Origin of the sequence: Lysinibacillus sp. NPDC096212, assembly GCF_044763105.1 — a bacterium.
Lineage (GTDB): Bacteria > Bacillota > Bacilli > Bacillales_A > Planococcaceae > Lysinibacillus.
Map to the genome: position 1 here is coordinate 1 of NZ_JBIWFQ010000036.1, position 47,551 is coordinate 47,551.

Genomic DNA, 47,551 nt, shown 5'->3' on the forward strand with positions numbered 1-47,551 from the left:
TTTGAGTACGCTTAAAAACAGTTTTTTAGATGCTTGGTAGCTTAAGAATTTCCAATTCCGATGTTTTTTATGGTTGACATATCACCACTGGGCTTATATCAGTTGTGGGTTTCTAATTTTGCCATGCAATGCAGCTGTTGCTACAAATGCTGGTGAGCCAAGGTAAATATTTGACTCTCGATTGCCCATCCGCCCTTGAAAATTACGATTTGTTGATGAAACAATAACTTCATTATTTCCCGGAACTCCTAAATGCGTGCCTACACATGGACCACATCCTGATGGCAAGAATGTGGCACCGGCATTTGTAAGAATTTCTACTGTGCCATCTTTTACAGCATCTAAAAAAACTTTACGTGAGGCTGGGGCAATAATTAGACGTACGCTTGGATGAATATGCTTGCCTTTTAATATATTAGCAGCCGTTTGTAAGTCTTCTAAACGGCCATTTGTACAGCTTCCGATAAATGCTTGGTTAATTTCGATTTCTTCAATTTCATCGATTGATTTAACATTATCAGGAGAATGTGGTACAGCAACTTGACTTGTAATTTGACTTGCATCAATGTCAATTACACTCTTGTATGTTGCATTTGCATCAGGCAAAACATGTTCAAAAGCATAGGGTAGCTGTAACCCAGTTGTATGAATAAAACCGGCCTTAGCTCCCATCTCAATTGACATACTCGCAATTGTCATTCTGCTATCTAATGATAAGCCGACCATTGTGGAGCCTGCATACTCAATGACATCATATGTCGCCCCTTGTATTCCCACGATCCCAACAACGTACAGTACGATATCCTTTGCTGATACGCCAGGTTGTAACGACCCATTGATGTTAATAAGAATGGTTTCCGGTACTTTAATCCAAGTTTGACCTGTTAACATTGCTCCGGCTAAGTCCGTTGAACCTACCCCTGTCGAAAATGCTCCGATCGCTCCATATGTACAAGTATGAGAATCGGCACCAAGAATTAATTGACCAGGCTTGGCATGTTCATTTTCAATCATCAATTGATGACAAATTCCGTCTCCTACATCGTAAAGTTTAACATTATGCTCATTGGCGAATTCACGCATCATGTCATGCAGTGAAGCAATACGCTGATTTGGTGCAGGTGAAGCATGATCAATTACTAATGCCATTTTAGAAGCATCGAATATTTGAACTCCCCCCATATTTTTGAATGCATTGATGGCTAAGGGTGCAGTTGTATCTGATGCCATTAAAAAATCCACATTTACAACTGTGAGTTCGCTAGCAAAGACTACTTTATTTGCGTGAAGCGATACAATTTTCTCAATAATTGTTTGTCTCAAAAAAAAGTACCTCCTATTCATCGTTCCACTATATGAAACGCGTTTCCTTTTTTGGTTCATCCTAAATAGAATTTAAATGCAACAATAGATGTTTGTCAATAAATTTTTGAAAAATTCAGATAAATACTAAAATCTGATTTTTTGAATGAAATAGAGTGTAAAGTAGAAAAAATAAAAAAAGCTTGAAAAAAGTTTGAGGAGGAATTATGGTGGAAATAAGAAAAAAGTAAACGCGTTTCACAATGTGGAACGTAAGGTTGACTATGTATGATGGATTTAATATAGCAAACAAATATATAGAGAGCGCAAGCAGGTGTTAAAAATACTGAATTTTTAGATAAGTTGGTTATTCAGAAAGCTGAGTGGCATTACGAGTTTATAATGAAGGACGTATGCAGCAATTAAGCATTAAATTTTTAATTTAGAGAAAGATCGAGTGATGGGGAGTGAGTTTCTATGGAATGGGATGCAGAAGTTGATGTAATTATCGCTGGTGGAGGTGGAGGCGGTTTGATCACTGCACTAACAGTTGCACAATCAGGGTTAGAAGTAGCAGTATTTGAAAAAACGGAGCATTTACTTGGCAATACCGCGGCGAGTGCTAGCATGATTCCAGCTTGTAATACGAAGTTTCAACATCAATTAGGTATTGATGATTCTGTTGAAAAAATGACAGCAGATATTTTGATGAAAAACCATAATGAAAGTGATCCAGCACTGGTGAGGGCTTTAGCAACAGTATCAGGGGAGATGGTGGAATGGATAAATGACTCTTTGCAAATCGAAATGTCTGTCGTTTTGGAATTTAAATATCCTGGTCACAGTGCACTGCGCATGCATGCGCCACCAAGCCGTTCAGGATTAGAGTTAATGAAGAAGCTAAAGCGAAAAGTTTCTGAACGTGACAATATTTATCTGCTCCTTCAAACTTCTCTGCAAAAACTAATTCAAGATGATACAGGCCATGTCATAGGGATCGAAGTTTCCGCGTCAGAGGGAACGCGATACATTAAAGGGAGAAAAGTTGTCATTGCAACAAATGGCTTTGGTGGTAATAAAGAGCTTGTGAAGCAGCATATCCCGGAAATTGCTGTTGCAGCATATTTTGGCTATGAGGCGAACACAGGAGAAGGAATGGAAGCAGGGATTACCTCAGGTGCTGCTACTAAGAGTTTAACTGCTTATCAAGGTCATGCGGGAATCAATGAAAATACAGGTCTTCTTGTAACTTGGGGAACGATTATGATGGGTGGATTCTATATTAATAGTTTAGGTGAACGATTTGCTAATGAAACACAAGGCTATTCAGAGTTTACGCGTGAAGTATTAAAGCAACCAGAACAATATGGATACATTATTTATGATGAACGCATTCATAGGAACCTTTTATCAATTGAAGATTATAAACAAATAACTGAGATGGAAGCGTATAAAACAGCTGAAACTGTTGAGGTTTTAGCACAGAAAATTCAAGTAGATGTCGAACGACTATCTATTACATTCAAGAATTATCAACAACAACAAAATGGACAGGCCGATGCTTTTGGTCGCGAATTTTTTGACAAAAGTCTTGAAAATCCATTGTATGCGATTGAAGTAATTCCAGCATTATTCCATACACAAGGAGGGTTACTCATTAATCCACATGCACAGGTATTGGATACAAATGCAAATATAATTCCAAATGTTTATGCTATAGGAGGCAGCGCTGTCGGTATTTCTGGCAATCATGCGTATGGTTATATGTCGGGCAATGGTTTACTTGCAGCGTTAGGTTTTGGTCGTATTGCTGGACTACATATTGTGGAGTCATTGGCTGAAGAAAAAGGGGGAGTAATATTATGACAAGAATTTGGGAGTCTGCATTAACAGAGATAGATAAGATTGTTATTAAAAAAGGGGGCTATGGACAAAGTCGCGGATTAGGAAAAAAGCCTATTCTTATCATCATTGATGCACAACACAATTACATTGGTGCCGACGTACCGATTGAAGATCAATTAGATAAATGGCCAAGTGGAGGCGGCGACGTTGCGTGGAAGGGAATTCGTAAAATTGAGAAATTAAAAGCGCTAGCAGATTCTCAGGGAATTCCTGTGTTATATACACGTAATGTACAGAAGAAAACTATTCAATTTGATTCATTTTCGACAAAGGCGAAGAGAGACCAAACAAAATATTTAGATGGTAATCCTGCATCAGAAATCGTTGAGTGCTTAAAGCCAACTGATCGTGATATCGTGGTGGATAAAAGCTATGCAAGTGCTTTCTTTGGCACACCTATTATTAGCTACTTAGTTAAATTGAAAATTGATACATTAATTATTGTGGGTGGTTCTACTAGTGGCTGTGTTCGGGCAACCGCGGTTGATGCAGTGACGTATAACTTCAATGTTACAATTGTAGAAGAGGCTGTATTTGATCGAATTGAACTTTCACATAAAGCGGCTTTACTGGACTTATGGATGAAATATTGTGATGTTATGCCATCAACATATATCGAGTCTTATATGAAAAGCGTCGCAAAAGAGTTGAAAGAGGTGAAGTAAATGTTTGATCTATTTATTAAAAATGGTGAGGTTGTCTTTCCGCGTATTGGAGTGAAAAAAGCAAATATCTGTGTGAAAGATGAAAAAATTGTTGCCATTCTCGATTCCGAAGAAGTTGCAGAAGCAAAAGAGGTAATAGATGCAACTGGACTTCATATTTTACCAGGTGTAATCGATGCCCATCAGCACTTAGGAATTTACAATTCAATAGAAGAAGATTTTTTAGATACGAAGCAACATGCCATTTCTGGTATTACAACGGTCGTTAACTTTGACCGTCAGCCAGTAAGTTATTTAGAGTGGTTTCCAAACGTGAAAAAAGACGTTGAAAAATGGACGTACATTGATTTCACATATAGTTTAGGTATTTTGAAAGAACAGCACTTAGATGAATTAGAAGAACTAGTTGACAGGGAAGGCATTACATCCTTTAAATTCTTCCGCAATTATGAGCGTCAGTTAAACGATAAGTTCAAAATTACAGATGGTATAGATTTATCAGCCTATGATTTAGGTCGTATTTTGGCGAAGTTCAATGAAGTATCACCGAAGCTATTATTGGCTATACATTGCGAAAACATGGATATAAATCGTAAATTAACAACACAACTTCAAGCGGGTGGTGAAAATGAAGGGCTATCAACATGGAGCAAGACAAGCCCTGGGTATGCAGAAGCAGAATCTTTACTCAGTTCACTTTATTTGAACAAAGTTTATGATGGGAATCTATATATTGTGCACTTAACTTCAGGTGATAGTGTTGAGGTGCTGGAACAGTCAAAGTGGCTAACAAAGGGCAATGTCAAGGTAGAAACTTGCCCACACTATTTATTACTTCACGATGAGCATGAAGTAGGCATTAAAGCGAAAGTAGGGCCGCCAATTCATAAACTACATGACGGTGAAAAACTATGGGATGGTATTCGAAAAGGGCTTATTAATGCTATTGGGACTGATCATGTACCTAGTAGTTTAGAAAAAAAACTAGGTGAATCTGGTGATACGTGGGAGACGTTATTTGGCTTCCCAAGTACAGGCGGTTTATTACCATTAATGCTAACAGAGGGTTATGTTAAACGAGATATTCCCTTAGAGCGTATTGCTGATATTATGTCATTATCAATAGCTGAATCATACAATCTTCCTTCGAAGGGACGTATTGAAATTGGGGTGGATGCTGATTTTGCGATTGTCGATCTTCATACGAAAAAAGTATTGGTGGCGAAAGATATTTCTGAAAATTGTGACTTTTCATTATATGACGGATGGGAGTTAGTTGGTTGGCCAGCTTTTACAGTAAGTAGAGGAGAAATTATTGTAGTTAATGGTAAGACTACCAAAGAAAACGGAAGAGGTAAATTTGTGCATCGATCAATATAAATCTATTAAAAATGAGAGGAGTAGTGTTATATGAAAAAGTGGTTAGCTGTGTTCATGCTAAGTTTCTTAACTATTGTTTTAGTAGCTTGTAACAGTGACGCTTCAACATCAGGTGATAGTAGTAAAGGAGAGTCGATTAAAATTGGTTCACTTCATCCATTGAGCGGTGGCTTAGCACTGGAGGGGCAAGAAATGAAAGATGCAGTGAAATTAGCAATTAAAGTAAAAAACGATGCAGGCGGTATTCAATCATTGGGGAATAAAACAGTTGAATTAATAGAGGCAGATCACGAAGGTTCACCAGAGAAAGGGGTTTCGGAAGTACAAAAACTTGATCGTGCTGGTGTAATAGGCATTGTGGGTGCTTACTCAAGTGGTGTAGCGTTACCAGCCACTCAAGAAGCAGAGCGTTCACGCTTGCCATTTATCGTAGATATTGGTGCAGCGGATGAAATTACAGATCGTGGCTTCAAGTATACTTTCCGTTTACAACCGGCAGCTAGTTCATTTTCCAAAGATTTTTTAAAGTACTTCAAAGATTTAAATGAAAATGCAACAGAAAAGCTATCTACTGCTGTCATCGTACATGAAGATAGTGTATTCGGTACAAGTATTGCAAAGGTTATCAAGGACAACGCTGCAAACTATGGTTTAGAAATTTTAGAGGTTTTACCACACGCATCTTCAACAGCTGATTTATCATCGACAATCAATAAAATTTCTGCTAGTAAGCCAGATATCGTTTTGACAACAACATATCTTCGTGATGGCGTCATGCTGATAGAGGGTATTCAAAATTCTAGCTATACACCTCGTGCAATTATAGGGGTAGCTAACGGTGCATTTAGTAATGCGAAATTTATCACTGACTATCAATCTATTAACAATTTAATAATGGATGTTAATTATACAATTAATCCACATAGTGATCTAGCAAAGGATGTAAAAGCAAAATATAAAGAAGCATATGGTCGTGAAATGGGACCAAACGCAGCGTACTCTTTTATGGCGACAACAGTATTACTTGATGCTATTGAACGTGCAGGATCAACAGATCGAGAAGCAATCCGAAAAGCATTAACTGAAACTAACTTAAAAGATCATATTTTACCTCAAGAAGCAATTCAGTTTGATAACAAGGGTCAAAATATAAATGCAAAAGCAGTATTAAACCAAATTATTGATGGCGCAACAAAGGTAGTTGGGCCAGCAGAGTACTTAGAAGTTAATCCAGTATATCCAAGTAATTAGTAACCAGTGTTCGATATGGCGTACGCTTGTAAACAACAATTCGAGAAAAGCGTTCGCCCTTTTATTTATAGATGAATTGAACAAAAGGGGGGAATGCAGCATGAGTGCAGACTTGTTTTTTCAATCATTGATTGATGGCATTTTAATGGGAGGGATTTACGGGCTTGTAGCAATTGGTTTAACACTGATTTTTGGCGTAATGAAAATCATCAACTTTGCACAAGGCGCTCTGATGATGGTTGGAATGTATGTAACATATTGGTGCTTTGATTTAATGGGGTTAAATCCATATTTATCATTACCACTAAGCGCGATTGCATTATTCTTTATTGGGGCTGGATTACAACGTGGTGTACTTCAACGTATGGCAGATGCTCCAGACCACAATCAGTTATTAGTTACGCTCGGGATTTCATTATTTATTGAAAACTTAGCGTTAGTTATATTTAAGCCTGATTTCCGAAGTGTAACTGTTGATGGACTACCTGCAACAATTTCTCTTTTTAATTTAAATATTCATACGACAAAGTTCATTGCCTTTATTTGCGCAGCATTTTTAGCAATTGGTCTTTTCCTTTTCTTAAAAAAGACATTTATAGGACGTGCAATTCGTGCAACGTCTATTAATGGTCAAGGTGCATCGCTTGTTGGGGTTAATATTAAGCGCATAAATTATATTGCTTTTGGTATTGGTGCAGCATTAGCGGGGGTTGCGGGTACATTAATTACACCATTCTTCTACACATCACCGACAGTAGGAGCGAGCTTTATATTAAAAGCTTTCGTAGTTGTGGTATTAGGGGGATTAGGTAACTTCTTAGGCGCTTTAATAGGTGGCATTTTAATAGGAGTTAGTGAGGCATTAGGTGGCGTATTATTACCGGGTAGTTTAAAGGATCTAATGACATACCTAATCTTTATTCTCATTCTATTACTGAAGCCGAATGGTCTGTTTGGAGGTAAAGTGCGATGAAAAAATCATATATTTTATACTCGCTTGCCGTTATGTTTATTGCACTTTTTCCACTTTTTACTGATAACCAATACTTCATTCATTTGGGAATTTTGATCTTGTACTATGCTTTAGTGAGTCAGGCATGGAATATTTTAAGTAGCTATGCAGGGCAATTTTCATTCGGTCATGCCATATTCTTTGGAACAGGTGCATACGCATCGGCAATTTTACTAATAAAGTATAATATTTCGCCTTGGATTGGGATGGTTATAGGTGCAATTGTGGCGATATTAATTGCTTTATTAATTGGCTTCCTATCATTTCGGTACAAGCTACGTGGCGCATACTTCTCGTTAGGGACACTTGCATTTGCTGAAATTTTACGAATCACCGTACAAAATATGGATTTCTTCAATAAAACTATGGGGATATTATTACCAATCGGGAGTAACCCGCTTATGTTCCAATTTGAATCTCGTATGACGTATTTCTATGTGATTTTAGTTTTAACGATTTTCGTAACACTCTTAACTTATTTCATCGGAAAATCACGTTTAGGCTTCAATTTGATTGCCATTCGTGAAAACGAAGATGCAGCCCAATCGCTGGGGGTAAATACCTTTAAAAATAAAATGGTAGCAATAGCAATTAGTGGTGCACTTACATCAGTGGGCGGTACATTTTACGCGCAATATCTATTGTACATAGACCCACCAACAACATTCGGAAACGATGTATCCATATCTATTATTTTACCAGCCATTTTAGGCGGGATGGGAACTATATTAGGACCATTCATGGGTGCATTAATTATCGTACCTCTTGGTGAAATAACATCTCACTTTTTTGGTGGCTTTGCTGGAGTTCATTTAATGGTATACGGTTTAATTTTAGTATTAGTTATTTTATATCTACCAGAAGGTTTAGTTGGTTGGTTACAAGAAAAAATACGTTTACGTAAATTAAAGAAGGAGGGGAAAGTGAATGACATTGCTAAAGCTTGAAAATGTTGAGAAGAAGTTCTCGGGTTTAGTAGCCGTCAATAAAGTTAGTTTACAATTAAATGAAGGTGAAATCCTTGGTTTAATAGGTCCCAATGGCGCTGGTAAAACTACACTTTTTCATTCTATTTGTGGCTACCATACACCTACAAAGGGAATAATATTATTAAATGGTGAGTCTATTCATGGTTTAAAACCGGAGTATATGTGTGAGCGTGGTATTGCACGGACGTTTCAAATTGTACAACCATTCGGTAACTTAACTTTACTAGAAAATGTAATTGTAGGTTCCTTTAATAAGGTAGGTACATACAAAGAAGCAAGTGAAGTTGCGATGAAGCAACTTGAATATATAGGAATGTCACATAAAGCATATGATCGCATGAAGGATTTAACGTTCGCTGAGCAAAAGAAGGTTGAGGTAGCACGCGCATTAGCAACAAAGCCAAAGATATTGTTTCTAGATGAAGTGATGTCTGGATTAAATCCAACGGAAGTAAATGAGTTTATAGACCTAATCAAAGATATTCGTAATAGCGGAGTGACGATTTTCTTTATTGAGCATTTAATGTCAGCTGTTATGGCATTATCAGATCGAGTAGTCGTTATGCACCTTGGAGAAAAAATTGCAGAGGGTGCACCAAAAGAAGTAACGAAAGATCCACGTGTTGTTGAAGCATATTTAGGTGGGGAGGTTGTTACTGATGCTTAAAGTTGAAAATTTAAACGCGGGATATGGCAATCTGAATATTTTACGTAATTTAAGTTTTGAGATCAATCAGGGTGAAATTGTAAGTATTTTAGGAACAAATGGAGCAGGGAAGACAACGACATTACGTGCTATTTCAGGTTTGATTCCAGTGAAATCGGGAGTCATCCATTTTGACGATCAAATTCTTAATAAAAAATCTGCTGAATTTATTGTCAAAGCTGGTTTAGTACAAGTTCCAGAAGATCGAAAGCTATTCTCAGATATGACAGTGCTGGAAAATTTAGAAATGGGAGCTTATACTAGGAAAGCACGTACCAATTTAAAAAAGAATTTGGAATATTGTTATGAGTTGTTCCCAATTTTAGAAGAACGAACAACTCAAATTGCTGGTACGATGAGTGGTGGACAACAGCAAATGCTAGCAATTGGTCGCGCTTTAATGGCTGAACCTAAGTTATTGATTTTAGATGAGCCTTCTATTGGATTATCACCTTTATTAACAAAACAAGTTTTTGATATTATTTCAGAAATTAAAAAGAATGGTGTTACGATTTTATTAGTTGAACAAAACGTAAATCAGGCATTGCAACTTGCTAATCGTGGCTATGTTATTGAAAACGGTGAAGTGGTAATGAGTGGAACTGCGCAAGAACTTCTAAATGATGAAATGCTAAAAGCAACTTATTTAGGTGTTATAAAATAAAACACTCCAATATGAGTAGGTGATAGATTGATAAAAGCAATTGAAAAAATGATGGAAATTTTATCTTTATTTTCATTAGATAAACCGGAATTATCGATTAAAGAAATCCAACAAAAATTACAAATGCCTAAAAGTACAATTTTCCGTATTTTAAATACACTTGAGCAGGATGGTTATATTATCAAAAATGATGCGACTCATTTATATTCACTAGGATATCAATTTTTTAGGTTAGGAAGTATTTATCAAAATCATCTTGATTACCGTCATATTGCTTTACCAGAAATGCGTAAGGTGATGTTGGAAACGCAAGAAACAGTAGAATTAAATATACTCGATGGAATTAGTCGTGTATGTATAGAAAAAATTGATTCGCCATTAGATGTTCGAAATTTTGTACGGGTTGGTGAACGAAAGCCCGCTCACTTAGGTGCCTCCGGAAAAGTGTTATTAGCGTTTTTAGAAGAATCAGAGCAAATGCGAATTCTAAAGGAAGTTCAGCTAGAAGAAGACATTGATATAAAAAAAGTTCTAAATGATCTTCAGCAAATTCGTAAAGATGGCTATGCATTTACACAAGGAGAACGTATTGTTGGTACATATGCGATTGCCGCACCGATTCTAGGAATCAATGGCACAATTATTGCAGGTCTTACGATTGCCGGACCACTACAACGAATATCAGAAGAAAAAGCAGCTTTTTTGAAAATAAAATGTATTGAAAGTGCAAGGATGATATCTAAATACGTAGGCTATTTTGAATAGAAATTAGGCAAAAATAATGCATTCCATTGCAGAGAAAATAATGAATCGTTCAATTCAATTAAAAGATAATACGATAGCGGAAATATTTTTATTAAATACAATTGGTACATTTTTATTAGGATGCATGAAAAATGTACAACAATTTGCAACATTAAATGTAGGTGATTTTGCATCTATTGCATCTGACAAAAAAATCAATAACCAAACAGCAGCATTTTTAATGGGTGTCGCTTTTGTTGCAATTGAATATGAAAGCAACTAATGAAGTAAAGGACACCCTGCTGTCCACGCAAAATGGCAGTAATGGTTTCTATTATTAAAGCAAGTCTAGCAGAATACACTTGGTGACTTAACAGTTCATTTAACATTCAGGAATTTAACACACAAATTTACCTGCAATAGTCTGAATGTTCTGTCTTGTGTGGTATTTCGCGATTATTTCCTTTATCGAACATAGAAGAGCAATTAACAATGAAACGTATTAATAACCTTAATAATGATGCTATCAATTAGTAGGAGGAGGAATTTCAATGAGGATGGGGCCATTAAAGGGAGTACGAATTTTAGATTTATCGACAATGATTGCAGCACCATATGGGGCAACATTATTAGCAGATTTTGGCGCAGAGGTCATTAAAATTGAAATGCCTAATAGAGGGGATTCTCTACGTAGTATGGGTCCGTTTAAAGGGGATGAACCACTTCGCTGGCCAGCGCTTGCTCGTAATAAGAAATCATTAACACTTGATCTACATGGTGAGGAGGGGCAATCGATATTAAAAAAACTGATTACTAAGTCGGATGTTATCATTGAAAATTTTAGACCAGGTACATTAGAAAAATGGGGACTTAGCTACGAGATATTAAAAGAAGCAAATCCAAAAATTATTCTCGTGCGTGTAAGTGGCTATGGACAAACAGGACCGTATGCACATAAAGCAGGCTTTGGTACGCCCGCAACGGCATTTAGTGGCTTTACATATTTACATGGCTATTCAGATCGTCCGCCAATTAGTCCATCCTTCTCATTAGTAGACTACATTACTGGTGTGTATGTTGCGTTTGCAACTAGTACAGCATTATTCTACCGTGATGCAAAGGACGGAAAAGGCCAAATGGTCGATATTGGTCTATATGAATCGGTGTTCCGTATGATGGAATTCCTTGTAGCTGACTATGACCAAAATGGAGTTATTAAAGAGCGATCACCGGGCTTAAGTGGGCACTCGAGTCCAGCAGGGACATTTCAAACGAAGGATGGACACTGGGTTGTACTAGTAACAAGCTCAGATCGTACATTTGAACGCCTTGCAGCTGCCATGGACCGTGAGGATATGTTAGTGGACGAGCGCTTCTATACAAATAAAGTTCGTCTTGAAAACTTTAATTTAACAAATGGAATTGTAGCGAAATGGGTGAAATCATATCACCGTGATGAGCTACAAAAGAAGCTCGATGAATTTGGTGTGCCTATTAGCCCAATCATAAGCATTGAAGATATTTTTAATAATGAGCAGTACCAAGCACGTGAGAACATTGTAGAGGTTGATCATCCACGTTTAGGCAAAATCAAAATGCCGGGGGTTGTGCCAAAATTCTCTGAAACACCTGGAGCTATCGTAAATGTGGGACCTGATTTAGGTGAACATAATGAATGTATTTTAAAACAAATTATCGGCTTAACAGATGAGGAAATCGAAAGTTTGAAAAATAAAGAAGTTATTTAGGAGTTGATCGAAATATGCTGGATCCAGTAATGATTACAGAAGTCAGTCCTCGTGATGGATTTCAAATAATTAAAGAGAACATTCCTACAACAGAAAAACTAAATATCATCAATCGTTTAATAGACTGTGGCTTTAAACAAATTGAAGTTACTTCTTTCGTTCATCCTAAAGCCGTACCACAACTTAGTGATGCAAGTGAAGTGTTAAAAAGGATACGTCGTGACAGAGAAGTTATTTTCCGAGCACTAATTCCAAACTTGAAAGGGTTAGAGCGTGCTATTGAAGCAGGCGTTCACAAGGTAAAGCTAATGCTATCATCAACAGATTCTCACAGCTTACACAATGCTAATGCGAGAACACTAGATGCAATGAAAGATTTTTCTGAAATTTCACGAAATTGTAGGGCGGCAGGTATTAATGTCTCAGGTTCTATTTCGGTTGCATTTGGTTGCCCATATGAAGGGCGTGTACCAATTGAACGACATATTATGCTGTGTGAGAAATATGACGAAATAGATATTACTGATATTTCTTTGGCCGATACGACAGGTATGGCTAATCCTTACGTAATAAAGGAAATTGTAAAAACATTGCGTGAAAAATTCCCTCACTTTCACTTTTCCCTACATCTTCATAATACAAGGGGTATGGCTTTTGCCAATGCGGTTGCAGGCTATGAAGCGGGTATTCGAGATTTTGACAGCTCCATTGCAGGTCTTGGAGGGTGTCCTTATGTACCGCTAGCGACTGGAAATATTGCGACAGAGGATATGATCCATGGCTTTGAGGAAATGGGCATAACGACCAATATTGATTTAGATGCTGTATTAGTACTAGCTCGTGAAGTACAGCAAAGGTTCCCTTCCTATGCTAGTAGCTTTCTCGTAAAGGCGGGGAAAAATTCTGAGTTAAGTATTTCGCCAGGCGGACAAAGAAAGTAGTGAAAGATGGATTTTCTAATACAATCCTGAACTTAGAAATGGTCGGTGAATAGGTAGAATGTCCCGTAGTGTTCAGGAGACATGTTTGAAGCGAAAACAGACCCAAGTAAATCATACTTGGGTCTGTGTTAAAAATAAGATAGCATTTTTCTTAGAATGTTTATAAGAATACATAAATTATTCGATTGTAGGATCTTTCTCTGACGACGAATTGGCCAATTTTAAAAATACTTCGTTAATATTTTTCATGCGGTTTTCAACTTTTTAAGAAATAATGGGGCTTTAACGGTTACGGGCATGAAAGATAAATGCTATGTACAAGAGAATGATTCATAGGCGTGGGTCATCGTCGGTCCTGATGAAAAAATAATGACATTTGAGCAAGACATTAAATGGGTAGGTGGACGGATAACCGAAAAGTGGTTGCATGATAGCTGGCTGTTAGAACATCAACTATAGGGAGTTCTTTATAAAAAGCGCGAGAAATCAATATTTAGAAACGTTGATTTCTCGCACTTTTTAAACGTGAATTTGCTTTGAAAAAAACTTAACCTCTTGCGATAATTGTTATTTCCATCCACGATATTCGTCATATTCTTTCCCCGGTTTAAGAAATTGAAATCCTTTAGATTTTACGAAAATTGCATGCATTATTAAACCTAGGATCGGTAGTCCGACAATCCAAATCCAGGTCCATAGATTACCTAAATAATAGTGGGACAAAGTAGTAATTCCTAGAAACCCTCCGTATCGTAGGAGGAGAATGAACAAAGGATCTTTCCTTACGAATGAATAAAACATAAAACGACCAATACCTAAGATACATATAGCTACTAAGAGTTGAATAAACAGCAAGACTAATCCTCCTTTTCTTTTTGTTGAAAATTCTTTCCTTAAGGAAACTTTAAAGGTATATTAATTTATTTTATTTGTGATTACAATATGAAAATATTTCGAATGAAATTGTGTATTAATCCCTAATAAAAAAACTGACAACATTAGTTGTCAGTAAAAAGAATGATATTACCTACCTTTATGTTTATTTTTAGACTTTTGAACTTTGATATTCCGAATATATTCTTTGCGTTCTTCTTTAAGTCGTTTACAGGTAACAGATTTTTCTTTTTTTCTAAGTGCCAATTCTGCTTTTATAGCTTCTTCGGCCTTAGAGGTGATACTTGGATTTCTTAGTTCTTTTGCAACTTTTCTTTGAAGCCTTTTAGGATTGATTTTCTTCATTTTAACTTGTTGGATAGGTATTCCATCATGTTTATCATTATTTTTGATAAAATCCAACATATTATTATTTACAAAATCAAAGACTTCTTGATCTTTAGGTTCATTCCCGAAAGTATACTTGTATGCTTTGTATTTGTTTTCAGAAATGTGTTCTATTAGCCCTATATAAAATTGCCCATCATTAAAAATGGTTAGTTTCATAGTAGGTCCCTCCTCATATTAAAATCGAATGATGGACATCCCGAGGAGGGGAAGGTTACTGACATCATATTTACAATGCATCCGGACTACCAACCGAATCGTGTTTTTTCATTCATGTAGTATTATAAACGATTTGTTATTATTTGTAATGGGACATTTGTGATTTCGCTATAAATAGTAACAAGGAATATAAATGATTTATGATTGAATGCAATAATAGTATCAGATCTTGGTGGCTCTTTCCGGGCGTAACCTTTTTGGAAAAGAATATTTCAAGTGAAAGATCTGGCATGAACCAATTGTTGATAAGAAGTAATTTATCAAGCTATTGCGTCGACAAGTCTCATTAATCTCGTGTATATCTACAATCCGTTTTAATGTTTAACTCTTATTAAATTGTATTTGAATAATAGTGTCATACCGATATTCATCAAAAAATGCACAAGAAAAGGCACTAAAATATTGTTTGTTTCAAAATAGATCCATCCGAAAATTAAACTTGGAACGGTTATATTTATTAACATTATAGGTTTTTTGAAGTATTGAATATGCATCCCTATGAACAATAAAGTTGTTAATATAATCGCAGTCCATGGTTGTTCTAGAAATACAAGAAGTAAATTTTGTATAATTCCCCTAAACAAAATTTCTTCAAATAACGCCCCTATAAACATAAAGGCAACAATACTTAATAACGAATAGTCTTGATAGCTTTTGTTAGTTTCGTCCATGTATTTCGAGGGAATAAACAATGTTAAAATTACCCCAAACAAAAGTAGACCGAATGAAGCGAGAATTATGCTCATTACCATTGTGAATGGCTGATTGAATGATAGGAAATCTTGTATTGTGAATACATCATAAACTATTAAAGCGAAAATGATAGCTACACAAACAAATGTAAAAGAAGAGAATACAAAAATAGCGTCTTTCGGGCTAAAATCCTTCTTTGTCTTTTTTGATTTGTCTTTCTCCATATCTTTCCTTCTTTCTTAATGCTTATAGAATAAAGAGATATTTTACCAAAATATTTTTGCAGAAAAAGCAATCGCTACTACTTTACCGATAAATAGTCTTTTTTTTAGAAAAAATCGAGGTTAGTAAAGGTAACCATGTAATCATAAATATTCATATATTCCAGAATTAGTTAAGTGAGCGAAATGTTGAGACAGGGGTTTTAGGTAATCCTAAGAAAGGCTGTTATCTGTGCTAGTGGGGTAAATTACAGATTTTTCGAACGAGAAAGCCCATGCAGGGTGTAGCCCGTCTTCAGACATGGGATGAAAGTGAGGTCAGACAAGAGGTAACTATTGCTACCTTAATTGTCTGAAAGGGTGTTATACTTCATCTATAGACTAGTAAAAGTCTATAAAACACGCTCGTCCATTGAAAATTGGATATTGTATAAGGTTCGATAGCCTAATTCATGCTATCGGTAAAACAATATGTGTCGTCACGAAAAAGACGCTAAAACATATCGGACGAAACCAACTATACGCTATGGTAACAGTAGTGTAGCCCTATCTGCTATATGCACTGGATAGGGAGGGGTAATGGGATACCCCAATCTTGAGAACTGTTCAAAACAGAAATGGACTGCGAACGCATAGTTACTCAGGAATCCCACTGACATTAGTCAGCTTGTCCCTTTAGGGGTGGGAGTCTCAAACAAGGGGAAATACTAGGGAAATAAAATATTAAAAGTGCCTAAATCCTAATTAGGGAAGACCACTTTTCTAGGATTGGTTATGGTGACTTAATTCTACCAAGAAAAGGTCTTCCTTTTTTGTCGTTTTATCCATTTACAAAATATTTTACACTCTCTTTTTCAATTGTCTATTAATGCTCACTAATAAGCTAATAATAATAGAAAGTAAAGTAACAATTATTAGCCCAATAGACATTATTAGACCATCTATATAATTAAGGAATCCTGCTGCGGCTAAAGCCAAAAAGCTGATGACGCTTAAAAATAAAGTAAGGAAAAAAATTTGGAAATAATGCATGTCATCCACCTCCTATTGTTGGTTTGTCTTTTTTATGGTGCGGTTATTATTTAACTTCTTTCAGTAAATGTTTTATGTAGCGAAAGCGAAGCGTCAGATACAAATGTTTTATGTAAGGTAAATGATTAATTTTTAATCCATGTAAGTAATCTTACAATTTGGAATGGGGCATACCAAGTAAGGATGAAACTACAAAGGAAAAATGTTACAACAGGAAAAAGCTTGTATTTTCCCTGTTCTTTTTTTTATACAGCACCAAGACTTAACAAAAAACTTATAAATAATAAACCGAATCCAGATATCATAAGAATTTCAAAGTTAATTGAATAAACGGAAGAGAAGCTCAATAGAACAGCACCGATTACTGCAAAAATAATGGATAGTTTGCTAAACATTTAAAAGCTTTTTTCGGAAAAAACCAATTTATTGTAATGGACTTTTTGTAAAATTTCTTCTTAAGTTAAAGAAAAAGTTATGATGATTTTTTGAAAGATATTGTGCAATAAAAAGAAAGATAAGAGGTAATGAAACCTCATTTCTCTTAATCTTTCTTACGTTTAAATATTAATTCAAAAAAAGTAGGAGTGCCGTGACCTTTTATTCCCGGTGCAAAGATTTGTACTAACTCCCATCCTTCTTTTTCATGATCATAAACAACTTTATGATAATCTTCCTCAGGAGTTAGTGTCCATGTGGATAATTGAATTTTCACAAATTTATGTTCATACAAGATAACAACCTCCTTATTCTTACTTTTATTTACGTTTTTTAGTAATTTAAAGTTTCAAAAATATTATGAAGTAAACAGTTCGAGGGTTTTTCGAAAGAGAATGTGTAGAGAGGGTGTTCACTATGGATTTTTATAAATATTTCCATTTAGAACTGATTGATGCATGCGAATTCGCAAAAGATACTTAAACACTAGATAAATAGTGTTCAGTAAAATTATTGATCTTTTCGGGGTTTTATAAAGAATGAACTGAATACAACAGAAAGCCCAATAAAAATGAATATTATTGCAATAGATTTATTTGGAATAAATGAATTGTATTCGAGGGGACCAGATAATCTGCCTGTTCCGCTTACAAGCAAGAAGATACCTAAAATAAATATTATATATCCAATTTTAGAATGTGTACCGTCTGTTTTCATTGCATAACAACTCCTAATATATAGGTTAATAACTTATATAAGGATAACATAATTAGGTAATGTTTGAAAATATGGATTGATTCAATTACTGCACAATATGAGGAAAGAAGGTAAAAGAATATGAGTAATCAAACTTTATGCTGTGATTATTGCGAGAGCACATATCGGGAAGTACCTATTATCGAAAAACCAAAACGATTTGCTTTGAATCGAGTTTATGATTTAACACAAGTCAATTCGGATGGACGAGAAGTGGATAATATCTGCTTAGAATGCTTGAAAGAGCAAATTGATGATTACGGGATCTAAATTACACAACGTGAGTAAAAGAAAAAGCAGCAGCGTTTGCAGACGCTACAGCTCTTTAAGAGATGTTAAACCTTCATGTAAATTAATAATCTTCTAATTATTGTTTATATTGATCTTCCTCAAATACCTGTTTTATATTTAGAAATATTCTTTTCTTTTTCAAAAATAGAAGTATTCTGTTCATATTTTTTGGGATTAGATAACTTTTCAAGCTCTTGTATCAACATATCCTCTAAATCTATGGACTCTTTCATGTTTTCTTGGGTTTGTTTAACCTCCCTAACAAGTAATCTAACTAATTTTTGTCCATTCGATTTCACAAGATATGTACGTATATAACCATCTTCATATCTAGTTTCGAATTTAGGTTTGATATTTTTCTCGTTTTCGTCTTCGTCTTTGTCTTTATGTATATTTTCAATTCCAAATAAATCTAAGAGACTTTCATTTTTTATATTTTTATTTACCTCTGTTTTCAAATAATTTATTGTATTACTGGTTTGAATTTTCATTCATAATTCTCCTTAGAAATTAGTATTTTGTTACACTTAATTATAACCTTTAAAGTTAATAAATGGAGGTTTTATTATGAAAATTCGTTCAGTACTTTTAAGAGCATTAGTAGCATTAAAGTCTACATTGTTAACTCGCCCCAGAAAGGAGTTTTAACAACTTACTTTACTTTTTATTATTAATCATAATTCTTATAGCAACTGGGACTCAATACTACTGCACAATATAAGTATTAAACGAAAAAAGTTTGGTGGGGATATACCTACCAAACTTATGAATTAGTTAGATCGAGATCTTTTTAAAAATAATAAAGCAAGGACAATTATAGCAAGACCTATCCAAATAAATTTATATGGTAAAACAATTAAATTCCAAACAATAAAAACGATGTGGACTACAAGATCAAGAAAAAACGACAATAATAAACCTGCTTTCTTTTTAACCAAATTATAACATATTAGTAGATTCAAAAAATAAAAGCCGCAGCGTCTTCACACGCTACAGCAAACTAATGAACAATATGAGTAAAGAAACTAATATAGAGACACTCGGCTGGGAGTGATCCAAAGTTTAACTATAAGAGACTATTTAAACTTATCAACTTTCTTAACTTTCATTGAAGCTACTTCTCCACAATTCGTACAAATAGTCAAAATTAGTGGTGAACTCGAAAAATGGACCATATCGAGCTTAATGGGTTTTACATTTGCCATAGATCCGCCTAATTCACCTTGTGCAAAGGAATCACCACCACAAGCCTTACAAACTAATTTATTATTTTCCGTGTTATCACCTTTTTATGTAATATATGTAAATTTTATCATGAAAATAGCCGCAGTGTCATCATACACAACAGCAACCAAATGAACAATATGAGTATTAAATGAAAAAAATAAAATCTATTTTTTATTAATTTGTTCTACTAACTTTTTTAAATTTAAATTTATTCAATATGCCACTGACGAAAATAAAGACAGCAAGGAATAGATGCTCCATTCATCGGCACAACTCCTCATTTTTAACTTTATTATAATATGGAAAGCTGCAGCCTTTGGACACACAACAATTCAGATTTGAAAGACATTTGATGATTTCAACTGGATATATCGAGGGAATTAAAATAATGGTGGGATAGCAAACTGCAATGACGTTTGGGGCGATGCATAAGGTCAAGCTATCCCGAAGTAAATATATGTAAACGCAATTAATAACATTCCAACTGTAAATATGGTTAAAAAGGGATTTTAAAATGACAAGGGCTATTATTAAACAAGCATTTTAGGTAGGCATCAGGTTAAATCCGTTATACATAAGTAGCGATTACTTTGAATATAAAAACGTACCTCTATTTAGGGATGTGATGTTTTAACAAAGGATTTTTACGAAAAAAAGCGAAGATTATTAAGAATTAAATATCTAATAGGTGGTATGTAACTATGTTAACAAAATATCGCTCCAATACATATATTCCGGAAATGGTGAAGGCAAGTAAAATGTTAGCCCATAGACATGATTTCGAGTATTCTTGCTCAGACGAGGCAGGAAGATTGTTGTCAGTGCTTGTTGGTCAAATTACACATGGGACAATCCTAGAAGTCGGGACTGGCTATGGTGTAGGCAGTGCATGGATTCTTTCTACCATTGCACCAAACGTACAGTTTGTCTCAGTGGATCATGCAAAGGAAAAAATCGATGCTACTGCTCAAACACTTCGTCATCAGCAGGCTGAATTTTTAGTAGGTGACTGGAAAGAAGCGATAGCAAAAGGTCCTTTTCAATTTATTTTTGCTGATGCAGCTGCTGCTAAAACAATTGAAGGCGAACAACTATTGGAGGCATTAGCTGTTGGAGGTATGTTAGTTATGGACGATTTTACGCCAGAAGAACATTTTCCAGAAGAATGGAGAGGGAAACCTGATAAGGTCAGGGACTTTTGGTTAAATCATAAGGAATTAAGAGCTACAGAAATTTATTTAACAGCAACATCTTGTGCTATCCTCGCAACTAAGCTGAAAGGAAAAGAATTATCAAAGTAAAGAATCCATACATATTATATAATGATTTCTTTATGAAGAGGTGAATCATTGGAGAACATGCCAGAGGGCTATTCTTATGTCCCGCAGCCTATTCGGAAAGATGGGGCGGGGTGGGTTGATAAAGGGCCGAGAGATATTATGAGGGATCTGGAAAATCCTGATATGCTTGTCCCTCCGAAAACAGATGCTGGACTTGTACCAAATTTAAAATTCTCTTTTTCTGATACGCATATGGTTTTAAAAAATGGCGGTTGGTCTCGAGAAGTTACTGCTCGTGATTTACCAATTGCCACTACATTAGCAGGTGTCAATATGAGTTTGACACCTGGTGGAGTACGTGAGCTGCATTGGCATCAACAAGCTGAATGGTCGTATATGCTTCTTGGTCATGCACGTATTACAGCGGTCGATCAAAATGGGCGTAATTTTATTGCCGATGTAGGACCGGGGGATTTATGGTATTTCCCGCCAGGAATTCCGCATTCCATACAAGGTCTTGAGGATGGCTGTGAATTTTTGCTGGTGTTTGACGATGGGCATTTCTCAGATCTAAGTACTTTTTCAATATCTGATTGGTTTGCTCATACTCCTAAAGATGTGCTGTCCTCCAATTTTGGTGTTCCAATGAGCGCTTTTAATCATATCCCGAAAGAACAGGTCTATATTTTTCAAGATAAGGTTCCAGGACCTCTAGACACACAAAAAGTACAATCCCCATACGGTACAGTCCCTCAAACTTTCAAACATAGCCTGCTTGCCCAGACCCCTATAAAAACTCCTGGTGGTAGTGTCAGAATTGTGGATTCAACAAACTTTCCTATTTCTAAAAATATCGCAGCAGCACTTGTCGAAATTAAGCCTGGTGCTATGAGAGAGCTGCATTGGCACCCAAATAATGATGAGTGGCAATATTACCTCCAAGGAAAAGGGCGTATGACAGTGTTTACAGCAAATGGTGTGGCTAGAACATTCGATTATCGTGCAGGAGATGTGGGATACGTGCCATTTGCAAATGGTCACTACATTGAGAATACCGGTACGGAGACATTATGGTTCCTTGAAATGTTTAAAAGTGATAGATTCCAGGATGTTTCGTTAAATCAATGGATGGCCCTTACTCCATCTGAGCTAGTACAAAGCAATTTAAACATTGGTCCTGAACTTGTTAATGTGTTAAGAAAGGAAAAGTGGCCGGTTGTAAAATATCCAGGATTTTCTTATTACCCAAGATGAGCGTATAGAAAAGCAGGTAGGAAAGAGACTCTTTCCCACCTGCTTGTTTTTAATATTGAAATTTATTTCTAGTAGCAAGTAGTATACCAATTGCTGGAACAGTACAAATAAGCATTGCTGCAAATGATAGTCCAGGCGAAATCTCGTATAAATAGCCACCTAAAAATGTAAGGATCGCTGTACTTAATCCCATTGCTAATGCAGAATAAAGGCCTTGTGCATTCGGAATTTGCTCCTTCGGCAATGTTTTTGTTAAATAGCCGATGAAAGCGAAATGCGCGAGAGCAAATGATAATGCATGTAATGTTTGAGAAGCGATAAATACCCATACATTCGGGAATAGGTAAATGAGTAGCCAACGTAATGATGAACCACTCGCTGCTAAAAGTAATAAAGAAGATGAGCGCCATTTTTTAAATAGTGTATCAGCCTTCATAAAGTATAAGATTTCGCAAATTACGGCGATGTTAATAATCATCCCCATGTAGAATGGATCAACATGTAAATCACCTAAATATATATAGCCGTAGCTGTAATAAGAAGCATGTGCGCCTTGCAACAGAATAACAACTAATAAAACAATAGGGAAGCCTTTAATTGTCCATAATGTTTTCATCGACAATGATTTTGCGCGTTGTTCTTTTGTCGGTACAACGAGTAACTCTTTTGGTGTAGCCATTTGTTGCATCAACAGCATACCGATCAGGCCGACCACCATACTCCAAAAGATAATGTTATTGCCAAAAGCACCTGTTAGCATACTAATGATTAATACTGCAATGACAAAGCCAAGGGAACCATAGGAGCGGCTTTTACCATAGTGTACATTTCCATGCTGTACGAGCGTTGCCGCACTACTTTCAACGGCAGGTAGCAGTGCTGGATAGAAAACGCTAAATAAAAGGGTAACAATAAGAAGCGAGATAAAGCTCGTGCTTAGTAAGTAAAATAAAGTTGTGATGAGGGCACCTATTGCTAGAATACTAACGAGTCGTTTTTTGTGCACATATTTTGCAAGCGTCGGGAAGAAAAATAGATTTGAAGTTGCTCGTGCTAAAAGACCGCAGCCCATTATGACGCTAGCCTGTGAGACAGTAAGATGTTTGGCATCTACAAGCCAACCAGTCCAGTAAGGTAAGAAAATACCCCATGTAAAGAAAAATGCAAAGAAATTTTGAGAAAGCCATCGTTGATTGTTCATAAATTTTCCGTACCTCCAATTTAACTATGTTGAATAATAGCACGTTCATCGGTACAATAATGTGAGATATCTCACATTTTTCAAGAGGAGAGAGTGAAAAAATGCATATACTGACAGCTGAGGAACGTTCATACTATCTCGATAAATATCCAATTGATGATTTTTTCTCATTTGATATAAATCCATTTCTGGAGGTATGTAAGTTTGACAAAGGCGAATGGATTTTTCAAGAAGGATCATTTCCGGATACGCTATACTACATGATTGAAGGGAAAGCGAAAATATATATGACGCATAAAAACGGCAAGGTCTCACTTATCGAATACCCAGAGCCACCGCGTTTTATGGGTGAAATTGAGTTGCTTAATGAGGCGAGATATACGAAGGGGATTCAGACAGTAACCGAGACGATTTGTTTTTCGATTACACAGTCCTGCAAAGAAAAGTTACTCACGGATGTACTATTTTTACGTAAACTTTGTGTGTTTTTAGGGGAAAAGTCGACCAAAATGACGTCAAAATATACACAAAATCAAGCGTATCCACTTGAAAATCGACTTGCTGCCTTTATCCAATTATCGTCAGATCAAGGTATCTATAAAGAAAAGCATACGGAAATCTGTGAATATTTAGGGGTTTCCTATCGGCATTTATTATATGTACTGGCGCAATTTTGTGAAGAAAAAATTTTAGAAAAGAGAAAGAATGCCTATCACATTATGAATGAAAAGCGACTTTCCGAATTGGCACAGGAGATACAGTGAGGGATACTACAGCTTATTGTATTCACTTTTTTTAATCAACCAGCGTGCAATCTCCTTGCCGCTATGGTAGAAGTTAATCTCATCGACTCGTTGGTTTTGTACGGAGATATTTAGGGTTTCGTCTATAACGCCAAAAGGTATAACCCTTATACATTGGTGTTTGTTAGGTGAAAATCTTTTGTGCTTTGCCTTAGCTTCCATGTGAGCTTTAGCAGATTTCTGTGCATTTTGGAATGGACAAGCAAGTAATTCTCCTTGTTCCAATGTTGTGCTTGGTGAATAACAATTACTTTTCATTCAACATGCCCCCTTTGTCGTTAGTGTTATTGTACAAGACATGCGGTCGGAATAGTCTTCATTTACAAGGCTTTAACGAAAACTTAAAGTTTTGTCAGTCAATTTTGTCTTGGCATAATTGCGTCTGGAGGCTATAACTTCTTTAAGAGGACGTTTGTACATACTCTGAAAGAAGTTGCATTAGTAAAATGTAACCGTATTCATGCCGTTAACGAATAGAAATCATAGAAAACTTGTATAATTCCAAGAGAAAAACACGTACTCAAACTATTGTGAATTTTCCTGACAAAACGTATTATTGTAATTAGATTTAACGTGAAAGGTTTCACAGAGTCACGTAATCGTGAGGAGGAATTTTTAATGAGTGCAATTCGAGTAGGTATTGTAGGTTATGGAAATTTAGGGCGCGGAGTAGAGTATGCTATCTCGCAAAATCCAGATATGGAATTAGTAGCGGTATTCACACGTCGCGATCCTTCAACTGTAAAAATTGCAAGTAATGCAAGTGTATATTTAGTAGATGATGCTGAAAAATTTCAAAATGACATTGATGTAATGATTTTATGTGGTGGCTCAGCAACAGATTTACCCGAACAAGGACCACACTTTGCACAATGGTTTAATACAATTGATAGCTTTGATACGCATGCGAAAATTCCTGAGTTTTTCGAGGCAGTCGATGCAGCAGCTCAAAAATCTGGAAAAGTATCAGTCATTTCAGTTGGCTGGGATCCAGGTTTGTTCTCATTAAATCGTATACTTGGGGAGGCAGTTCTACCAGTGGGCACAACTTATACTTTCTGGGGAGACGGTTTAAGTCAAGGACACTCAGATGCTATCCGTCGCATCGAAGGTGTTAAAAATGCAGTACAATACACATTACCAATTAAAGAGGCTGTAGACCGTGTTCGTAACGGTGAAAATCCTGAGCTGACAACGCGTGAAAAACATGCACGTGAATGCTGGGTTGTTCTTGAGGAAGGTACAGATGCTACAAAAGTTGAGCAAGAAATTGTGACGATGCCGAACTATTTTGATGAGTATGATACTACAGTAAACTTTATTTCTGAAGAGGAATTTAAAGCAAACCACACTGGCATGCCTCACGGTGGATTCGTAATTCGTAGTGGTGAAAGCGGCGCTAACGAAAAACAAATTCTTGAATTCTCATTAAAGCTTGAAAGTAATCCAAACTTCACTTCTAGTGTTCTAGTAGCTTTTGCACGTGCAGCTCATCGCTTAAATCAAGCAGGAGACAAAGGTGCAAAAACAGTATTCGATATCCCATTCGGTCTGTTATCCCCAAAATCAGCTGCTGAATTACGTAAAGAACTTTTATAATATACTTATTCAAAATCCCGATTATCATATTATTTGATAATCGGGATTTTTTTAGCAAGTCTAATCCCAAGCACGTCAATATGTATAGCGTAGCCATGGTGTAAACAATACAAAGTTGACCCACAATATATCGGACAACAAATTACTTGAGGTCCAATCATGACAGGAAGTACATTCGATTCTACACCGGGTGGTAAAGGGAACTTGGACTACAAAGCGAAAACTCCTCTCATGATTTTTCTTAGCAACAGTTGCGATACTTGAGTTTTTGTTTAAATAAGACAAATTATTGTTATTTGGTAATAAATTATAATTTATGGTTAAATAAAACTATTTTGACCCGATATACTATGTGGTTCGTATTTAATTTCTATTAATATAGGCTGAAATTAAATATATTACGGTGCTGGTATAAATGTATTACCAACGAAAGCTTTCTTAACTAAATTGGAATAAACGATGAGGTGAATGAAGTGCAAATTATTCTTCTGTATGAAGCTGCAGTTAGGGAGTACCATAGACAAGAGGCGCTTAGCAATCCTAACCTTGTAAAGGGGCAACCACTTGGCGGAAAAAATGAAATTGAAGTTGAACGTGATGGTAAAGCATATACACTCACTCTATCTGATGAAGTAAAGTATTTAAAAGCTATGACAGAGAAAGAAATCGCAAAGATGGACATGCGATCGGTAAATCCTGATCCTTCCGATATTTTTTCGTATCGTCCACAGGATCAGTGGCTTATTTTTAGTCAATATTTGAGTGACACGGGCTTTTTTACGGGCAAAGAATCACACACAATTGACGACATAGAAAATATGCTGGTAGACATAACGGACGGTCTAGATAATTTGGATATATCCCAGATGAAAGGAAGGGATATTAAAGTAGGACGGACGCCAATTACACAAGAATTAAGTTCTACAGAAGCACAGTTGGAACTTGCTGCTTCAACAGCTGCTTTAAAATTTTTTAGTGAAAAGTATTTAACAGGTGATATGAAACAGGGCTTCGATGACTTAATCGATCAATATGTTAAACATAATGAAAGCCGTGTGATAAATCATGCTTCTCAAGAAGAAAAGTTTTATAGAGGACGTGCGAAAGTATTTGAGATGCGAGGTATGGATACTTCATCTTTAAGTGCTGAACTTGAGACTCCCACCCCTAAAGGGACAAGCTGACTAATGTCAGTGGGATTCCTGAGTAACTATGCGTTCGCAGTCCATTTCTGTTTTGAACAGTTCTCAAGATTGGGGTATCCCATTACCCCTCCCTATCCAGTGCATATAGCAGATAGGGCTACACTACTGTTACCATAGCGTATAGTTGGTTTCGTCCGATGTGTTTTAGCGTCTTTTTCGTGACGACACATATTGTTTTACCGATAGCATGAATTAGGCTATCGAACCTTATACAATATCCAATTTTCAATGAACGAGCGTGTTTTATAGACTTTTACTAGCCTATAGATGAAGTATAACACCTTTTCAGACAATTAAGGTAGCAATAGTTACCTCTTGTCTGACCTCACTTTCATCCCATGGCTAAAAACGGGCTACACCCTGCATAGGCTTTCTCGTTCGGAAAATCTGTAAGAGAGATCTATCCATTACTAATAAACTAGGTAAAATAAATTATACAGTAGCAGAAATTACTGAAATGATAGAGAGCTATAAAGAAAAATTTAACACTCTCAAAAATAAACCAGAGGTTGATGCCTTGATGTCTCAAATACAAAAGCAATATTTGAAGTTTGCGACAAAAGGAATCTCTCCATATGACAAAGACGATGAAGCTGCTAAGGGCTTTATCCAAGATAAATCAGAAAAAACCTTTATTCATATTGCAGATTATTGGAAAAGATTATTGGAATAGGATGAAACTATTTTTCGATATTGATAAAAATACTTAGGTAGAGAAGGATTACCTTTTTATAAAAACAAAACATAAATTTTCTGGTTCAGAATCCATTTTGATCATTTTTCAAAATGGATTCTTTTAACATTGAGGAGATAAATGGTCTAAGCGCTTGCGAATAATCTAGATGAAATATTTCATATTGGCGATAAGGTAAAAGTGGGCTATGATGGTAAAATAAAGGATAAAGTACCAATTGGAATTGCTACACTTACTATAGAATTAATTTAGGAATATCTACTAAAGTAGTTGTACCAATCTAACGTTGCTACTTTGTAATTGGGGGAGTTTTATATGGAAAAAGTAAATTTTTTCAAAAGTGAACTATTTCATGAAAATGCTGAGAAAACTTTTTTGATACACAAAAATAAAATTACAGATATAATACCGAAGGCTGATATCCAGCATGTCGGTAGTTCAGCAATTCCTAATAGCATTACTAAGGGTGATTTAGACATCCAAGTACGTGTTAGTGCTGAACAATTTTCGAAAGCAGTAGAGCTTCTATCTAATTTATATGAAAGAAATAATGAAAGTGTCAAAACAGATACATTTAGGGCATTTAAAGATGATACAACTAATCCTCCTTTAGGAGTTCAATTAACTGTAATTGATTCTGAGTTTGATTTCTTTTGGAAATTTAGAGAAGTTTTATTGGCAAATAATAAATATCGAGATGCATATGATAAATTGAAGAAAGAATACGAAGCCAAATCGATGGATGCCTATAGGGAAGCTAAAGATATCTTTTTCCAAAGACTCATGGAAACTCCTGAGTTTAAGAAATATGATAAGTAATTTTTGAATGGAACAACTCTACGTATGGTGATTGGCCTATAATTTAAAAGATTTTAAGCTTTGAAGACTTTTAACCTTACATAACCAGTTGAATGGGGAGGTTATCACATATGACTACAGACATTATTATTCAATCTAAGTGTATTCCACCGAGACCTTCCAATCATTGTATTAGTAGAGCTTTATTAATGAGAACATTAAAAAAAAGCCTAGACCATACTTGTACACTTATTCATAGTGGAGCAGGGTATGGCAAAACAACAATCCTTACACAATTTCTACATGCACAATCAAGCAAATTTTCCTGGTATAGTGTGTCGGAGGAAGATGATAATATATTGCCGTTTTTAAGACATTTATTTTATAGTATCACACGTATTGTTCCGAGCTTCGGTCAAGAATTTGATGCATGGAATCAATTATCCCGTTTTCCGAAAATAGAGGAACTAAATCGTTGGTTTAAGCTGTTTGTCAACAGTTTATGTGAAATCGAAGGGCCGATTCTAATTGTTATTGACGACTACCATCTTGTTGATCATGAATTTCATATTAATTATGTGATGGAAAAAATAATTGAGTTTTCACCACCGAATGTTCATTTTATTATCGCCTCTAGAACGTTGCCGAATTGGGATATTACGAGAAGATTAAAGCTACAAAAGAAATTACTCGTTATTGCAGAAGGAGAATTAGCATTTTCTTCAGAGGAAATCGCTGTTTTTTTCGAGGATTATGTAGCAGTGCATTTAACAGATGAAGAAATATCTAAGGTTTTAGAAATTACAGAGGGCTGGGCAATTAGTATTTCTTTATTAGCTGAGCAATGGAACAATGAATCGTTAGCGCATTGGCTAAATATTTCTACAAATGATCTTTTCACCTATTTATCGGAGGAAGTTTATCTTAAGATGTCAGCATTCGAGCAAGAGGCTATACTAAAACTGGCGATTTTTCCCACATTTTCTGAGGAGTTTATCACACAATTTTATAGTTCGGAAATAGCAGAGGCGTTAAAACTGTTTATACAGCGACATTTATTTATTCAACCGATCACAACGGATGGTTTATATCGTTTTCATGCATTGTTCATTCGTTTTTTAGAGCTAAAATGGCGACAAAATGCTTCGCAATATATTGCATTACATAAACAAGCAGCATTGTATTATGTAAAAGAGAAAAATATACAAGCTGTTCTTCATCATGCATTTAAAACGAATGATCAGGATTTTAGTGGTGAGTTATTACAAAATCATGCCGAAAGTCTAGTCCGTGCAGGGCAATTTGAGTGGCTATTAGAAAAAATAAATCGATTTACAGCTGATGAAAAATCGGAATATTACAAATTATATTATTTTGAAGGTGAGTGCCACCGTTATCGTGCTTATTATGAAAGAGCGAAGCAGTCCTATGAACATTGTGCAAACATCGCAAAAAATAAGAATGATTATCTCTTTATGACGAAAGCCCAAGCAGGTTTAGCACATATTTATCTCGATACAATCCAGCCGGCATTGGCAGAGCCGCATTTAAAAAGAGCGTTAGAGTTAGCGGATCATACGCCGTTAAACGAAGAGGAACTTCTCGAATTGCAACGTCAGTATGCAGAAAATTTGGTGAATTTAGGGAAGGCGAAAGGCGCACAAATTTTTATAGGTGAGGTTGCTTTGACAGAGGATGTGCTACAAAGAGCAAATGTTGATGTTCGCATATTGTTAAGAACAGGGCAGCTACTAGAAGCAAAGGAATTGCTGACGCAGAGATTGGAATTACCACCACAGCTTGTCGCGACACATAGAGAGAGTGAGCTATTGGCATCATTTGTCTATGCGTTATTAGGGCTAGGGAAGGATGCTTGGTATGCCGCTCAGCATGGGATTCGTAGGGGATTACGTGAAAAATCGGTTTTTATTGAGGCTGTTGGCTATATTCGCAAAGCACATGCATTACTATTAATAGATTTTCCTGATTATCAAGGAGCCTGCAATGCTTATGAAAAAGCCCTTACATTGTTGAATACCATTAATATTTCTCGCGTAAAGGCCGAGCCGTACATGGGACTTGCAATTGTCAAACATGCGCAAGGAGATATTATCTCTGCTAAAAAATATGTAGCGCTCGGATTACGGGAAACGGAGCAAGTACAAGATGCATGGATGACCGCTCTTATATTAATCGCTGAGGTTAAAATTATTATTTCTCAACAGGAATTTGAACGGGCGAAGCAATTATTAATGAAGGCACAGCGATTATTCCAGGACTGTGGCGATCAAAATGGGGAGATGCATGTACTTTTCTTTCAATCTGTCATTGCCTTCAAAGAAAATAATCCTCAACAATTCAATCATTATTTTCAGCAGTTTGCACAGCTATGTATTACAAATGGTTATGACTACTTTTTACAAAGGAAAACCATCCTCGGTCCACCGAATAGGATGATTTTTTATGAGCTTTTACAATTTAGTAGAAAGTGTGATGGGGAAAATGCTGCTATTTTAGCGATGCGTAGCTTTTTTCAAGTAGAGGATAATATTGTTTATCCGCATGAGGAAATACAGATGAACTTTTTAGGCAGTCTACATTTAATAAGAAAGCATCGAAAGCTTGAGGATAAAGAATGGCAACGTGATAAATCGAAGGAGCTCTTCGTCTATTTATATTGTCATCGCAACCGATTTACGCCAAAGGAAGAGATTGCACAGGCATTATGGCCAGAGCGAAATGTTGAATCGCTAGATCGAGATTTTAAAGTTGTATTGAATACGTTATTAAAAGTGCTTGAGCCAAGTAGAAACGCGCGTCAGGAAAGCTTTTTCATTCAGCGTAAAAATAATATGTACCAATTGCAGCAAATTCAATTTCTACAAATCGATGCCGAACGCTTTCTCTATTTTTATGAATTAGGGATGGAGGAGTTCGATCCACAATTGTCAAACGAATGGCTGCAGCTTGCTGAAACGAGCTATACGGATGTACTTTATGCTGAAAAAAAGCAGTTAGATTGGCTCATACAGGATCGAGAAAAGCTAGATTCAATGTATATTGAAGTACTGGAAAAATTAGCACAAAATGCGACGCGGCAACAAAATTTTAAGCAAGCTATTTTTTATGCAGAAAGAATAATTCGTGAGGATCCATTATGGGAAGAAGGCTATCGGTTGTTGATGTATAGTTACTATCAATTACAAAACCGCTCCCTTGCGTTAAAATGGTATGAAAAATGTGTGCAGCAATTAAAAAATGAACTAAATACAACACCGATGGAATCGACGATGGTTGTTTATGATTTAATAATGGGCTAGTATATATTGGACAGTTGGTTATTTTGGGGATATTATCTTAACATGGGATTGATTTCCGTTCCCACTGGCTGGGAGCGTCCGATGACCCGGGTCCGGTAGGGTATCATCAGTGACGCTAATCTCCAAGGAGTCACCCAGTCTCCACTCCAATCAACCGGCACCTACAAGAAAAAGCCATAACAACTTTTGATGAACATTTATGTATTTTAATCAATAATTTTTATAATATTTGGAGGAACTACTATGTCATTTTGTAAGGTAAGTAAGGCGAATATTTACTATGAAATAATTGGGACCGGAACACCAATCGTTATGCTCCATGGATATTCCCCAGACCATCAACTAATGAAGGGATGTATGGAGCCTGTTTTTGCAGAAAGGGAGGGCTGGAAACGAATCTATATTGACCTTCCAGGAATGGGCAAGACGACAGACTACGAAAAGATCAATAACTCAGATGAAATGCTCGAGGCCGTTATAGAACTAATTCACTCATTAATACCAAATGAACGTTATTTATTAGTAGGAGAATCTTATGGTGGATATTTAGTCCGTGGAATTATGAGAGAGTATCATGAACAAATTTTAGGGGCTGCGTTTATTTGTCCGTTGATTATTCCAGATAAACAAAGTCGAACTGTGCCAGAACAAAGTGTTGTCTCGGCGGATAAAGACTTTTTATCGACACTAACGAAACAGGAGCTAGAAGATTTTAGCTCGCATCTAGTTGTTTTAGATGAATATAATTGTCAGCGTTACACAAATGAAGTGTTTGCAGGTATAGAAAAAGCAGATGTGGCATTTTTAGAAAAAATCCAAAAAAACTATAGTTTTTCTTTTCCTGTAGATGAGATTTCATTTGCTAAACCTTGCTTATTTTTGCTAGGTAAACAGGATTCCATGGTTGGCTATAAGGACGCTTTTGCTATTTTAGATAAATTTCCAAGAGCAGCCTTCACCATTTTAGATAAGGCTGGGCATAACTTGCAAATTGAACAAGCAAATTTGTTTACGAATCTTATGAGTGAATGGTTGGAGCGGGCAGTGGAAATTAACGATTGAAATACATTTTTAAAAAGACAAAATGAAATCCATTGATCGATTGAAGAATTCACAAGACACCAATGAGTTCAATATTAAAAGAAGTCCTGAATCGAATTTAGTAGAAGGGATAGTTGCAAATAGATATTAGGAAAATGCGATATTTCATAATGGTGGCAGAAGAATTGAATTTTAGTCGTGCAGCAGAACGTCTGAGGATGGCGCAACCTCCTTTAAGCCAAGAAATTCGTAAATTAGAAGTAGAATTGGGAGTTCAACTTTTTAATCGAACGAAAAGAATGGTTGAACTTACGGATGCTGGGAAGATATTTTTAGAAGGATCTAAACAAACACTGCTTCAGTTAGAAAGAACCATAAAAGAAACACAACTCGCAGCTGAAGGGAAAATAGGGAGCTTAATTATTGGTTTTGTCGATTCCACAGAAATTGTTATAGAAGTTCTTAATAAATTTCGAGAACGCTTTCCTAAAATCCATCTTATTTTACGTGAAATGACAACGGAGCAGCAATTAAAAGCGCTTTATGAGAAACAAATTCATATTGGATTTATTCGTTCTAAACAAAACAACGGAATTCTCTCTTCTGAAGTTTGTTCGGAAGAATCTTTAAAATTGGTTTTACAACAAGATCATCCTTTCGCCTTATTGCCCGATATACCACTCCGATTGTTAATTGATGAACCATTTATTTTGTTTCCGCGTCATATGGGTCCTAATTTTTACGATTTAATTATTAGCTACTTTTGGGATCATGGTGTAAGTTTAAATGTTGTCCAAGAAGCTATTCAAATGCAAACGATTGTTAATTTAGTGGCAACCGGAATGGGAGTTTCTGTCGTTCCATCGTCGGTGGAAAGCTATAAACATCCTGGGGTTATCTATAAAAAAATCCAAGAGACTACACCAAAAGTAAATTTATATGTTAGTTGGAGAGAAGATGAAAAATCTGCAGTAGTTAATCATTTCTTAACAGTTGTTAGAGAGATGTATTCGATTTTGAAATTTGATCACCAAAAATAAAACCCCATCCTAAAGGGGATGGGTAATAAAATATTATTAACCTGTTTTACTCGGGTCGTACTCAACGAAACCTTCTAATACTTTGTCAATCTGATTCATAATTTCAATGTCTAGTTTGATACCTGAAGCGAGCGCATTCTCTCTTACCTGTTCTGGGCTCGAGGCACCGATAATTGCTGAGGAAACGTTCTGATTTTGTAGTACCCAAGCTACTGCGAGTTGAGCGAGAGTAAGATCAATCTCTTGTGCGATGGGTTTAAGCTTCTGAATAGCAGTGAGCACATTATCGTTCATCCAACGTTGTGCAAGTTTATTAAAAAATGGTTTGCCTGCCGGAGAATTAGCACGTGATTGGGCTGGTACCGGTTTTTGGGGTAGATATTTTCCAGTGAGAACACCTTGTGCTAAAGGCGACCATACTACTTGCCCAAGTCCCTCACGTTGACAGGTTGGTATAATATCGCTTTCGATAACTCTCCACAACATTGAATACTGGGGTTGGCTTGCGATGAACGGAATTTTCAATTCCCGTGAAAGTGCTGCACCACGGGTGATTTGTTCTGCTGTCCACTCACTTACACCAATATAAAGCACTTTACCTTGTCTTACAAGATCTGCGAAAGCTAACATCGTTTCTTCAAGTGGAGTAGTTGGGTCATACCTGTGTGCATAATAGACATCTATATAGTCTGTTTGTAACCGACGCAAAGATGCATGACAATTTTCTAGAATATGTTTTCGTGATAAACCTTTATCGTTTTGCCCATTCCCAGTCGGATGGCACACCTTTGTACATAGTTCAATGCTCTCCCGGCGAATACCTTGTAAAGACCTGCCGAGTATTTCTTCAGCTTTAGTTTCTGAATAAACATCAGCAGTATCGAATGTAGTTATACCGACATCTAGTGCTGCTTTAACACACTCTTTTGCAGTATCCTCATCTACTTTACCCCCATGATTTATCCAGTTTCCGTATGCTATCTTGCTTATTGTCAATCCGCTATTGCCAAGTTTACTAAACTCCATTATAGACCCTCCCTTTAAAAGTGCTATCTTCATTATAAAAACCAGATTTCAATATGGATAATATATTATTACTAATGAATTAATATGAATTTTATATAATAAAACTGTTTTGCTGTTGTTGCAGAAAAAGTGGCAGCTTACACTGTATTTTCTAAAATGTTCCGATAAATCGATGAAACATTCCGATAAAACCTGAAATTGTTCCGATAAATCTCAAAATTGTTCCGATAAAACACGAATTTATTCCGATAAATCTCTCATCCCCGGAAAAAAACTTTCACCCACCTAAAAAGGGAGCTCATTTAAAGATTTTTGTCGCTGTCGTTGCACTTCGCTGCAGAGATAGTTGGCTCAATAAACTGACCCAACTATCTTGTAACTAATTTGTAACTTAAGTTTTATATAGTGTTTACATAGCAACGAAAACGCTTTCTATTTTAGTTCATGATGAAAGGGGTATTGGGATGAAGAAGCATTGGTTAATTATGCTTTTATTGATGCTGACAATGTTGATGGTGGCTTGTAATTCAGACGGTACGAAGGTTAATTCAACAGGTGGTAAGGCTTCGGAGGATGATACAAAAGGTACAGCTGAGGAAGGGGGCACTATTAAAATCGGTGTGCTTGCGTCATTGACGGGTGCTCTTGAGTCGTATGGGAAACAAACACAGCATGGATTTGAATTAGGAATTGATTATGCTACAGGCGGTACGATGGAGGTTAACGGTAAGAAAATAGAAATTGTCTATGAAGATACAGAAACAAAGCCTGAGGTTGCTGTACAAAAAGCGACAAAGCTATTAGAAGATGACAAGGTTGATTTCTTAGTTGGTTCCTCTAGCTCAGGTGATACGCTCGCTGTACTACCACTTGCGGAAGAATATCAAAAAATTATGGTGGTGGAGCCTGCAGTAGCGGATAGCATTACGGGCTCAGAATTTAATAAATATATTTTCCGTACAGGTCGAAATTCTTCTCAGGATGCTTATGCTGCAGCGGCGGCGATTGCGGGAAAAGGTGTTAAAATCGCAACGTTTGCACCGGATTATTCTTTTGGCTGGGACGGGGTAAAGGCATTTAAGACAGCTGCAGAAAAGCTAGGCGCAGAAATTGTTTTAGAGGAATATGCAGATCCAGCAGCAACTGATTTTACGTCTAATTTGCAAAAAGTAATTGCTGCAAAACCAGATTATTTATTTGTCGTATGGGCTGGAGCAAACTCACCGTGGAATCAAATTGCAGATTTAAAAATTCAAGAAAAGGGCATTAAAATTTCAACGGGTGCACCAGATATTATTGCATTAAAACTTATGAAACCATTAATTGGTATGGAAGGGTTCTCTGTTTATTATCATACGTTACCACAAAATGATGTCAATAAATGGTTAGTGGAGGAACATCAAAAACGCTTCAATGAAATTCCGGATTTATTTACGCCAGGAGGCATGTCTGCAGCCATCTCTATTGTTGATGCGCTGAAAAAATCAAATGGCGATACAGATGCGGAAAAACTTATCGGCATTATGGAAGGAATGTCATTTGAAACACCAAAAGGAACGATGACTTTCCGAAAAGAAGATCATCAAGCATTACAGTCGATGTATTCGATCCGTTTAGAAAAACAAGATGGTGTAGATTATCCAGTACCAGTGCTAATTCGTGAGCTTAGCCCTGAAGAAACGGCACCTCCAATCTTGAATAAGTGAAATTACGAGACAGATATTTTCTGTCTCTCTTCACCCACTTTCAAATGAGAATGGGTGAAGAGAGATAGAAGTACTAGAAAGGAGAATACGATGGAACCTATTTTACGAACAGAAAACTTAACTATTCGTTTTGGCGGACACACAGCTGTCGACCAGGTGAATTTTAATATGCCGGAAAAGCATTTGAAATCAATTATTGGACCTAATGGAGCTGGAAAAACAACCTTCTTTAATTTGCTTAGTGGAGAATTAAAGCCGACTGCCGGGGATGTCTATTTTAAAGGACAGTCACTTGCGAAAAAATCAGCAATTGAAAGAACACGAATGGGTCTCGGGCGTTCTTTTCAAATTACGAATGTTTTCCCGAACTTGACAGTTTTAGAGAATGTCCGTTTAGCTGTGCAATCCAAGGAGAAAGTTCGTTACCAATTATTTCGCCATTACAAAAGCTATAAGGCGATTACCGAAAAAGCGGAGGAGCTATTAACACTTGTCTTGCTTGACAATAAAAGAGATGCCTTTACGACAATGTTGTCCCATGGGGAAAAGAGAAAGCTTGAGATTGCTATGCTGTTAGCACTTGATACGGAAATCCTTTTACTTGATGAACCAACGGCAGGCATGTCCTTAGAGGAGGTGCCAACGATTTTAGAAGTTATTCGCACCATTAAAAATCAAGGTGATAAAACCATTCTGCTTATTGAGCACAAAATGGATATGATTCTAGATTTGTCGGACTCGATTATGGTGCTATTTAACGGCCAGCTTCTTGCGGATGGAACTCCAGGGGACATCATGAAAAACGAAACCGTACAAAATGCATATTTAGGAGGTCTGTACGATGAACACCTTACTGAAATTAAATGATGTCCACACATATATCGGTCAATACCATATTTTGCAAGGAGTCAATTTTGAGGCCATGGAGGGGCAAGTAAGTGTACTGCTTGGTAGAAATGGAGCGGGTAAAACGACCACTTTAAAAACGATTATGGGGTTAACACCTGCCTCAAAGGGCGAGGTGGAATTTCGCTCACATTCTATTAAAAAAAGCCCTACCTATAAAGTTGCAAAATTAGGAATAGGTTATGTACCTGAAAACCAAGGGGTTTTTGCAGATTTAACCGTTGAGGAAAATATGAAAGTGGCCATGCGTAAAGAAGATACGGCTACTTTCGAGCGACAAAATTATGTGCTAGAGCTGTTTCCTGATCTGAAGAAATTTTGGAAGAAGGCTGGCGGACATCTTTCAGGTGGTCAAAAACAAATGCTGTCCATGGCAAGGGCATTTATCAATGATAGTAAGTTAATGTTGATTGATGAGCCATCTAAAGGACTGGCGCCCATAGTGGTAGAGAAAGTAATGGAGGCCATCGTTGAAATGAAAAAGCAAACGTCCATCATTCTTGTTGAGCAGAACTTTCTGATGGCGAGCCGAATTGGTGATACGTATACATTGATTGATGATGGCAGAACAGTTCACTCGGGTAACATGCAGGATCTTATCCATCATGAAGAATTAAAAAGAAAATATCTTGGAATCGGATAAAGGTGGTGTACTTTATTGGAGCTATTCGTCAATTTAGTCATTAATGGCCTGGCAACTGGCATGTTAATTTTTTTACTAGCGGCAGGTCTGACGTTGATTTTTGGACTAATGGATGTTTTGAACTTTGCTCATGGTGGTTTATTCGTTTGGGGGGCTTATGCTGGGATCTTTACGTATATGTTCACAGAGAGCTTTCTAATTGGCATTGTAGGTGCCGTCGTAACAGGGGCTTTATTAGGACTCATTACTGAAAAATTAATTATCACACCTGTGTATGGCAATCATATTCAGCAAATTTTAATTACATTAGGGCTGATGCTTGTGCTACAGGAGTTGATTAAAGTTGTTTTTGGTCCAAATGGTGTGGCAGTGAAAACACCGAGCTACTTAGCAGGCAGCTGGGAAATTGGAGACGTTATTATTATAAAATATCGATTATTTATTATTGTTGTAGGTTTTATCATTTTCGCTATTTTTCAATACATGCTTAAGAAAACGAAGATTGGGCTTATCGTTCGGGCGGGTGTACAGGATAAAGAAATGGCACAGGCACTTGGCATTCATATAAAGCGAGTATTTTTATATGTCTTTATGGTTGGTGCGGCATTAGCAGCACTTAGCGGCATGTTGATGGCTCCGTATTCAGGTGTCATCTATGCGGAAATGGGCATGGAGTATGCAATCTTAGGTTTTATCGTTGTTGTAATCGGAGGAATGGGTAGTTTTTCGGGCTCACTATTGGCAGCTATATTAGTCGGTTTAGCAGGTAGCTTTATGGCTTATTACGTGCCAGTGCTATCGCTTGCGGTCAATATGATTTTAATGGCCATTGTTTTAATTTTCCGTCCACAAGGTTTATTTGCTATGAGAAAGGAGAGATCAACATGAAGATGAGGCTTTCAATGCAGCATGTATGCTTTTTCCTCGTGTTAGCTATTTTAGTGCTTCTCCCTTTCGTTAATGATTCAAGGACGCTCATCATTTTATTAACGCAAATTTTTATTTTCGGTATTTTAGCAATGAGTTATGACATTCTCCTTGGCTATACAGGTATTGTATCGTTCGGGCATGCGATGTTTTTTGGTTTAGGTGCCTACACAACGGCTGTCATGCTGAAACAAATGGAGCCAACGCTTTCAACATTTTTATTATCCATCTTAGTCGGCATGGTGCTAGCAGGGTGCATTGGCTTCTTAGTAGGATTACTGACACTTCGATTAAAAAGTCATTTCTTTGCAATGCTGACATTATCTTTTTCGGGACTATTTTTAGTAGTGGCAGAAAAATGGCGTTCTGTTACATATGGAAATGATGGTTTTACGTTTAGAGCACCCGAAATGTTTAGAGATCGAATGACGTTTTATTTCTTCGTGCTAGCATGCTTAGTCGTTATTTTTATTGTGCTATATCGTTTCGTTAACTCACCAACTGGTCGAATATTAATTGCTGTTCGGGAAAATGAACAACGAACAAAATCATTAGGCTATAATACCTTGTACTATAAAGTGATTGCATCAATTGTGGCAGGAACCGTTGCAAGTTTAGCAGGTTCCTTATATGCTGTGTCACTACGATTTGTCAATACGAGTGTGATGACAATGGACATCACGCTAGATGCATTATTGATGACGATTATTGGTGGTGTTGGCACATTGGTAGGACCATTGCTGGGATCGGCTGTTATTGAATATGCACAACATGCACTTTCAGGGTTAGCTCGTGATTATCCAATATTTGAACGTTGGATTATCTTCTTTGGAATTCTTTATATTTTAGCTGTTATCTTTTTCCCAAAAGGAATTATTGGATCACTGCGCCTGATGTTTTGGAAATGGCGCTTAAAGCACAAGGAAAAAGGCCAAACATCGGTTGCCCCGTCGCAGGAAAAGGAGCGATTTGAATGACTGTAGGCATTGTAAGTACGGGAATCTATATTCCACAAACGAAAATGACATCTAAAGAAATTGCGAGGTTTTCCAATATTCCAGAGGATATTATTCGACAAAAAATGGGCATCTATGAAAAGCCTATTCCTGGTGAGCGCGATCATACGGTTCAAATGGGGATATGGGCAGCACAGGATGCAATACGCAAGGCTCATATCGACCCGAAGGACATTGATGTTGTGATTTATATGGGAGAGGAGCATAAGGAGTATCCCTTGTGGACTGCCTCTATAAAAATGCAGGAGGAGCTAGGGGCCGTAAATGCTTGGGCATTCGATGTGCAATTAAGATGTGGCACGACCATTATGGCGCTAAAACTAGCGAAAAGCTTAATGGCGTCGGATGATTCCATTCAGACTATCCTCCTAGCTGGTGGCTATCGAAATGTTGATTTTATCGATTATAGCAATCCTCGCACACGCTTTATGTACAATTTAGCAGCTGGTGGTGGCGCTATCCTTTTACAAAAAGACTATGACAAGAATCATTTATTAGAGGCAGATATTATGACGGATGGTTCGTTCTCAGAGGATGTAGTCGTGCCTGTTGGTGGTACGAAAAAACCTTTGACGCCTGATGATTTAGAAAATAATTTGTACCAGCTCGATGTGATCGATCCAATAGGGATGAGGGAGCGCTTAGAGCAAAAATCTTTAAGCAATTTTTTGAAGGTAATTCGAACATCCTTGGCGAAAAGTGGATTAACTGAGGGGGATATTAGTTATTTAGCGATGCTTCACATGAAAAAATCTGCTCATGACTATATTTTATCTGAACTAGGCTTACAGCAGGAGCAATCCATATACTTACGAGAGTATGGTCATATCGGACAGATTGACCAAATATTATCATTGCAGCTGGCGTTAGATGAAGGCCGTATCCACGATGGAGACATCGTCACACTTGTTAGTGCAGGGATTGGCTATGTATGGGGAACTATTACGATTCGATGGGGATAAGGGGGCATTACGATGCTAAAAACTGTTCAGCTATCAAATGGAGAAACGATTGCTTATCGTAAACGTCAAGGAGGAGAGCGTGCTATATTACTTATTCATGGCAATATGACATCCTCCAAACATTGGGACGTTCTAATCGATGCGTTGGATGAAAAATATACAATTTATGCGATAGATTTACGAGGTTTTGGTGGTTCATCTTATCATAAACCAATTTCCGCGATTAAAGATTTTAGCGATGATGTGAAGCTTTTTGTGGACGCCATTCAATTAAAACACTTTGACATGATTGGCTGGTCTACGGGCGGAGCTGTATGTATGCAGTTTGTCGCTCAATATCCAAGCTATTGTCAGCAGCTTATTTTACTAGCCTCGGCATCTACGAGAGGCTATCCATTTTACACGGATTTAGGTACTGGCAAGCAAGCAGCCTTAAAGAGGGCATTTACCTATGAAGAGGTACTTGTCGATACATCTAAAACAAAATTAGTACAAGGCTTCTACGATTTAAAAAATGTGCAAGGCTTACAGTCGATCTGGAACGCACTTATATACACCCATAATCAACCTAGCCCGGAGCACTATCAGACATATGTGGAGGATATGCTGACACAAAGAAATCTCGCTGAAGTTTATCATGCATTAAATGTCTTCAATATAAGTGCTGTTAATCATGAAGTAGCTAACGGCACTCATGAGGTTCAACAGATTACCATTCCAGTTTTAGTGTTAAGAGGGGATCGTGATTACGTCATAACAGAATTAATGAATGACGAAACAATGCTCGATTTAGGTGCAAATGCACAATTCGTCAGCTTAAAAGACTGCGGTCACTCCCCATTAATTGATGATTTATCACAACTTATAACTGAAATTGAAGCATTTTTAGAAATTGGAGGTGAAAATTATGCGTTTAAACAATAAAGTTGCCATTATTACAGGAGCTGCAAACGGGATTGGCTATGATGCTGCTGAACGATTTATTGAAGAAGGTGCATTCGTTGTCATTGCAGATTTTAATGAAGAGGCGGGTATTTCAGCTGCCCAGCAATTAGGGGATCAGGCATTATTTGTGCAAGTAAACGTTGCGGATAGAGAAAGCGTCAAGAAGCTTGTGGCAACGGTTATAGAGCATACGGGCCGAGTTGATATTTTAGTGAATAATGCAGGTATTACACGTGATGCAATGCTAACAAAAATGACGGAAGAGCAGTTTCACCAGGTGCTTGATGTGAATTTGACTGGCGTGTTTCATTGCACACAAGAGGTGATTCCACATATGATTGCTGCCGGTGGGGGCAAAATTATTAATACATCCTCTGTTAGCGGTGTCTATGGCAATGTTGGCCAAACAAATTACGCTGCCACAAAGGCGGCTATTGTAGGCATGACCAAATCATGGGCAAAGGAATTGGGGCGCAAAGGTATCAACGTGAATGCGGTGGCACCTGGCTTTACAGAAACAGATATGGTGAAAAAAATGCCAGAAAATGTGCTTGCACAAATGCGCTCCATCGTGCCACTGCAAAGATTAGGAACACCTAGAGATATTGCTAATGCTTATTTATTTTTAGCATCTGATGAGGCTTCCTATGTCCACGGTCACACGCTTCATGTGGATGGAGCAATTATGATGTGATAAGGAGGCTTTCAAAATGTATGTAGAGCAATCCTGGATTTTAAAACGTGCATCGTTAACACCTGAACGTTTAGCATTGGTGAACCTAGAAACTAAAGAACAGTGGACTTATCAGCAATTAACAGAGGAAATCAAAAAATGGAGTCATTTTTTTGAGCGCCAAAATTTGCAGGGAGGAAGTCGTGTAGCCGTATTTGCGAAAAATCATATTCAGCTTTTTGCTGTCTTATTCGCCTGCGGATTAAGAGGTCTTATCTACGTGCCATTGAATTGGCGTATGAGTAAAAAGGAATTGCATGATATTTTGACGGATGCTACGCCTTCTTTACTGCTTTACGATGAAGATATGAATTGCCCTTTGTCTTTTGAAAACATGCATTCTCTTCGTTTAACTAGTGAAGAAGCAGTTCTCAGCATTCGAGAACTAGACCTTAATGATCCGTGGTTAATGATTTATACAGGGGGCACAACTGGCAAGGCAAAGGGTGTTGTACTATCCTTTAATTCTGTGAATTGGAATGCTATAAATACAATTATTAGTTGGGGCTTGAGTGATAGTGATTGTACGTTAAATTATATGCCGTTATTTCATACAGGAGGTTTGAATGCCTTATGTATACCGCTGCTAATGGCTGGCGGTACAGTTGTAATTGGTGATAAGTTTGAGGCAGAAAAAGCTCTTCAGGCGATTAATCAGTACAAGACAACGATTTCGCTTTTTGTGCCAACAATGTACCAAGCGATGATTGCGACGGATTACTTTAAGAACAGTAGTTTCCCTGCAGTGAAAGTTTTTTTATCAGGGGGCGCACCATGCCCGTATCCGATATATGACGCATTTTTTAAGAAGGGATTATTTTTTAAAGAGGGCTATGGTTTAACAGAAGCGGGGCCAAATAATTTTTATATTTCTAGGGAGACCGCCTATTTAAAAAAAGGTGCCGTGGGGAAGAGCATGCAATTCAATGAAGCGAAAATTATCAATAGTGCAGGAGAAAGCTGTGCGCCAAACGTTGTTGGAGAGCTAATGGTTAGAGGAAAGCATATGTTTCGCTTTTACTGGAATAATCAGCAGGAGACTGAAAAAATCATTCAAGATGGATGGTTAAAAACCGGCGATTTAGCACTAATGGATGAAGATGGTGACTTTTATATTGTCGGTCGCAGTAAAGAGATGATTATTTCTGGTGGAGAAAATGTTTATCCCCAGGAAGTAGAGCAATGTATTTTACGCCATCAGCTAGTGCAAGAGGTTGCGGTAATTGGAGTGGCGGATGATTATTGGGGAGAAATCGTGGCAGCAGTTATCGTTTGCCAGGATAAGCAAGATACTGTACTAGAAGAAATCAAAGAAATCTGTAGCAAGCATCTAGGTCGCTACAAAATGCCCAAAAAGATTATGTTCATCGATGAATTGCCAAAAACAAGTGTTGGAAAGATTGATAAAAAAGCATTGCAAATGTATGCGAAAGCCGCGAATTAACAAAGAACGCTTGGAGATCCAGGCGTTTTTTGGGGTTCTATAAATGAAATGTCTCCTTGAGGAAGGAATAATACCCCTGGAAATAAACGGATAGAAGAGGCTATTCAATTGGGCCAGATTGTTGAAAATCCCCTGTGTAATTATGATAAAATATTGCGAGTGAAATCAGATTTTTAACGATTTTCAGTATTAAAGAATATATTTCAGAAACGAAGAGAGGGCAGTACTATTATGGAAAACGTATCAAATGTAGAAAAATTGGAATCAATAAAATCTTTACAATCGACACTCAGAAAACTCGAAAGTGCCCTGTCACAGATGACCCAGAAAGGCGCAAATACTACCTTAGTAAAGAAACGACTCAAAGCTGTTTGCATTGGTTTAGCAATGTTAGAAAACGTTTGGAATCAAAGCCCTCATCATTATAACCAGGAAGATTTAGCAGAAGCGCGCAATGTTCTCGCTGGTTTATTACCATCAATTGAGAACATATATATGAAGTCAAAGGTTGGTAGTCCCCAAAGAACGCTTTTAGAAAGAAGAATTAAAGCGTTGGAACTAGCTGTTCAAGGGATTGATGAGCATTTAACTTCTTTCAGCAGGTGTCCGAACACCCGCTGAAAGAAGTTAAAGCCTCCGGCGAATGTCACGGAATCGGAAAGGAGTTCTTAGAGGATGTTAGCCTAAGATCATCGCATCCATGCGATAACGGCTAACTGACCTGCAACATGTTGTTGCTGCTGCCGCTTCGCTTTCGCGCAGATAAAACCCTTTTGCTGCCGCTACGTTAGCACTGCGCTTTCGCACAAAAAACATCTGCAGGCCTAAGCACAAAGCCGATTCCGGACGCAATTATGCCGAGGCATAATTGATTAAATAACTTATCTAACTAAATAGAGTATCGGGAGCTTTAGTAAGAAATCATAGTAATCCTTTTGAAGAACATATACTGCCGCTTTGCTTTCGCGCAAAAAAAATTTGTTGCCCCGATGCCCCCAGGAAAGCACCCAGTCGGAACGGAAATCAACCCTACGTTGTGAATTTACTGTCTTCCCACTGCTCACTAACAACCTTTACTATTTTTAATATAAATGAGCTGTTAGTGAGCAGTGGCTATGCAAAAATAATATCTAGGGGAAGAGAACGATTTCCATCTTTAATAAGCGCATACAATAATTGACAAACGAATAATAGTTAAGTAAACTGAACTTAACTAAAGATGAATTGGGGCTGATAAATCTGTGCACGATTATTTAACAATGATAGACAAAATCAATCAAAAGTTTGAGCAGTTCAAGTTGTTAGTTTTACAAGAAACCAAGGAGGTTGAGGAATTAGAGAACTTTCACTTAACCCCTCAACAAGAAATTATAATGTTTTATATCATTCGCAATGAGCCCGTAATTGCGAATGATATTGCAAATCATTTTGGTATTTCAAAAAGTGCGGTTAGCCAAGTAATTTCAAAGTTAGAAGAAATGAAAATGATCTATCGTCAAGAGAATTCAATAAACCGTAGAGAGACCTTTATTTATCTGGGGGATAGAGGTCAAGAGTTTCATCAGCTTCTAAATAAAATTGACGCCATTCTTGTGGAAAAATATTATTCGAAAGTTAGCTTAACAGAGTTAAAAAATGTTCTTGATACATTAAATAGGATTGTCGGAACTAATTAAAACAAAGGGAGTTAAGATAATGGAGAAAAATTTGAAACAACTAACCAATCGTATACATTATTTACCGCATGATTCTGAAACAGATCGACCAATACTGTCCGCCATATGCGGGAATCACCAAACATTAATTGTAGATGCAGGAAATTCTAATAAACATGCTAAGTTATTTCTTGGTGAACTAGATCAATATCAAATTAATAATTTTCATTCTGTAGTATTAACACATTGGCATTGGGATCATAGCTTTGGAACAAATCAGATGAATCTAGTAACCATAGCACATGAAAATACAAAAATGCATCTTGAAAAAATGATGAACTATGATTGGTCAGATGAAGCTTTAGATAATCGTGTCGAAAAAGGCCTAGAGAATCAGTTTTGCTCCGACATGATAAAGAAAGAATATGGAGAAGACAGAAATATTACCATCACTTTACCTAATATTACTTTTAAAGATAAATATGAGATTGAATTAGGTGGTATTCGGTGTATAGTCAAACATGTAGGTGGAGATCACTCTGATGACTCATCACTTATTTTTGTAGAGGAAGAAAAAGTACTTTTCTTAGGGGATTGCTTGTATCCAAGTATTTACACACAACAACCACAATATAAAATTGAAAATGTTAGACATCTCTTAGAAATCATTGAAATGTTCGATGCCGAAATTTATGTACTTTCGCATGAACCCCCATTATCTAAAGAGGATTTTATGGGGTATATCATGTTGTTGAAGTTGATTTGTGACTTAACAGAAAAACATCAAAGAAACCACTCGAATTTGGTTAATGAACTATCTACTCAACTAAATCGTAAATTAAGTCAGTTAGAAGAAGAAATCGTATATTGTTTTATTAACGGATTATCAGTTGATTAAAATAAAGTTGTAAGCGGTATGTAGTTCCATTATAGAACCGAAAAAAACGCTTGGAGATCCAGGCGTTTTTCAATCCTATAAATGAAATGCTTCCTTAATGCTCAAAGCAACTTCTTTGGCACTCAAGTTTGTGTTGTTGATCTTGAGATAATTTGCATAATTTAATTCGCCCTCTAAGGAATTTAATCTGTATTTTTCCATCGAGCTTTTCAAATCTTTTTCAGACCATTCAATATCTCTTTTCGAAGGTTTATGCTCAAGTCGATTACCACTTTTATTTCGTTCCAATCTTTCTACTACATCAGCTTCAAGTTCTACAAAATAAACAGTACCTCCTCTAGATTCAAAAAGCTTTGCAAGGTCGTCGACATAAGCCCAATCCTCCTGCATATCAAAAGCCCAGACATAAGTAAAAATTAAACCATACAAATTACTTTTCGATACCTCTTCAAATATTTCCTGACGAAACAAATTAACTAATCTTTTTCCTTCAGTCGTACCATAACTAAAAAAATGACTAACTAAATCGATCGTCATATGGTTATGAAAAAGCTTTAAATCCGTTATTTTAGCTAATTCCTGTCCAACAGTCATTTTCCCAACTGCTTGAGGACCGAATATTAAAACAAGTTTCATAATCTCTCTCCTCTCCAATCAACTTATCCATATAATATCTTTTTATGTGTATTTAGATATAAAAACCATATATAGATATATTAACATAAATTTCAAGATCCTCTTTGGGAATGTCGAAAGCTTCGGGCGTGTTGATGAGGAAAATATAATCCTAACTTTCGTCGTAGAGAAAAACTTATCGGAAGGCGAAACTATGAACGGAGAGTATTTTTTCTGTGCGAAAGATGGAGCGACAGAAACATGTTTTAATAAATTGTTATTCGAATCAATTTCATAAATCATATTTTCCAAGAGCTTAGACTACTCCTATTAAGAAAACTTACGTTTTTTAAAATTATGCTGCTTGAGTTTGTGATT

At 36.7% G+C, this 47,551-nt stretch carries 46 protein-coding genes; 35 read left to right on the forward strand and 11 right to left on the reverse strand.

The features are described 5' to 3' along the window. Positions 1–93: 93 nt before the first annotated feature. Positions 94–1,323: a 3-isopropylmalate dehydratase large subunit gene (locus ACIQ7T_RS24655; RefSeq protein WP_402874383.1), complete on the reverse strand. Its 1,230-nt coding sequence runs from the start codon at positions 1,321–1,323 to the stop codon at positions 94–96. Positions 1,324–1,779: 456 nt separating this feature from the next. Between ACIQ7T_RS24655 and ACIQ7T_RS24660 the strand changes: the two genes are divergently transcribed. The 12 genes from ACIQ7T_RS24660 (at position 1,780) to ACIQ7T_RS24715 (ending at position 13,307) form a co-directional block, all read left to right on the forward strand. Then, a complete protein-coding gene (locus tag ACIQ7T_RS24660) occupies positions 1,780–3,168 on the forward strand; it encodes an FAD-dependent oxidoreductase (protein WP_402874386.1) in 1,389 nt (462 codons plus the stop codon). Further along, positions 3,165–3,872 carry an isochorismatase family protein gene (locus ACIQ7T_RS24665; protein WP_402874389.1) on the forward strand — a complete coding sequence of 236 codons (708 nt, stop codon included), beginning with the start codon at positions 3,165–3,167 and terminating at the stop codon, positions 3,870–3,872. Before ACIQ7T_RS24660 ends, ACIQ7T_RS24665 begins: the two co-directional genes overlap by 4 nt. Further along, on the forward strand, positions 3,873–5,252 hold the full coding sequence (locus ACIQ7T_RS24670) for a dihydroorotase (protein WP_370076639.1): 1,380 nt from the start codon (positions 3,873–3,875) through the stop codon (positions 5,250–5,252). It begins immediately after the preceding gene. A 30-nt stretch (positions 5,253–5,282) separates the two neighbouring features. After that, positions 5,283–6,503 (forward strand): ABC transporter substrate-binding protein, encoded by a 1,221-nt coding sequence (locus ACIQ7T_RS24675; protein ID WP_370076637.1) that lies wholly within the window; start codon positions 5,283–5,285, stop codon positions 6,501–6,503. Between the two features lie 100 nt (positions 6,504–6,603). Further along, the gene (locus ACIQ7T_RS24680; RefSeq protein ID WP_370076635.1) at positions 6,604–7,476 is read left to right on the forward strand and encodes a branched-chain amino acid ABC transporter permease; all 873 of its coding nucleotides are present in this window, start codon (positions 6,604–6,606) and stop codon (positions 7,474–7,476) included. Next, positions 7,473–8,462: a branched-chain amino acid ABC transporter permease gene (locus tag ACIQ7T_RS24685; RefSeq protein ID WP_402874393.1), complete on the forward strand. Its 990-nt coding sequence runs from the start codon at positions 7,473–7,475 to the stop codon at positions 8,460–8,462. Before ACIQ7T_RS24680 ends, ACIQ7T_RS24685 begins: the two co-directional genes overlap by 4 nt. Next, positions 8,443–9,171 carry an ABC transporter ATP-binding protein gene (locus tag ACIQ7T_RS24690; protein ID WP_402874396.1) on the forward strand — a complete coding sequence of 243 codons (729 nt, stop codon included), beginning with the start codon at positions 8,443–8,445 and terminating at the stop codon, positions 9,169–9,171. The genes ACIQ7T_RS24685 and ACIQ7T_RS24690 overlap by 20 nt, the downstream gene beginning before the upstream one ends. After that, a complete protein-coding gene (locus ACIQ7T_RS24695) occupies positions 9,164–9,874 on the forward strand; it encodes an ABC transporter ATP-binding protein (RefSeq protein WP_370076629.1) in 711 nt (236 codons plus the stop codon). The genes ACIQ7T_RS24690 and ACIQ7T_RS24695 overlap by 8 nt, the downstream gene beginning before the upstream one ends. Before the next feature lie 27 nt (positions 9,875–9,901). Next, entirely contained in the window at positions 9,902–10,639 is a 738-nt protein-coding gene (locus ACIQ7T_RS24700; RefSeq protein ID WP_370076627.1) for an IclR family transcriptional regulator, read from the forward strand. Between the two features lie 40 nt (positions 10,640–10,679). Next, complete coding sequence (locus ACIQ7T_RS24705) at positions 10,680–10,901, forward strand: hypothetical protein (RefSeq protein ID WP_370076625.1); 222 nt, start codon at positions 10,680–10,682, stop codon at positions 10,899–10,901. A 268-nt stretch (positions 10,902–11,169) separates the two neighbouring features. Beyond that, on the forward strand, positions 11,170–12,366 hold the full coding sequence (locus tag ACIQ7T_RS24710; protein WP_370076624.1) for a CaiB/BaiF CoA transferase family protein: 1,197 nt from the start codon (positions 11,170–11,172) through the stop codon (positions 12,364–12,366). A 14-nt stretch (positions 12,367–12,380) separates the two neighbouring features. After that, positions 12,381–13,307: a hydroxymethylglutaryl-CoA lyase gene (locus tag ACIQ7T_RS24715; protein WP_370076622.1), complete on the forward strand. Its 927-nt coding sequence runs from the start codon at positions 12,381–12,383 to the stop codon at positions 13,305–13,307. Between the two features lie 1,023 nt (positions 13,308–14,330). Here ACIQ7T_RS24715 and ACIQ7T_RS24720 read toward each other — a convergent pair. The 5 genes from ACIQ7T_RS24720 to ACIQ7T_RS24740 all read right to left on the reverse strand — a co-directional run bounded on the left by ACIQ7T_RS24720 (position 14,331) and on the right by ACIQ7T_RS24740 (position 17,905). Next, the gene (locus ACIQ7T_RS24720; protein WP_370076620.1) at positions 14,331–14,747 is read right to left on the reverse strand and encodes a YjdF family protein; all 417 of its coding nucleotides are present in this window, start codon (positions 14,745–14,747) and stop codon (positions 14,331–14,333) included. Between the two features lie 374 nt (positions 14,748–15,121). Further along, positions 15,122–15,724, reverse strand: coding sequence for a CPBP family intramembrane glutamic endopeptidase (locus ACIQ7T_RS24725; protein ID WP_402874402.1), 603 nt, complete (start codon positions 15,722–15,724; stop codon positions 15,122–15,124). Positions 15,725–16,561: 837 nt separating this feature from the next. Beyond that, positions 16,562–16,753 carry a hypothetical protein gene (locus ACIQ7T_RS24730; RefSeq protein WP_370076616.1) on the reverse strand — a complete coding sequence of 64 codons (192 nt, stop codon included), beginning with the start codon at positions 16,751–16,753 and terminating at the stop codon, positions 16,562–16,564. A 541-nt stretch (positions 16,754–17,294) separates the two neighbouring features. Then, a complete protein-coding gene (locus tag ACIQ7T_RS24735; protein WP_370076614.1) occupies positions 17,295–17,483 on the reverse strand; it encodes a DUF4177 domain-containing protein in 189 nt (62 codons plus the stop codon). 215 nt (positions 17,484–17,698) lie between these two features. Next, positions 17,699–17,905, reverse strand: a complete 207-nt coding sequence (locus tag ACIQ7T_RS24740) for a hypothetical protein (protein WP_143999067.1) — start codon at positions 17,903–17,905, stop codon at positions 17,699–17,701. 120 nt (positions 17,906–18,025) lie between these two features. On the opposite strand from ACIQ7T_RS24740, the gene ACIQ7T_RS24745 reads away from it, so the two are divergent. Then, complete coding sequence (locus ACIQ7T_RS24745; RefSeq protein ID WP_370076612.1) at positions 18,026–18,214, forward strand: hypothetical protein; 189 nt, start codon at positions 18,026–18,028, stop codon at positions 18,212–18,214. A 119-nt stretch (positions 18,215–18,333) separates the two neighbouring features. On the opposite strand, the gene ACIQ7T_RS24750 is transcribed toward ACIQ7T_RS24745, so the two are convergent. Then, positions 18,334–18,726, reverse strand: a complete 393-nt coding sequence (locus tag ACIQ7T_RS24750) for a hypothetical protein (protein ID WP_402874406.1) — start codon at positions 18,724–18,726, stop codon at positions 18,334–18,336. 1,437 nt (positions 18,727–20,163) lie between these two features. On the opposite strand from ACIQ7T_RS24750, the gene ACIQ7T_RS24755 reads away from it, so the two are divergent. Then, entirely contained in the window at positions 20,164–20,763 is a 600-nt protein-coding gene (locus tag ACIQ7T_RS24755) for an O-methyltransferase (RefSeq protein WP_402874409.1), read from the forward strand. Positions 20,764–20,820: 57 nt separating this feature from the next. Continuing rightward, on the forward strand, positions 20,821–21,996 hold the full coding sequence (locus tag ACIQ7T_RS24760; RefSeq protein ID WP_402874463.1) for an oxalate decarboxylase family bicupin: 1,176 nt from the start codon (positions 20,821–20,823) through the stop codon (positions 21,994–21,996). Between the two features lie 49 nt (positions 21,997–22,045). Here ACIQ7T_RS24760 and ACIQ7T_RS24765 read toward each other — a convergent pair whose 3' ends face one another. Beyond that, entirely contained in the window at positions 22,046–23,197 is a 1,152-nt protein-coding gene (locus ACIQ7T_RS24765; RefSeq protein ID WP_402874412.1) for an MFS transporter, read from the reverse strand. Between the two features lie 101 nt (positions 23,198–23,298). Here ACIQ7T_RS24765 and yeiL point away from each other — a divergent pair, with 101 nt between their 5' ends. Beyond that, positions 23,299–23,961 carry a transcriptional regulator YeiL gene (gene yeiL / locus ACIQ7T_RS24770; protein ID WP_402874415.1) on the forward strand — a complete coding sequence of 221 codons (663 nt, stop codon included), beginning with the start codon at positions 23,299–23,301 and terminating at the stop codon, positions 23,959–23,961. Positions 23,962–23,967: 6 nt separating this feature from the next. Here the strand turns inward: yeiL and ACIQ7T_RS24775 are convergent, their stop codons facing one another. Beyond that, complete coding sequence (locus ACIQ7T_RS24775; protein WP_402874418.1) at positions 23,968–24,258, reverse strand: hypothetical protein; 291 nt, start codon at positions 24,256–24,258, stop codon at positions 23,968–23,970. Between the two features lie 360 nt (positions 24,259–24,618). On the opposite strand from ACIQ7T_RS24775, the gene ACIQ7T_RS24780 reads away from it, so the two are divergent. The 7 genes from ACIQ7T_RS24780 (at position 24,619) to ACIQ7T_RS24810 (ending at position 33,697) form a co-directional block, all read left to right on the forward strand. Then, a complete protein-coding gene (locus ACIQ7T_RS24780; RefSeq protein WP_370076598.1) occupies positions 24,619–25,599 on the forward strand; it encodes a diaminopimelate dehydrogenase in 981 nt (326 codons plus the stop codon). Positions 25,600–26,072: 473 nt separating this feature from the next. Next, entirely contained in the window at positions 26,073–26,783 is a 711-nt protein-coding gene (locus ACIQ7T_RS24785) for a hypothetical protein (protein WP_370076596.1), read from the forward strand. Between the two features lie 478 nt (positions 26,784–27,261). Continuing rightward, a complete protein-coding gene (locus tag ACIQ7T_RS24790; RefSeq protein ID WP_370076594.1) occupies positions 27,262–27,477 on the forward strand; it encodes a hypothetical protein in 216 nt (71 codons plus the stop codon). A gap of 336 nt (positions 27,478–27,813) precedes the next feature. Beyond that, positions 27,814–28,317 carry a GrpB family protein gene (locus ACIQ7T_RS24795; RefSeq protein WP_402874422.1) on the forward strand — a complete coding sequence of 168 codons (504 nt, stop codon included), beginning with the start codon at positions 27,814–27,816 and terminating at the stop codon, positions 28,315–28,317. 110 nt (positions 28,318–28,427) lie between these two features. Further along, on the forward strand, positions 28,428–31,616 hold the full coding sequence (locus ACIQ7T_RS24800; protein ID WP_402874425.1) for a BTAD domain-containing putative transcriptional regulator: 3,189 nt from the start codon (positions 28,428–28,430) through the stop codon (positions 31,614–31,616). A 243-nt stretch (positions 31,617–31,859) separates the two neighbouring features. After that, positions 31,860–32,678, forward strand: a complete 819-nt coding sequence (locus ACIQ7T_RS24805) for an alpha/beta fold hydrolase (protein ID WP_370076588.1) — start codon at positions 31,860–31,862, stop codon at positions 32,676–32,678. A 119-nt stretch (positions 32,679–32,797) separates the two neighbouring features. After that, positions 32,798–33,697: a LysR substrate-binding domain-containing protein gene (locus tag ACIQ7T_RS24810; RefSeq protein ID WP_402874466.1), complete on the forward strand. Its 900-nt coding sequence runs from the start codon at positions 32,798–32,800 to the stop codon at positions 33,695–33,697. Positions 33,698–33,733: 36 nt separating this feature from the next. Here ACIQ7T_RS24810 and ACIQ7T_RS24815 read toward each other — a convergent pair whose 3' ends face one another. After that, the gene (locus ACIQ7T_RS24815; RefSeq protein ID WP_370076586.1) at positions 33,734–34,723 is read right to left on the reverse strand and encodes an aldo/keto reductase family protein; all 990 of its coding nucleotides are present in this window, start codon (positions 34,721–34,723) and stop codon (positions 33,734–33,736) included. A 464-nt stretch (positions 34,724–35,187) separates the two neighbouring features. Here ACIQ7T_RS24815 and ACIQ7T_RS24820 point away from each other — a divergent pair, with 464 nt between their 5' ends. From ACIQ7T_RS24820 to ACIQ7T_RS24875, 12 genes are all read left to right on the forward strand, one after another. Then, on the forward strand, positions 35,188–36,429 hold the full coding sequence (locus tag ACIQ7T_RS24820) for a substrate-binding domain-containing protein (RefSeq protein WP_402874429.1): 1,242 nt from the start codon (positions 35,188–35,190) through the stop codon (positions 36,427–36,429). 90 nt (positions 36,430–36,519) lie between these two features. After that, positions 36,520–37,296 (forward strand): ABC transporter ATP-binding protein, encoded by a 777-nt coding sequence (locus tag ACIQ7T_RS24825; RefSeq protein ID WP_402874432.1) that lies wholly within the window; start codon positions 36,520–36,522, stop codon positions 37,294–37,296. After that, entirely contained in the window at positions 37,271–37,978 is a 708-nt protein-coding gene (locus ACIQ7T_RS24830; RefSeq protein ID WP_402874435.1) for an ABC transporter ATP-binding protein, read from the forward strand. Before ACIQ7T_RS24825 ends, ACIQ7T_RS24830 begins: the two co-directional genes overlap by 26 nt. Before the next feature lie 15 nt (positions 37,979–37,993). Further along, positions 37,994–38,866, forward strand: a complete 873-nt coding sequence (locus ACIQ7T_RS24835) for a branched-chain amino acid ABC transporter permease (RefSeq protein ID WP_402874438.1) — start codon at positions 37,994–37,996, stop codon at positions 38,864–38,866. Between the two features lie 2 nt (positions 38,867–38,868). Further along, positions 38,869–39,882 (forward strand): branched-chain amino acid ABC transporter permease, encoded by a 1,014-nt coding sequence (locus ACIQ7T_RS24840; RefSeq protein WP_402874469.1) that lies wholly within the window; start codon positions 38,869–38,871, stop codon positions 39,880–39,882. Next, positions 39,879–40,883: a 3-oxoacyl-ACP synthase gene (locus tag ACIQ7T_RS24845; protein ID WP_402874441.1), complete on the forward strand. Its 1,005-nt coding sequence runs from the start codon at positions 39,879–39,881 to the stop codon at positions 40,881–40,883. The genes ACIQ7T_RS24840 and ACIQ7T_RS24845 overlap by 4 nt, the downstream gene beginning before the upstream one ends. 12 nt (positions 40,884–40,895) lie before the next feature. Beyond that, complete coding sequence (gene phaZ, locus ACIQ7T_RS24850) at positions 40,896–41,807, forward strand: intracellular short-chain-length polyhydroxyalkanoate depolymerase (protein WP_402874444.1); 912 nt, start codon at positions 40,896–40,898, stop codon at positions 41,805–41,807. Continuing rightward, entirely contained in the window at positions 41,791–42,522 is a 732-nt protein-coding gene (gene fabG / locus ACIQ7T_RS24855) for a 3-oxoacyl-ACP reductase FabG (protein ID WP_402874447.1), read from the forward strand. The genes phaZ and fabG overlap by 17 nt, the downstream gene beginning before the upstream one ends. A gap of 16 nt (positions 42,523–42,538) precedes the next feature. Further along, a complete protein-coding gene (locus tag ACIQ7T_RS24860; RefSeq protein ID WP_402874450.1) occupies positions 42,539–44,005 on the forward strand; it encodes a class I adenylate-forming enzyme family protein in 1,467 nt (488 codons plus the stop codon). 231 nt (positions 44,006–44,236) lie between these two features. Next, complete coding sequence (locus ACIQ7T_RS24865; RefSeq protein WP_402874453.1) at positions 44,237–44,626, forward strand: hypothetical protein; 390 nt, start codon at positions 44,237–44,239, stop codon at positions 44,624–44,626. A 620-nt stretch (positions 44,627–45,246) separates the two neighbouring features. Continuing rightward, positions 45,247–45,681: a MarR family winged helix-turn-helix transcriptional regulator gene (locus ACIQ7T_RS24870; protein WP_370076568.1), complete on the forward strand. Its 435-nt coding sequence runs from the start codon at positions 45,247–45,249 to the stop codon at positions 45,679–45,681. 19 nt (positions 45,682–45,700) lie between these two features. Further along, positions 45,701–46,558 carry an MBL fold metallo-hydrolase gene (locus ACIQ7T_RS24875; RefSeq protein ID WP_402874457.1) on the forward strand — a complete coding sequence of 286 codons (858 nt, stop codon included), beginning with the start codon at positions 45,701–45,703 and terminating at the stop codon, positions 46,556–46,558. 75 nt (positions 46,559–46,633) lie between these two features. On the opposite strand, the gene ACIQ7T_RS24880 is transcribed toward ACIQ7T_RS24875, so the two are convergent. After that, positions 46,634–47,194 carry a DEAD/DEAH box helicase family protein gene (locus ACIQ7T_RS24880; protein WP_402874460.1) on the reverse strand — a complete coding sequence of 187 codons (561 nt, stop codon included), beginning with the start codon at positions 47,192–47,194 and terminating at the stop codon, positions 46,634–46,636. Positions 47,195–47,551 lie beyond the last annotated feature (357 nt).

Bases quoted from the DNA above. Each gene is read 5' to 3' on its own strand.
- ACIQ7T_RS24660 (WP_402874386.1), top strand. From the start codon at position 1,780: ATGGAATGGGATGCAGAAGTTGATGTAATTATCGCTGGTGGAGGTGGA.
- ACIQ7T_RS24665 (WP_402874389.1), top strand. From the start codon at position 3,165: ATGACAAGAATTTGGGAGTCTGCATTAACAGAGATAGATAAGATTGTT.
- ACIQ7T_RS24670 (WP_370076639.1), top strand. From the start codon at position 3,873: ATGTTTGATCTATTTATTAAAAATGGTGAGGTTGTCTTTCCGCGTATT.
- ACIQ7T_RS24675 (WP_370076637.1), top strand. From the start codon at position 5,283: ATGAAAAAGTGGTTAGCTGTGTTCATGCTAAGTTTCTTAACTATTGTT.
- ACIQ7T_RS24680 (WP_370076635.1), top strand. From the start codon at position 6,604: ATGAGTGCAGACTTGTTTTTTCAATCATTGATTGATGGCATTTTAATG.
- ACIQ7T_RS24685 (WP_402874393.1), top strand. From the start codon at position 7,473: ATGAAAAAATCATATATTTTATACTCGCTTGCCGTTATGTTTATTGCA.
- ACIQ7T_RS24690 (WP_402874396.1), top strand. From the start codon at position 8,443: ATGACATTGCTAAAGCTTGAAAATGTTGAGAAGAAGTTCTCGGGTTTA.
- ACIQ7T_RS24695 (WP_370076629.1), top strand. From the start codon at position 9,164: ATGCTTAAAGTTGAAAATTTAAACGCGGGATATGGCAATCTGAATATT.
- ACIQ7T_RS24705 (WP_370076625.1), top strand. From the start codon at position 10,680: ATGAATCGTTCAATTCAATTAAAAGATAATACGATAGCGGAAATATTT.
- ACIQ7T_RS24710 (WP_370076624.1), top strand. From the start codon at position 11,170: ATGAGGATGGGGCCATTAAAGGGAGTACGAATTTTAGATTTATCGACA.
- ACIQ7T_RS24715 (WP_370076622.1), top strand. From the start codon at position 12,381: ATGCTGGATCCAGTAATGATTACAGAAGTCAGTCCTCGTGATGGATTT.
- ACIQ7T_RS24720 (WP_370076620.1), bottom strand. From the start codon at position 14,747: ATGAAACTAACCATTTTTAATGATGGGCAATTTTATATAGGGCTAATA.
- ACIQ7T_RS24725 (WP_402874402.1), bottom strand. From the start codon at position 15,724: ATGGAGAAAGACAAATCAAAAAAGACAAAGAAGGATTTTAGCCCGAAA.
- ACIQ7T_RS24730 (WP_370076616.1), bottom strand. From the start codon at position 16,753: ATGCATTATTTCCAAATTTTTTTCCTTACTTTATTTTTAAGCGTCATC.
- ACIQ7T_RS24740 (WP_143999067.1), bottom strand. From the start codon at position 17,905: ATGAAAACAGACGGTACACATTCTAAAATTGGATATATAATATTTATT.
- ACIQ7T_RS24745 (WP_370076612.1), top strand. From the start codon at position 18,026: ATGAGTAATCAAACTTTATGCTGTGATTATTGCGAGAGCACATATCGG.
- ACIQ7T_RS24750 (WP_402874406.1), bottom strand. From the start codon at position 18,726: ATGAAAATTCAAACCAGTAATACAATAAATTATTTGAAAACAGAGGTA.
- ACIQ7T_RS24755 (WP_402874409.1), top strand. From the start codon at position 20,164: ATGTTAACAAAATATCGCTCCAATACATATATTCCGGAAATGGTGAAG.
- ACIQ7T_RS24760 (WP_402874463.1), top strand. From the start codon at position 20,821: ATGCCAGAGGGCTATTCTTATGTCCCGCAGCCTATTCGGAAAGATGGG.
- ACIQ7T_RS24765 (WP_402874412.1), bottom strand. From the start codon at position 23,197: ATGAACAATCAACGATGGCTTTCTCAAAATTTCTTTGCATTTTTCTTT.
- yeiL (WP_402874415.1), top strand. From the start codon at position 23,299: ATGCATATACTGACAGCTGAGGAACGTTCATACTATCTCGATAAATAT.
- ACIQ7T_RS24775 (WP_402874418.1), bottom strand. From the start codon at position 24,258: ATGAAAAGTAATTGTTATTCACCAAGCACAACATTGGAACAAGGAGAA.
- ACIQ7T_RS24780 (WP_370076598.1), top strand. From the start codon at position 24,619: ATGAGTGCAATTCGAGTAGGTATTGTAGGTTATGGAAATTTAGGGCGC.
- ACIQ7T_RS24790 (WP_370076594.1), top strand. From the start codon at position 27,262: ATGATAGAGAGCTATAAAGAAAAATTTAACACTCTCAAAAATAAACCA.
- ACIQ7T_RS24795 (WP_402874422.1), top strand. From the start codon at position 27,814: ATGGAAAAAGTAAATTTTTTCAAAAGTGAACTATTTCATGAAAATGCT.
- ACIQ7T_RS24800 (WP_402874425.1), top strand. From the start codon at position 28,428: ATGACTACAGACATTATTATTCAATCTAAGTGTATTCCACCGAGACCT.
- ACIQ7T_RS24805 (WP_370076588.1), top strand. From the start codon at position 31,860: ATGTCATTTTGTAAGGTAAGTAAGGCGAATATTTACTATGAAATAATT.
- ACIQ7T_RS24815 (WP_370076586.1), bottom strand. From the start codon at position 34,723: ATGGAGTTTAGTAAACTTGGCAATAGCGGATTGACAATAAGCAAGATA.
- ACIQ7T_RS24820 (WP_402874429.1), top strand. From the start codon at position 35,188: ATGAAGAAGCATTGGTTAATTATGCTTTTATTGATGCTGACAATGTTG.
- ACIQ7T_RS24825 (WP_402874432.1), top strand. From the start codon at position 36,520: ATGGAACCTATTTTACGAACAGAAAACTTAACTATTCGTTTTGGCGGA.
- ACIQ7T_RS24830 (WP_402874435.1), top strand. From the start codon at position 37,271: ATGAACACCTTACTGAAATTAAATGATGTCCACACATATATCGGTCAA.
- ACIQ7T_RS24840 (WP_402874469.1), top strand. From the start codon at position 38,869: ATGAGGCTTTCAATGCAGCATGTATGCTTTTTCCTCGTGTTAGCTATT.
- ACIQ7T_RS24845 (WP_402874441.1), top strand. From the start codon at position 39,879: ATGACTGTAGGCATTGTAAGTACGGGAATCTATATTCCACAAACGAAA.
- phaZ (WP_402874444.1), top strand. From the start codon at position 40,896: ATGCTAAAAACTGTTCAGCTATCAAATGGAGAAACGATTGCTTATCGT.
- fabG (WP_402874447.1), top strand. From the start codon at position 41,791: ATGCGTTTAAACAATAAAGTTGCCATTATTACAGGAGCTGCAAACGGG.
- ACIQ7T_RS24860 (WP_402874450.1), top strand. From the start codon at position 42,539: ATGTATGTAGAGCAATCCTGGATTTTAAAACGTGCATCGTTAACACCT.
- ACIQ7T_RS24865 (WP_402874453.1), top strand. From the start codon at position 44,237: ATGGAAAACGTATCAAATGTAGAAAAATTGGAATCAATAAAATCTTTA.
- ACIQ7T_RS24875 (WP_402874457.1), top strand. From the start codon at position 45,701: ATGGAGAAAAATTTGAAACAACTAACCAATCGTATACATTATTTACCG.
- ACIQ7T_RS24880 (WP_402874460.1), bottom strand. From the start codon at position 47,194: ATGAAACTTGTTTTAATATTCGGTCCTCAAGCAGTTGGGAAAATGACT.